Here is a 57,671-nt window from a genome sequence, read left to right on the forward strand (position 1 = left end):
ATTGCTGAGGCTGACACTCTGGAGAAGCTGGAACAGTTGCTTCCATGGAATACAGCACTGGAGCCGGTTGTGAAAAAAGTGGCCCAGTTCGATTAAGGGCAAGTGGGTCGATTTAGAGGCGCTTACGGTTATGGAAATCCGTGAAAGCGGCAATTCACTCGACAAACTGAATGAAGATGTTCAGTCAATCGTCAGCGTATTGGGGGTCATTCGCTCCATTGCAGACCAGACCAACCTGTTGGCGCTCAACGCAGCCATTGAGGCTGCTCGTGCCGGTGAAGCAGGTCGCGGCTTTGCCGTGGTAGCGGACGAGGTGCGCGCGCTGGCCAGCCGCACCCAGACCAGTACCGAAGAGATCCAGAGCATGACAGACCGCCTGCTGCAAGGGACAGAAAGCGCGATCAAGTCCATGCGCCAGTCGAGTGACAGCGGCGAACTGACCAGCGAGCATGCAAACAAGGCAGGTACCTCACTTGATGCCATTGCCGGCCTGATCGGCACCATTAATTCGATGAACGCGCAGATTGCCAGTGCCGCAGAGGAACAAACGGCAGTAGCAGAAGAGATTAATCGTAGCGTGCATCAGATCGCGATGGCGGTAGAGAGCGTCGCCGAAGAGACTCGTCAGGGCGCAAATACGGCACGTAGCCTGTCTGACCTGGGTGACCGACTCGGTACTTTGGTGCGTCAGTTCAAGGTCTGAGCGGCGCCCCAGTCGGTGTGCCACTGCCATCCCAGCAGCAGGCACACCGGCGATGGGTACCCACTGTATCAGCACCACTTCAGCGCTAGTGCCAGCCCCCAAAAACAATTCAACATGCCAAAAAACCACGTTTTGAGTGCACTCCACTCCAGTGCAGCTTTTGGTTTATTGGCCTGGCTTCGCAGTGCGCGAGCAAACAGCCTTAATATTAAACTGACCGTGACACCCTCTACAGATTTTTAGTCCCGTCCTTTTCGCTATAAGACAATGCGCGTATAAACCGAAATCAACTCTCACCACGTATCCACAGTCACTGCAATCAGTGGGCATCTGCATGTTAAGAATCGGTATTGGCTCAAAAACCTCAACTGGCGGTGTTGTCGTCGAAGGCAACACAGGACTTCAATTCGATGGCCTGGTCGCCAGCTCCATAGGCCATAAGGCGACCTGCCCCGCTTGCAAAAAAGGTATCGGTGAAATCATACCCGTAGGTCCGCGTAGCGTTATGCTGCCGGCTGGCCTGGCGGCAAGAGCGGGCGACTATATTGCTTGCGGCTGCCCGCCACATTCAAACGTATTGATCGCCGAGGGCACCATCAGCATAGGTAGCCAGGGGTCTGCACAGCAAAACTCTCAAACCGCTTTACGCTCACCCGGCGCTTCCAAAAAATCGGTTACCCGGATTTACTGGAGTCACGGCGATAAGCAGACGCCGCTGCAAAACGCGTCCCGCTTTTATACTGATATGAACCTACATGCCGAGACAGTGGGCTACCAACCAGGCGAAACATTGGAAATAACCCTGGAAGGTGCCAGCTCGCAAAGGCTACAAGGCGTCGTTGATGCCAATGGCAAGGTCTGCATTCAAAACGCCTTGAAATCGCATGGTGTGCACCTACAAGGACGTATTTGAATGACTACTCTCACCGCCTCAGCTGGCGGCGCCAGCACCGAAATACAGATCAACCGTCCTGAATTCGAAGCACTGTGGCGCGCTTACTCCGAAGTAGGCATGAAGGATTATCAGCAAGTTTACGATTTGGTTGGCGGAAACGTAGCCGAGCTAAGACAAGCAAGGCCCGCGGACTACACCAACGCCTGCGCTCTGCGCATGAGTCGCGGCTTTAACTACGGCGGGTACGTCATACCCAAAGGCACCATCATCCAGGGCACCAATATATATCGCGCCAAAGGTGCAGATGGCCTGCCTTATATTCTGCGGGTCAACGATGTAATCAATTTCGTCCGCCATAATTGGGGAGCGCCAGACAAGACCCTTGCTCCATCAGAGCACGATCAACTAAACGGCCTGAAGGGTTTGATTGTCATTGAGGTTCAAGGCTGGAGTGATGCGTCGGGCCATGTCACGCTCTGGGATGGCGTTGCCACCGGCGATGACAGTGATTACCAGAACCCTCAGAGCCATGCCTTCGACAGCCCTGCAGTCTCGCCTAAACACATTCTGTACTGGGAGCTAAAGTAGTGAAAAAGTTAACTATCAGCGGATTTATATTTGTCGCTATGATCGCGACCCAACCCTCAGTTTTTGCAGCCACCATAGAGCAAGCCAGAACGTCTCTTAAAAACTATGGTTTTGTGCACTGTCTGGACGCTGCATACCAGGATAGCAAGCAACTCGATGACGACTTGGCCGCTGCGAGCGGTGCCTATCACTACATGGGCAGGGGGGCGCACTTTATACAGCAAGACGAAGATACCCTGGACGTGACCCACGATCCCTATCAAGCCACTGAGGACTTCATCGTCGAGGCTTACCCAAATACCGATGCCCAGACTCAATCACAAGGACGTAAAAACCCCATGATTGCCTGCCTGACCATCTACAACTCGTCTGAGTACAGCGCCTTTATTCGTGGCCAGGACGGTTACATCAGCAACCCGGAAAAATAGCCTTCGAGCTAGCTGCTCACTTCAGATGCGGTTTTAGAATTTCATATAGCGCTGGGCGGTTGGCCGCGATCTCATCAGCCGTTAAGCCTTCGAGTGAATGCGGATATTTTAGCCAGGCATCTGTGCTGTGCAGGTAAAAATGCGGTTCCCACTCCACCTCGTTGCGGCTAGGCTTGTAATACGGCACCGCCACGCGAATATCATGGGGCGTATTCAGCCGCGCCTTGTTCTTCAGTTCCTGGATGATGGCCTCAACCGATCGACCGGTATCAAACACATCATCAACAATCAGCAGTGAGTCTTGATGGGTCACATGCTTGACCAGATAATTCAGGCCATGCACACGGACTTCACGGCTTTGCTGGTCAATGCCGTGGTACGACGACGTGCGGATAGCAATGTTGTCAGTATGCACTCCGTGGTAGTCGAGGAACTCCTGCACCGCTATGCCCATGGGTACGCCACCGCGCCACACAGCAATAATAAAGGTCGGACGAAAGTCCGAATTCAGGATCTGCGCGCCAAGATGAAAAGCATCTTCGAGCAGACTTTGTGCACTGAGGTATTGTTTATCAGCCATAAGACCGTTAGCGTTTGAGAATTCGCGACATATTCCCACCTGACGGAGCCTTCTGGCAAGCCATGACCCAGCCCAGCGCCACACAAAAACCCACTCGCACTCGCCGTTTCCTCGACGAGAACCAGCTTATTGAAGATGCCTTCCGCCTTGGCGTACAGGTTTTTGAGAGCGGTTTTCGCCCAAACTTCATCGTCGGCTTATGGCGCGGCGGCAGCGCCGTGGGTATTTACGTACAGGAATGCCTGCAGACGCTGGGTGTAAAAACCGATCACATCGCACTGCGCACCTCGTACCGAGGCATGGAGCACTACGACACCATGATCGCCTCGCCCCAGTCAGAGATTCGCGTGCACGGCACCCACTACCTGCTCGACAACATCAACCAGGATGATCGCCTGCTGATTGTCGATGACGCCTTTGGTACCGGTCACAGCATGGCCGCAGTGCTGGAAAAACTCAGCGGCCAGTTGAAGCGCAACATGCCCAAAGATACGCGTATTGCCACCCTCTATCAGCGGCTGGGCGCAGGCCAGACCGCAGTCAAGCCCGACTTTTGCCTGCATACCACCGAAGACTGGCTCGTATTCCCCTATGAGATGAACGGCCTTACCCGTGCAGACATTGATGAACACAAACCCTATCTGAGCCCTATTCTGGATTCAGTCAAGTAACCCGGTAGGCGCGCGACCTGAACGGCCGCGCGTTGACCTGCTCTACGAGGGCGCTAGCTAACCCGTCACTGTTACCACCGCGCAACTGGTTGCTTATTTCCCTAAAGGCATGGCTTTGTTCATTTCAGCCGGTATCTGTGCGGCCGTAACGGGAGCGAAAAACGCTCCAGATGTTGCAGTAAAATGACGTTTTATCTACTTACACCAGCACTTGCCGCGTATTGGCGATGTAATGATGCACTTGGCGCTCTACTTTTTGATCAATCATGGTTTCGGGCCGACGATCATTGGGGCAAGGCATACGCGGCGTGGTACCAAACAGCCGGCAGATCAGGGGCCGCTCTGCGTAAACTTCGCAACCGTGCGGCCCTAGATGTACGCAGTTAAGTTCATTCAGCGCGGCGTCATGCTCGGCGTCGGACTTCACCGGCAGGCGCGACATTTCTTCAGAAGAAGTCGTTACCGGACCGCAGCAGTCATGGCAACCTGGCACGCACTCGAAGGTCGGAATCTGCTCGCGCAGTCGCGCAATAATCTCGCCGTTAGACTTCATATTCACCGCACCTTCAGCTCATTCCAACTCGGAGTCTATTTGCTTGTCCTGGGGACGCAGTTGATATTGAACGCCTAGCAAGAAGTTGCGCAAAATCTGGTCTTTGCATTCGCGGTAATTCTTATTACCTGGCTTACGAAAGAAAGCACTCAACTCATGACTGCTCAGACGAAACTCAACTAATTGAAAAATATCAAGAATATCCTCAGCCTTTAAATTAAGCGCAATGCGCAGCTTTTGGAACACCATATTATTATTCAAACGATCTTCCGGCACTGGCTGCGCGCCTTCACGCTTGCCGCGCTTGAAGTTGATAAACCCATTAAGAAAAACAGCCAACTCTTTGTCGCTCAACTTAACGAACGCTGTGTCTTCTTCTTTTTTCAGCCAGTGAGTAACTTGCTCTTGGGAAACCTCAACATCCGCCAAAGAGAAAATATCTGCCATGGCGGCGTCTTTGATGTCGAAGGTGTAACGGATACGGCGCAAAATATCATTATTGGTCAAAATACGATCCCTAGTCTTAGGTAAGCTCAGCATGTTCTCTGCTATCGCAGACAGGATCAAAATAGCCTTTACAACCGGATACCAGAAGTAACGCTCATTATCGACTCAAGCCTGAGAACCCAGCGATGCCACTTGGGCAAGCAACAGCTGCTCAGTAAACATAAAAAAACGACGCCTGCTTGTAGTGTGGCGTCGGATTATCCCCTCTTGCGAGGAGCTAGATGCTGATGCGGATGACATTACACCACTAACCTTGCACCTCAAGCCAGCGCCAAGTCCGGCTGAGCCCCGGCACGCGCCGGCGCCTTGAGCGGTAAACTCAGGTGAGACTCAAGCTCGCTTAGCCCCCGATCATGCTCAACAGCGTCGAACTTGCGCGCGAAAATCGGTACGAATATTTTCCTTATCCGCGGGCGCTTCAACCATTAAAAGTACGCCTGTAAACCGCGCGCTCTCGACCCGACTCAAAAACCCGGCTAGTCTTGATTCGCTGCCCTGAACACAAACCAATAAAAAATAATAATATGACGATGTATCAATTGCTTAAGCTTGGTCCTCAGTTTCCAGCGATAGCCATCTTGTTTTTCATACTGGGCTACCCGACTTCCGTCAGCGCCGAGGAACCCTTACCGCTGCTCAACGCCGCTTACCTTACCTTCCCGCCGATGGCCTACACCGATGAACAGGGCAACGCCCGAGGCAGCATCATTGAACTGACCAACGAGCTGGCAGCGGATAGTGGCTATCGAATCCACTGGATCAATTATCCGATCAATCGAATCTACCGCAGCCTGAGTAACGGTAATATTGACCTCTGGCCCGGTTCGCAGCACGTGCCAGCACTAGCCGATTTCACCCTGGAATCCAAGCCACTGGATTACAACGTGAAGTTGTGCGCTTTTTCGTTCTCAGGCAGTACACCGCTCACCAGCACTGAAGACTTGATAGATAAACAGCTGGTGCTAATCCGTGGCTACACATATCGCGGCCAACTAAAAGCCGTCTTCGATCGAGCAGCCCACCAACCGATTGTAGCGCCGGACCATACGGCCGCCATGCAATTGCTGGCGACCGGCCGTGCTGAGTACCTGATCAGCTACGGCCATCCAATGCAGGAAAGTCTGGCAAACTACCCATTGCAACAAACCCATTGCGATAAGCTCGGCGAATGGCCGCTAGTATTTGTCGTATCACGGCGCAACCCTGACGCTCAGCAGATTGCCGACAACCTGGATGCCGCCTATCAGCGCTATGTCGCTAGCCAGCAACAAGACAGTCAGCCCGAGCACTGACCTATTTCACAGCGCTGATCACCCCGTTGTCGGCAGCGCCCATACTTCGATGTTATTGCTGCGCTCTACCCTGTAGCTACTGACCGCAGGGATCGCAGCGGCCAGCCCCAGTTGCTGCAATTGCGCCATGACTACCTGCGCATGCGCTGACGGGAGCGTTGCCAGTAGATCTGCCGCGCGCTGCAGCACAAATAGCAGATAAGGCTCGACGCCGACTTCGACGGGGGCACCCTGATATTCAGTTTCAACCAGTCCGACCTGCCGCACCTGTGGCTTGTCGGTAACCGGCTCACCCTGCGCTGGCTGCCGGCGCGCTACCCAGGCATCAAGAAAGGCGAGCTTATCCGTCAACTCGGGGAATATATCTGCCGCGATATGCCGCAATACAGGCTCCAGCGTTGGCGGTATCTCGTCATGCGGCCAGAATTCAGCCAGGCAGTCGGGATAATCGACTAAATCCAGTCCAGGTGCCGTCATGCGCTCTACCCAGCGGTACACTCTTGGCGCACGTTTCTTCATGATGCCAGCAGGCACCGGATCACGCCCCAAATGCGCAAACATCGGGCCGATCAGGCCGTAATCGGCAATGGAAGGACGACCACCCAATAGATAAGGCAACTCGGCAAAATGCGCGTCGAGTAAATCCAGCAGCGTCTCAAAGGACTGCTCGATCAAGGCAACGCTGTCAGGATTGACGCCCAGACGCGGCAGATAGGAGTTCATTCGCCCCATGATTTTCTCTGCCATGACGGCGCCTGAACTACTTGCAAAGGCATGGCGCAGAAAGGCTTCCTGCTGCTCGCGGTAGGACCAGCGATAGTGCATCGCCTGCTTGAGCATCGCCTGACCACCGTAATACTCAATGATCACCGCCAGACTATGCTGCAACGGTGTACTCGGGTATGCCGGATAAGGGACGCCCTGCCCCTCAAAAAAGTCGATGATATCGATGGTGTCCTGAATCACGCGGCCGTCTGGCGTTTCCAGCACCGGTATGATGCCCCGACCGATCTGCGGCAGAATGCGGGTGGCAAAGTCCGGGTGCGACGGCGACACTTCAACATAGTCAATGCCCTGATTACGCAGATAACAGCGCGCCTTGCCGGTATACAGTGAATGCGGCGAGCCATAAAGCGTATAGGGAGTGTGTTCGTTAGGCATGTAGTGTCCGTTGTTATTTGAGCGAGCAGACTAGAAAACGATCCTGGAAAACTATCGGGGTTGCACGGCAACTACAACCCCTCAAGTATGAAACCGCTTCAGGTCTGACACTCAAGCAACGGGCAGCTAGCCTTCCAGCCTGACTTGACGCAGACATGTTGCCGTCAGCACTGCGGCACTGGCCATGATGACCGCGCCGATCAGCGAATTAACATGCAGAGCCGAGGCAAAGCCGTCCTGCACTACGATCAACAGCGCTTGCGCGGTGTCGGGTGGTAGCTGCTTGATCACCGCAAGCGCGCCGCCCAGGGTATCGCTGGCAATCTCTACCTGTTCAGGCGTCAGACCGTCAGGCAGCCGCGCCGCCATGTACTGCTGATAGATGACCGCGCCGACGCTACCAATAACCGCGATACCCAACGCCATGCCCAGTTCGGCAGCGGTCTCTGAGGTTGCAGCCGCCGCGCCCGCTTTGGCCGGCGGTACCGAGCTCACCACAAGATCGGTACCCATAATCATCACCGGCATGATACCCACACCAAGCAGCATGGTACCCAGCGCCATCAACGCGACGCCGTCGCGACCCTGCACCAGCAGCAAGACACAAAATCCAATAACCGATACGCACAAACCAAGACTCGTGAACACAGAGGGCTTTAGCTTGCGTGACAAGCTGGGCACCACCAGTGAAGCAGCCGTTTGCAAAATAGCCGCGGGCAACATGACCAGCCCGGCTTCCAGTGCGCTCAAGCCAGCAACCCCTTGCAGGTATTGGAAAATCATCAACCAGGCGCCGGAAAGCGCAAAAATAGCCATCAGCATGGCAAAAATAGACACCGTAAAGGCGCGCCGACTAAAGAGCGTCAAATCCAGCATGGGATCGGGCAATCGGCGTTGACGACGGGTAAACACAGTACCCACCACTAGACCTAGTACTACGGCGAGCAATGCCCCCAGATTGAGCCCATCGCGAGCAGTATCCTTAAGCCCATAAATCACCAACAGCAGCGCCACAATGCATAGCAGCGCGCTGACCACATCCAACCGCCCTGCGTTCTCGTCCCGGCACTCGGGCAATAAAAACGGCCCCACCAACAGCAGCAATGCCATCACCGGCACGCCAAGCAAAAACACCGAGCCCCACCAGAAAAACTCAAGCATCACGCCGCCCACCAGTGGGCCTATGGCACTCCCAACAATAAACCCTGTCATCCACACCGTAATAGCCAGCGTGCGCTCGCGCTCGACATGAAACATGTTGCGAATCAAGGACAGGGTAGACGGCATCAAGGTCGCGCCTGCGATGCCCAACAAAGCACGGGTGATAATCAAGGAAGTAGCAGAACTTGCGAACGCAGCCGCCACCGATGCCACGCCGAATGCCAGCGCGCCGGCTAGCAGCAAGCGCCGACGGCCGATGCGATCGCCCAGCGTGCCCATGGTGATCAAAAAGCCGGCAACCATGAAGCCGTATATATCCAGAATCCACAGTAACTCTGAGCTACTTGGTTGCAGGTCGGCACTCAGCCGAGGCGCCGCCAGATGCAACACCGTCATGTCCAACGCCAGTAGCAGCGTTGGTAGCACCAGCACAGCCAAACCCAGCCACTCACGGCGACTGGCGGGGTGCTCGGCATGCGAATCAATTTGCTGTGCGGTGGTCATGTAAAAAGCATCCTGTGGCGAGGGCTTCTTATACCGCCAGCACCCATCACCAGCAAGGTACAGTTGCCAACTTGCTTTACAGAACAGATTGGCGGTATCTGATGTCATTATGGGCGCCTTCTCTGGCGCTGCCTGATGACCCCCGCGCGCCAAACAGGTATCATGTCCGGCTTTATTCCGTCTATCCAACAGAAGCCGAGAACCCATGTCCAGCAACGCCCCATCTCGCCAGATCCTCGTTACCAGCGCCCTGCCCTATGCCAACGGTTCGATCCATCTGGGGCACATGCTTGAGTACATTCAGACTGACATCTGGGTTCGCTTCCAGAAACTGCGCGGTAATCAGGCAGTTTACGTCTGCGCCGATGATGCCCATGGCTCCGCCATCATGTTGCGCGCCGAGAAGGAAGGGATTACCTCTGAGCAGTTGATCGACAACGTCAAGGCCGAGCACACCGCTGACTTTGCCGACTTTTTGGTCAACTTCGACAATTATCACTCGACTCATTCGCAGGAGAACAAATACTTCTCCGAGCTGATCTATGGCCGCTTGAAAGACGCAGGCCACATCAGCACGCGTTCAGTGACGCAGTATTTCGATCCAGAGAAAAAGATGTTTCTGGCCGATCGCTTCATCAAGGGCACCTGCCCCAAGTGCAGCGCAGAAGACCAGTACGGCGACAACTGCGAGAAATGCGGTGCCACGTACGAGCCGACCGAGCTGAAAGACCCGCGCTCTGCTATCTCGGGCGCCACGCCAGTATTGAAGGATTCCAAGCACTTCTTCTTCCGTCTGCAAGACTTCAGCGACATGCTCAAGCAGTGGACGCGCAGCGGCACGCTGCAGGAAGCAGTTGCCAACAAGATCGCCGAGTGGCTCGACAGCGGCCTGCACGAGTGGGATATCAGCCGTGATGCGCCCTACTTCGGCTTCGAGATCCCTGACGAGCCCGGCAAGTATTTTTACGTCTGGCTGGACGCGCCCATTGGCTACATGGCCAGCTTCAAGAACCTGTGCGAGCGTCGCCCTGAACTGAGTTTTGATGCTTTCTGGAATGCCGATTCCAGCGCCGAGCTGTATCACTTTATCGGCAAGGACATCGTTAACTTCCACACCCTGTTCTGGCCGGCCATGCTGGAAGGTGCAGGTTTCCGCAAGCCTACGGCAGTCAACGTACACGGCTACCTGACGGTGAACGGGCAGAAGATGTCCAAGTCGCGCGGCACCTTTATCAAGGCCCGTACTTATCTGGATCATCTGTCCCCGGAATACCTGCGTTACTACTACGCGGCCAAGCTGGGCCGTGGCGTAGAAGACCTTGACCTGAATCTCGACGACTTTATTCAGAAGGTCAACTCCGACCTGGTCGGCAAGGTGGTAAACATCGCCAGTCGTTGCGCGGGCTTTATTCAAAAGGGCAATGCTGGCGTGATGGTCGATGCCAACCCAGCCCCTGAACTGACTGCGGCTTTTACCGCTGGCGCACCGCTGATTGCCGACGCCTACGAGAAGCGCGATTTCTCCCGCGCCATGCGCGAAATCATGGGCCTGGCTGACAAGGCCAATGCCTGGATTGCAGACAAGGCGCCCTGGTCGCTGAACAAGCAGGAAGGCAAACAAGACGAAGTACAGGCCATCTGCTCGCTCGGCGTGAACCTGTTCCGCCAATTGATCATCTTCCTCAAGCCGGTACTACCGCATCTGGCTGACGACGCTGAGGCCTTCCTGAATGTCGCACCGCTGCGCTGGGACGATCACCAGAATCTGCTGGCCGATCATCAGCTGAACGCCTTCAAGCCGCTGATGGCACGCATTGAACCGGCTAAAATTGAAGCCATGATCGATGCCTCCAAGGAAGACCTCGCCGCGGCCGAAGCCACGGCTGCGCCTGCGGGCAACGGCGAGCTGACGAAAGAGCCGCTGGAAGCCGAGATCAAGTTTGATGCCTTCGCCGCCGTTGACCTGCGCGTAGCCCTGATCGAGAAGGCCGAGTTCGTTGAGGGTGCCGATAAGCTGCTGCGCCTGTCGCTGGATATCGGCGACGCCAAGCGCAACGTGTTCTCGGGCATCAAGAGCGCCTATCCTGACCCGAGCAAACTGGAAGGCCGCCATACCCTGTACGTTGCCAACCTGGCGCCGCGCAAGATGAAGTTTGGCGTATCGGAAGGCATGGTGCTGGCAGCGGGCCCCGGTGGCGAAGATATCTTCCTGCTGAGCCCCGATGAAGGCGCCAAGCCAGGGCAGCGCGTCAAGTAATTCAATAGTGCGATAAGCATAAACAGAGGCGGTCTGCAGACCGCCCGGATTAGCCGGAATCAGGCGCAGCTGCCATTAGAGCGGCTCGCCGAGCATTCCAAACATGGGGTTGGGGAACATGGCTGAATTTGCCCTCATTCTGGTCAGTACCATTCTGGTCAACAACTTTGTGCTGGTGCAGTTTCTCGGCCTTTGTCCGTTTATGGGCGTCTCCGGCAAGCTGGAAACCGCCATTGGTATGTCGGCGGCGACCACCTTCGTGCTCACGCTGGCCTCCATCCTCAGCTACCTGACGTTTCAGTACATTCTGGTCCCGCTGGACCTGGAATTTCTGCGCACCATTTCCTTCATTCTGGTGATCGCGGTGGTGGTGCAGTTCACCGAGATGGTGGTGCACAAGACCAGCCCCCTGCTGTACCGCGTCCTGGGTATCTTTCTGCCGCTGATCACCACCAACTGCGCGGTACTGGGCGTCGCTCTGCTGAACACTAACCGCGCCGAACAGACCTTTATGAAATCGGCGACTTACGGTCTGGGCGCGGCAATTGGCTTCTCAATGATCCTGATTCTGTTTGCCGGCCTGCGTGAGCGCATCGCCATTGCCGACGTGCCCACGCCCTTTCGCGGCGCCGCCATCGGCATGATCACAGCAGGCCTGATGTCCCTTGCCTTTATGGGCTTCACCGGCTTGATAAGGTTGTAAGCATGTCGATGATTCTCACTGCTGTCTTGGTACTGCTGGGCCTGGCGCTGATATTCGGCGCCATCCTGGGTTACGCCGCCATTCGCTTCAAGGTCGAGGGCGATCCCATCGTTGACCAGATCAACGAACTGCTGCCACAAACCCAGTGCGGCCAATGCGGCCATCCGGGTTGCAAGCCTTACGCCGAAGGCATTGCCAACGGCGAGCCAATCAACAAGTGCCCGCCCGGCGGCGAATCGACCATTCAGGCGCTGGCTGATCTGCTCGACGTCGAGGTATTGCCGCTGGATGCCGAGCACGGCGAAGAAAAGCCCAAGATGGTTGCCTACATCCGTGAAGCCGAATGCATTGGCTGCACCAAATGCATTCAGGCCTGCCCGGTCGATGCGATTCTCGGCGCGGCCAAGCAAATGCATACGGTGATCACCGATGAATGCACTGGTTGCGACCTCTGCGTTGAGCCCTGTCCGGTTGACTGTATCGACATGCTGCCGTTGCCGACTACACCACAAAACTGGAAGTGGGACTTCCCACTGCCCGGCCCCGCCGTTATTGCCACCGACGCCCAGCGAGGGGCCGCCTGATGACCGCTGCCAGCCCCATCCGTATCTGGGATATTCCCGGCGGTATTCACCCGGAAGAGAACAAGCACCAGTCGACCGCGCACGGTATCGAATCGGTGCCGCTACCCAGCCAGTTGATCCTGCCGCTGCAACAGCATCTGGGTGCTCGCGCCGAACCGACGGTCGAAATCGGCGAGCGGGTACTCAAGGGCCAACTGATTGCCGAGGCCAGCGGGATGATCAGTTGCCCGCTGCATGCGCCCACCTCCGGCACAGTGACCGCGATTGGGCCCGCGCCCTACCCGCACGCCTCAGGCCTTGAGGAATGGGCTATTACTCTTGACGTGGATGGCCAGGATCAGTGGTGTGAACTCAGCCCAATGAGTGATTACCAGAGCCTGGAGCCCGCGACCCTGCTGGAAGTTATCCGTCAGGCAGGCATCAGCGGCCTGGGCGGTGCGGGCTTCCCGACCTCGGTCAAACTCAAGGCGCGCCCCGAGCAGAAAATTCATACGCTGATCGTTAATGGCACCGAGTGTGAGCCTTACATCACGGCCGACGACAGTGCCATGCGTTACCACGCCGAGCAGATCGTTGCGGGTATCGAGATACTTCAGCATATTCTGCACCCAGAGCAGGTGTTGATCGGCATTGAGGACAACAAGCCAGAGGCCATCGCAGCGATGCGCAAGGCCGTTGGCACGCGCGACAGCATGCAGGTCGTGGTCTTCCCGACCAAATACCCCTCTGGCGGTGAGAAGCAACTGATCCAGATACTGACAGGTAAAGAGGTGCCCAGTGGCGGCCTGCCCGCCGACATCGGCATGGTCTGCCAAAACATAGGCACCCTGCTGGCGATCCACGATGCCGTATTGCTGGGCCAGCCGCTGATCAAGCGCATTACCACCCTGACCGGCGACGCACTCAGTCACCCCACCAACGTGGAAGCCTTGATTGGTACGCGCATCAGCCACCTGCTTGAATTTGCCGGGTTGCAGCCTGAGCGCCTGTATCGGCTAGTGATGGGCGGCCCCATGATGGGCTTCACCCTGCAAAGCATGGCTGCGCCCATCATTAAAACCAGCAACTGCCTGCTGGCTGGCACCCAGGAGGAATTACCTCCGCCGCCACCGGCTCAGCCATGCATTCGCTGCGGCTTATGCGCCGAGGCATGCCCAGCAGAGCTACTGCCGCAGCAGCTGCACTTTTTTGCATTGGGCAAAGAGTACGATCAGCTCAAGCGGCAGAATTTGTTTGACTGCATTGAGTGCGGCGCTTGCTCTTACGTTTGCCCCAGCAGTATCCCGCTGGTGCAGTACTACCGCGCAGCCAAGTCTGATATCCGTGCGCTGGATCTGCAGCAGCACAAATCTGATCACTCCAAGCAACGCTTTGAGCACCGCCAGGAACGCCTGCAGCGTGAAGCCGAACAAAAAGAACGTGACCGTCAGGCTCGCGCCGAAAAAGCAGCACGATTGAAAGCCGCCAAGGAAGCCGAGGCGGCCAAGCCTAGCGCAACGGAAAATGATAGCTCGGTAGAACCCGATGTCGCCCGCCTGCAAGCGCAAAAACCCAGCGGCCTGAGTCCAGAACAGAAGCAAGCCAAGATTGCCGCCGCCACCGCACAGATGGCGCTGAAGAAAGCGCAAAAACAACTGGCAGCCAACCCGGACAACACCGACTTGCAAGCGCAAATCCCGACTCTGGAACAAGCCGCGCGCGATGCTCAGACAGCGTTCGACCAAGTACAGGGCGACCTTGCCACCCAGCCTGCGGCTGAGCCCGCTGCCGGAGGCGATGATGCCAAGAAGCTTAAAATCGAGGCTGCAATGCTGCGCGCCAACCTGAAGAAGGCCGAGCGCGCAGCCGGTGATTCCCCGAGCGCAGAGCAGCAAGCAGAAATCGACAAATTGCGCTCAGAAGCCGAAGCAGCTTATGCCCGCGTGCCTGCCGCCGCGACCTCGAAAAAGCCCATCGACGAGAATCTGAAAAAAGCCAAGCTGGATCTGGCCATGGCGCGCGCAGCGGTGAAGAAGACCGAGCGAGAAATCGATAGCTCCCCTGATGACGAGGATCTGAAAGCGCAGCTTGCAGCTCAACAGCAGGTTTTCAACGCCGCTGAAAAAGCGCTGCATGAGGCCGAAAGCAACAGCCCGATTCCGCCCCCCGAGCGCAACAAGGTCGACAAGAAGCCGGTGGACGAAACCCTGCGCGAGCTGAAAACCAACCTGGCCACCACTAAAGCTGATTTCAAGCGGGCCGAGCGAGAGCTGCAGGCCGCTATAGATGCCGAAACCGACACCGCCCCGGCACAGGACCAGCTCACGGCTACCCGCGCCAAACTCGACGCGGCAGCCAAAGCCTTCGCCGAATATATGGCTAGCAAGGAGACCAACTGATGGCGCTGGTTCGTATGACATCGCCGCACGCCAAGGGCAACAACCACACCCAGACCATTATGCTCTGGGTATTGGCGGCAACCCTGCCCGGCGTGCTGGCCATGACCTGGTTTTTCGGTTTTGGCACCCTGATCAATATCTGCTTTGCCAGCCTGGTTGCGCTTGCGGTGGAAAGCCTGATCCTGTGGGTTCGTAAACGCCCAATCAGTTTCTATCTGCGCGACGGCAGCGCGCTGGTGACTGCCTGGCTGCTGGCCCTTGCGCTGCCGTCCTATGCGCCCTGGTGGTTGACCCTGGTTGCCACCGCCTTTGCCATTATCTTCGGCAAGCAATTGTACGGCGGCCTTGGTCAGAACCCGTTCAATCCGGCCATGCTGGGTTACGCAGTGGTACTGGTATCTTTTCCGGTAGAAATGACCAGTTGGCCCGCCTGGCGCGGCATTGAAGCGGTACTGCCCAATGTCCAGGCCACCCTGGGCTTGTTTGATGGGCTGGCGCGTATCTTCTTGCCCGCGACCCAGGCCATCGACGGCTGGACCCTCGCCACGCCTCTGGATGTGGTTAAAACCAATGCCAGCCTGACCATGGCGGAGTTGCAAGCGAGCAAGCCGGTATTCGGTAGCTTGGCCGGACATGGCTGGGAATGGGTCAGCCTGGCTTATCTGGCTGGCGGCATTGCCCTGCTCTACAAGCGAATTTATACCTGGCATGCGCCGGTCGGCATGTTGGGTGCGCTGGCCATCATGAGTCTGCTGTTCTGGAATGGCAGCGGTTCAGACTCCAATGGCTCACCGCTGTTTCATTTGCTCAGCGGGGCCAGCATGCTTGGCGCCTTCTTTGTCGTCACTGACCCGGTCTCCGGCGCCACCAGTAAACAGGGCCGCCTGATCTTCGGTGCTGGCGTGGGGATTCTGGTGTATTGCATTCGCGCCTGGGGTGGCTACCCCGACGCAGTCGCCTTCGCGGTGCTACTGATGAACCTGGCTGCGCCGACCATTGACTACTACAGCACCCCCCGCACCTATGGTCATCGCAAGGCCAAGCGCGGCATGGGCAAAACGGACTGAGCATGGATAATCCAACCACTACCCGCAGCTCGGTATTGCGCAACAGCATCATTCTCGGACTGTTCGCTATGGCAACCGTCGGTATGATCGCAATTACCCAACAGGGCACCGCCGAACGCATCAGCGAAGCCCAACGCCGGGTGCAGCTGAGCGCCCTGAACGAGATTCTTCCGCACGAGCAGCACGATAACGATCTGCTCGCCGACAGCTTCAGCGTTGATGATTATCCCCATCTGCGCCTTGGCGCTGCCCATGACGCCTATCGCGCCAAACGAGACGGCAAGGTCGTCGCGGTGATACTGCCGGTCGTCGCGCCCGAGGGTTACAGTGGCCGTATTGATCTGTTGGTCGGTATCTATGCTGACGGCTCCGTGGCTGGCGTGCGCGCCGTCAATCACCGTGAGACGCCCGGACTGGGCGACAAGATCGAGATTGGCAAAAGTCAGTGGGTACTGGAGTTCAAGGGTAAAAGCTTGAGCATGCCGGTACCCGAGAACTGGGCGGTGAAAAAAGACGGCGGTAAGTTCGACCAGTTTACCGGCGCGACTATTACCCCGCGGGCCGTGGTCAAGGCGGTTTACCAAAGCCTGGAATACTTTGCAGAACACCGGCGCAGCCTGCTGCAACTGCCCGCTGAGGAGCCCGACAATGGCAACTAAAACGCTCTCCGAGATAACCGCTGATGGCCTATGGCATAACAATCCGGGCCTGGTACAACTGCTCGGGCTATGCCCGCTGCTGGGCGTCAGTAGTTCAGTGGTCAACGCGCTGGGGCTAGGGCTGGCGACCATGCTGGTACTAACCGGCTCCAACCTGGCGGTGTCGCTGATCCGCAGCGCCGTAACCGATGCCGTGCGCCTGCCTGCCTTTGTGATGATTATCGCCGCGCTGACTACCTGTATTGAGCTCTTGATGCAGGCATTCACCTACGAGCTGTATCAGATACTCGGCATCTTTATTCCGCTGATCGTCACTAACTGCGTGATCCTGGGCCGCGCCGATGCCTTTGCGTCAAAAAATCCCATTCTGCCGTCGCTGGTCGACGGTTTCATGATGAGCCTGGGCTTTGCATTGGTATTGGTCGTATTGGGTGGTCTGCGCGAGCTGGTAGGCCATGGCACCCTGTTCGCGGGCATGGATCTGCTGCTGGGGCCAATAGCGGCAAACTGGAAACTGGTTATCTTCGCGAATTACACCGATGTGCTTTTTGTTATTTTGCCGCCCGGCGCCTTTCTGTTCATGGGTCTGTTGATCGCGCTGAAGAATGTGATCGACGCCAAGGTCAAGGCGCGTGCGGAAGCGCGCATTAGCAAACCAGCCGCTGGCAGCAAGCGCGTGCGGGTTACCGGCACCATCAGCTAAGGCGGCAAGCAGGCTATGAACAAGGAAAAACGCTTTGAGATCTTCCGCCGCCTGCGTGAAGACAACCCGCACCCGACGACCGAGCTTAACTTCAGCTCGCCGTTCGAACTGCTGGTCGCCGTCACCCTCTCGGCGCAGGCAACCGATGTCGGCGTCAACAAGGCCACCGCCAAGCTCTTTCCGGTCGCCAATACGCCAGAGGCGATCTACGCGCTGGGGGTTGACGGCCTATCCGAGTACATCAAGACGATTGGCCTGTTCAACAGCAAGGCACGCAACGTAATCGCCGCCTGCAAAATGCTGATTGAGCTGCACCACAGTGAAGTTCCCGACGACCGGGAGGCGCTGGAGGCGCTACCTGGCGTGGGACGCAAAACAGCCAATGTAGTCCTCAATACCGCCTTTGGTCACCCTGCTATGGCAGTGGATACGCATATTTTTCGCGTCAGCAATCGCACCGGTATTGCGCCGGGGAAAAACGTGCTCGAAGTGGAAAAAAAGCTGATGCGCCATGTGCCCAGGGAGTTCCTGGTAGACGCTCATCACTGGTTGATTCTGCACGGCAGATACGTCTGCAAAGCACGCACGCCGCAGTGCGGTAGCTGCCGCATCGAAGACCTGTGCGACTACAAAGAGAAGACCTCGGACTGAAGGTTTGAGGTCTTTTTGCTTTTTTAATAAAAAAAAACTATTTCCGCAAAACCCCTACTCCGTTTATAAGGTGCGCAAATGGCATCTTCATTGTGGAGTTGAGTCATGGCTAAAGCGAAAACCGATATCGAACTGGACGATGATGACTTCATCGAAGAGGACGACACCCCAGATACCGACAGCGCGCCCAATTCCAAGGCGAGCCTTACCAAACGTCGCTTGATCGACAATTACCTCGAGGAACGCCGCCTGCAGCGTGAGCTGACCGAATTCGACTTTGACTAACGCGATAGCACTGCCCTGACCGCTATAATAGTGGCTGGCCGGTCAGGGCAGTGCCGAGCGTTTATCCCTCGTCGTGCAAAAACCGGTCAAGACGCTGCTTGAGCATAGCGTTTTCAGCTCTTAGTTCATTCAACTCATCAAGCATCTCCAGCACCAACGGCATATCGGACCACTCGACCGCCAGTTGATGATGCAAGCGATCAGCCTTGCTAACCAGGCTCATGGCAATATGGCTAAAACGCCACTCCTCCCGCCGGACGCCCGCTTCAGGCCGGAGCACGCCCTGCTCAACCAGATCGACTATCTGCGCTTCACTAATGCTCACGCACTGGCAAAGCTCGTCAAAACTTACGTATACGCTGCTCATGATTCTTTGCTCCAGTCGGCCCTGGGGTCGAATGCCGCTTGCTCTGCCAGCTCGGTCCAGAGCTGCTGCATACGCTCATTGTGCTGCTGCGGCATGACCACCTTGAGCACGGCAAAAAGATCACCACTGCCCTGTTTTCCAGTCAGACCCTTACCCTTGATTCGCAACCGCTGCCCGCTCTGGCTGTTTGGCTTGATCGTCAGCTGAATTTTACCGCTCAGGGTAGGTACCGTTACCTTGGCGCCCAGCGCCGCTTCCCAAGGGGCCAAGGGTACCGTCAGAATCAGGTTACGCCCTTCCACATCAAACATAGGATGCGGGACCAATCGAATATGCAGATAAAGATCACCTGCCGGCGCCTGGCCCATGCCGGGTGATCCCTGGCCCTTGAGTCGAATCCGCTCGCCATCCGCAACGCCGGCGGGAATCTTGACCTTCAGCGATTTCTGTAACACCTGCGGCTGACCGCGTTCATCAACGTACTGCAGGTTGAAACTGACCGGCTTGCTGATCTCGGCCAGCGTTTCTTCTAGAAACACCGGCAGTTCGATCTCAACATCCTGGCCCTTGCGGGCAAAGGGATCCGCCGCGCCTCGGCCAAAACCACCTCCACCTGCTCCGCCGAACATGGAGCTGAAAAAGTCGGCAAAATCAGCGTCCGACTGGCCGCCACCGCCATAACCGGCATCAGCGTTACCTTGATAACGCTGGCGCTGCTCTCGAGCCTGGCAGAGGTCATCGTATTCCGCACGCTTATTGGCGTCGTGCAGTACTTCATAGGCCTCAGCAACTTCCTTGAACTTTTCTTCCGCCTCAGGATGCTTACTGACATCCGGATGATACTGCCTGGCCAACTTACGGTAGGCCGTCTTGATCGCCTTGTCGTCGGCCTGACGATCCACACCGAGTACGCTGTAATAATCCTTGAAATCCATATGCAGTCCTGTCTTTTGCTGGCGTCACTGACAAATCAGACGACCGCGACACCCAGGGTGCCGAACTACCAGCATAGCGGAATTGGGCAGCAACCAAGTCACTGATCGCGTGATACCCATTGCTGATAGAAACGGCAACGGCGCGCAGGAACAAGGCAATTGAGCTTGCCTATCAAGGCTATGGGATTTTCGCGCTTGCGTCATCCATTCGAAACGCTAATATATGCAATTACGAATCATTACTATTTAGTTGTTTATCTGAGGTGTCCCATGTTGAAAACCATGACCTTTGCCTGCATGCACTTCTCCATCGCCTTTGGCGTGGTGTACTTGATGACGGGTAGCGTATTGCTGGGTGGCGCTGTCGCATTGGTAGAGCCAGCGGTGAATACCGTTGCGTTCTACTTTCACGAGAAGATATGGAAGCGCCATGAGCGTCGCAAACAAACAGCGTTGCAGCCGCTCTCGCCGATTCTTCAGGCCTGAGAGAGTGTTCAGTAAAAGCCTCGAGAACAGGCGCTGATAGCGTATTTTCGTCCGTAGTCAAAAATCTTGCAGCCCGCAAAAATGGAACTTTAACCCCCTTTTGGGGGTATATTGCAGCGACTCCTCAGGAAAAGTAGACGATCGCCATTATGCCCCGAAAGACGATACGAATTTGCACCGGATTGCTTTTTGCCATCGCCTTCACGGCTCAGGCTGAACAATTTGACTACCCTGAAACCAACCCTTTTATGGCTACGGTTGCCGGCACTCCGAATGAACTTAAAGTACCTGTTCCTGATGAGGTCGACGTTCAGCAGGGGGATCTTGCCGTTCGTGTGTTACCGGACAGAAAACTGCCGCCCGCGCTGTCCAATTACCGCGATCTGCATTTCCGTGTCGCCTGGCATGATGAGCCCGCACCGCTTATCTTTCTGATTGCTGGCACCGGCTCTGGCTACGACAGCTCGCGTATGGACTATCTCAAGCGACTATTCTGGCAAGCTGGCATGCACGTTATTGTCTTGTCTTCGCCGACCAATCATGACTTTATCGCAGCAGCGTCCAATAGCGGCATGCCGGGGATGGGCGCTGAGGACGCGCGTGACCTGCATACTGCCATGAGTATGGCCTTGGATAAGGCGCAAGATGAAAAGGGCTTCGAAGTCACCGAGTATCGCTTGGCCGGCTTCAGCTTGGGCGCGTTGAATGCCGCCTTCGTTGCCGAGCTTGATACCCATTTGGGGCAGTTCAACTTCAGCAAGGTGCTGCTGCTCAATCCACCGGTCGATCTTTACGCCTCGGTAGGCCGGCTCGACGATTTGTCCTACACCCGTATCCCCGGCGTAAGCGACAACGACAGCTTCTACGAGCATATTTTCCAAAAGCTCTCACGCCACTTTGCGCAGCGCGGCAACAGCGATATTCAAGCCAACCTGTTCTATGAAATACAGAACTCACCCGAGGCGCTGTCAGATCCAGAGCTCGCCATGCTGGTTGGCGCCGTGTTTCGCTTCTCAGCAGCGGATCTGAGCTTTATGAGCGATCTGATCAATCACGGCGGACGCTACGTACCAGCCGATAAGGAATTGAAGGTCAGCACCTCACTGACGCCTTACCTGCGCCGCGCGTTGTTTTGTGATTTCTCCTGCTACATCAATACCCAGCTGTGGCCAGCGTGGGAGGCACTGAATGCCGGGCGCACCATCGACGAGATGGCCTACGAAACCAGTTTGCGCAGCTTGCAGGCTTTCCTGCACGACAGTCCCAACATCGCCGCAGTCAGCAACGCTGATGACCTTATATTGACCCAAAACGACTACAGATTTTTGGCCGACACCTTCGGTGAGCGTGCCTACCTTTATCCGCACGGAGGACATGGCGGTAATCTCGACTATCCGCAGGTTGCCGAACGTTATATGGACTTTCTGCAGGGAGACGCACAATGAACCCGGTCTATTGGATAAGCGGCCTGTTCGGCTGTATTTTTTTCACCGGCACCGTCCTGGCCGACGCGCCAAACGAGTACGTCAATTACAGTGACAGCGGGCATGAGCTCGACTTCCCTGCTTACCATGATCCGCTTGATGAACTGGATATTGATAAGAGTGAAACGCGCTACCAATTCGAGCGCTCGAGTCTTCGCGCACTGAATGTGCAAGACCCGCTGGAAGGTATGAACCGTCGTATTTATCGCTTTAACGCACAATTCGACCAGCATGTTTATCTGCCGGTTGTACGCACCTATGTGTGGGCTACACCCAAGGTCGCGCGAAAAGGCGTTTCCAATTTTTTCAATAACTTGAAAGACATTCCTCACCTTGGAAATAGCCTGCTGCAGGGTAAGTTCCAGCGCAGTGCAGAGACCACAGCAAGGCTGTTGTTCAACAGTATTCTGGGGATTGGCGGGATTTTTGATGTGGCCAACAGTATGGGCCTACCGCAGCAACCAGAGGACTTTGGACAAACACTCGGCGTTTACGGCGTGCCGCCTGGCCCCTATCTGGTGATCCCGTTTCTCGGCCCTTCATCGCTGCGCGACGGCACGGGTAAAGTCGTGGACTGGGCGATTGAAGACAATGTTAACTACATGAACAACCGTGATTTCATGAACGACTATCAGGCAACCTGGGGTATATGGGCTATTGATCTGCGCTATCAGACACCCTTCCGCTATGGTGCACTCGACAGCCCATTCGAGTATGACCAGGTGCGCTACCTGTACACCAAGTTACGTGAGTTTCAGGTCGACAACTAAACAGATGGCGGGCGGCTCACTCTGGGTCGCCCGACACCCTCAGCCCACGCGAAAAATGATGTGATCTTCCCAATCATCATCATCTACACTGCCCTCTTTGAGCATTTGGCCAGATAACGAAATACCCGCCTTGTGTACGGCGTTACGGTCACCGCAAATCAAATGGTGCCATGGCGGCAAGTCCGTTCCTTCAGACACCAGACGATAGCCGCACGTTGGCGGCAGCCAGGCAAAATCGCTGGCAGCCCCCGGCGTTAGCTGGATACAGTCTGGAACTTTCAATTGGCGATTAGGGTAGTCGCTGCACTGGCAACTTTGGTGATCTAGCAGTTTGCAGGCAATGCGGGTGTAATAAAATGTCTGCGGCTCGTCTTCATCTTCCAACTTCTGCAAACAACACAAGCCGCAGCCGTCACACAGCGACTCCCATTCCTGCTGATCCATTTCAGTCAGCTTTTTACGTTGCCAGAACGGCAGTACGCGCATCGCCATAGCTCAACCCTCCTCGGCCAACACATCCTGCAACCAGTCAAGCAAACGGTTCAGGTCAAATGGGAAGTCCAGCTCCGCGCCGGTATCCTCACGACGCAGTACCGGAATGCGCAACTGATACCGCGTCATCAGCTCCTCGGCGTCCACAATATCCACCTCGCGCACCTGAAGGCCATTGGCTTTCAGGGGGGCAAGCTCAGCCATCGCGGCATCGCACAGATGGCAGGCGCTGGTGCCATAAAGAGTAAGACGGATCATGCCGGGGGGCCGCTCGCAGTTAATCACAAAGGGTCGCTATTCTACCCGGTTGACGCGCGCCTGCCGACCTCTAACGAGGGTGCCGCGAGATCAATTGCAACCTTGGCAGTCGAGTGCGCATCCCACATACTCGGCACACTACAACGGAGATCATTATGGATTGGGAAACACTGCTGTGCCGGGAACGTTTGGGTAAGCCTCTAGCCAGCGCCGACGAGTTAGGCCGCACACCGTTCCACAAGGACCATGATCGCGTTATCTTCTCTGGCGCTTTCCGCCGGCTAGGCAAGAAAACCCAGGTGCACCCGGTTTCCAGTAACGACCACATTCACACTCGTCTTACCCATAGCCTTGAAGTTGGCTGCGTAGGTCGCTCTTTGGGCATGCGCGTCGGTGAAATGCTGCGCAGCGAGCTACCAGACTGGTGCGAGCCCGCCGATCTGGGTGCGATAGTCCAGGCGGCCTGCCTGGCGCATGATATTGGTAACCCGCCCTACGGCCACTCCGGCGAGGATGCCATCCGCCACTGGTTCCACCAGGCAGCCCAAGGCGGTCTGCTTGATCAGTTGAGTGAGGCAGAGCGTCAGGATTTTCTGCACTTTGAGGGTAACGCCCAGGGCTTCCGCGTTTTAACCCAGATTGAGTACCACCAGGCTGATGGCGGCATGCGCCTGACTTACGCAACGCTAGGCGCTTATCTGAAATATCCCTGGACAGCGCAGCATGCCGATAGCCAGGGCTACAAAAAACACAAGTTTGGCTGCTACCAGGCCGAGTATCCGCTGCTGCAGCAAATCGCCGACAAGCTCGGCCTGCCCTCCCAGGGCGAGCAGAGCTGGAGCCGCCACCCGCTGGTCTATCTGGTCGAGGCGGCTGACGACATTTGCTATGGCTTGATTGACCTGGAAGACGGCCTGGAAATGGATCTGCTCGCCTATTCAGAGGTCGAAAAGGTTCTGCTCGATCTCGTGGGCGATGATGTGCCCGAGACCTACCGCCAACTTGGCCCCGAAGATTCCCAGCGCCGTCGCTTGGCAATACTGCGTGGCAAGGCGATTGAGCATCTGGTAAACGCTGCCGCCGAGGCGTTCATCGAGCAGCAACCAGCGTTACTGGCTGGCGACCTGAAAGGTGATCTGGTTGAGCATATGCACGGAGCAGCAAGACGCTGCGTGTTGGACGCCAAGCAGATGGCGCGCAAACGCATCTTTCAGGACAAGCGCAAAACGGTGGTCGAGATCGGCGCCTACAGCACACTGGAAACCTTGCTGAACGCGTTTTGCGGCGCAGTCAGCGAGCTGCATGCCGGCCAGAACCTGAGCTTCAAGCACCAGCGCATACTGGACCTGCTGGGACATACCATTCCACAAGCGGATTGGGATCCCTACCGCAGTTACCTGAGAGTGGTCGATTTTATCGCTGGCATGACCGATCTTTACGCCGCCGACCTGGCAACCCGTATTCGCGGTATCAATCAGCCCTGACAAAGCAGTTGTGCAAGCTCCGCCGCGCTAGCGCGCCAGTAACGCGGCAATCACCATAACCAGCATAAAACACAGGCTTTTCCAGAATAGCAGCGGGTTACGTTCCATCAGCGGTGGTCGCGTTCTATTGAAATAGGCCTGGCTGGGCTGACGCAGATCAAACACAAACTCCGAGAGCGCTTCGTAGCGTTTGTTGGGGTTGGGCTGCAGGGCACGTTTGAGCACCTCGTCTATCCAAGCCGGAATCTCTCGCTCATCGTGCAGGACCGTCTGATACATCAGTTTGTTCTGCGCTGCACGCGTGCGTGCTTTGGCCACTTGGGCGCCGTAAGGTAATTTCCCGGTGAGCATCTGGTAGGTGATAACCGCCAATGAAAACAGGTCAGAGCGTGGCGTGCCGCTGTCACCGATAAAGTACTCGGGCGCGGAGTACTGAACGGTGCCCAGCATCTGTTCGGGCAGTATCTGGGAGCTCATTTCCATCAGTCCGGCCACGCGGGTAGCGCCAAAATCGATGATTTTCACGGTGCCCGTATTATCTATCATGATGTTGTCGGGGCGCAGATCCTGGTGCAACATTTCCATCCGGTGAAAGGCCTGCAGTCCTCTGGCGATCTGCTCGACGATCCCGCGCACCTGCTCCAGGCTCGGCGCAGGATTATCGACCATCCACTGGCGCAGCGTCTGTCCCTCGATATATTCGGTAGCCACATAGAGAAAATTCCGCTGCCTCTCGATACGGCAAGGCTTGAGCACATGCGGACTGTTTAACCGGCGGGCAATCCACTCCTCTAGCATGAAGCGCTCCCGATACGCCGCATCAGCGCCCAGATCAATAGAGGGGGTCTTCAAAATCACCTGCTCGCCGCTCTCCTGATCCACTGCGAGATACACATGACTGCGGCTGCTGGCCTGTACTTCGCGCATGATGCGATAGCCGTCAAACAGTTCGCGCGCTTCAAGCAAAGGAGGTAGCGGCAGGTTGCCAAGCAGCTGATCAGTCAACCAGTCAGCAGCGGTGTCGCGTGTTGGCAGACCGTCTACACGCACCACTTGAACAGTGAGGTTATCGTCGCTACCGCGCGCCAAAGCTTCTGCCACAATCAATTTGGTCGCGAGCTCCAGGTCTGCATGCTGCTCGGCAATGGTCTGAGCAATAAAGGCTACACTGACAAATTCGTAGACACCGTCGGTTGCCAATACAAAGGTATCGCCCTGCGTCACCGGCAGGGCCTGGTAGTCAAGTTCCAGCTGCTGCCTGGCACCCAGCGCACGTGCCAGCTGGCTTTGCTGCTGCGACACCCATAAGCGATGATCCTGCGTGAGCTGCTCCAGCCCGCCGCCTGCCATGCGATAGATGCGCGCATCGCCAACGTGAAACAGGTAGGCTGTGGCCGCTTTTAAAATAAGCGCGCTAAAAGTACAAACGTAACCGCGATCAGCGTCATAGCGATACTGGCTTTGTCGCGTCTGGGCATACAGCCAGGAATTGGTGGCCATCAGCACGCGCTGCGCTGACTGCTTTACGCTCCAGGCCTCGGAGGTGCAGTAGTAGTCTGCCAGAAACCCCGTTACCGCGGCTTCACTGGCGACCTGGCTCAGACTGCTGCTGCTGATACCATCAGCCAGAGCAATGGCAATACCCTTGGTACTTAGCTGGGGCTCGGCCGGAACCCACGCGCCGTGAAAGTCCTGATTCAGGTCTTTCACGCCCTTGTCCGAATGCTGCCCCACACTCACTGAGAGCTGTTTATACATGCGTTATACACTCAAAAACCCCGACGCCGCCGGGGTAGTCACAGAGTAGCGAGCGCGTTAGAGCACGCGCTTGGGAGCGGTGCGCACGTGGGTGGTATAGAGCGTAAGACCGGTAAAGGCCAGACCGCCGACCAGGTTACCTAGCGCGGTGGGGATCTCGTTCCAGATCATGTAATCCATGACCGAGAAATCTCCGCCCATGATCATCGCTGAGGGAAACAGAAACATGTTGACCACCGAGTGCTCAAAGCCCATGTAAAAGAACAACATGATCGGCATCCACATGGCAATCACCTTGCCACTGACCGAGGTAGAAATCATAGCCCCTACCACGCCCATGGATACCATCCAGTTGCAAAGCATCCCGCGCAGAAAAATGGTCAGCCAGCCAGCGATACCATACTCAGCGTACCCCAGAGTCCGAGCTTCACCGATGTGCGAAATTTTTTCGCCAATCGCGCCCGGATCGGTGGAGAAACCGTAGGTATAAACAAAGGCCATCATCAAAGCCACGGTGAGCGCGCCAGCAAAGTTGCCGACAAACACCAATCCCCAATTGCGCAGCAGGCCGCCCATGGTCACACCAGGGCGCTTATCGAGCAGCGCGAGGGGCACCAACATGAAGACCCCAGTCAGCAGGTCAAAGCCCATCAGGTAGAGCATCACAAAACCCACCGGGAACAAAATGGCACCGATCAGCGGGTTCCCCGTCTGTACCGTAATGGCAATCGCAAATACCGCCGCCAGTGCCAGAATGGCACCGGCCATGAATGAGCGGATCAAGGTATCGCGTGTGGACATGAAAACCTTGGACTCACCCGCATCCACCATCTTGGTGACAAACTCGGCAGGAACTAAATAAGACATGACGTGACTCTCTCTGTACTCAATCGTTTAAGGTGGCTGACGTGCGTATCAGGCAGCAGCGCGCCAGTACTGCTGGTTCGGCCAGCCGAAACCGGCCTGGCCAAGCGGATTATTCAGTCGCTATTGCCACTTCCACCCGGTCGTCGCTCAGCCGAACTGGCCATACGCGCAAGCGCTGCTCTGGATACTCGACGCAGCTGCCGTCGACCAACCTAAAGTGCTGTTTGTACAAAGGCGATGCAATTACCAGATCCCCCTTGATATACCCGACGATGCCACGACCTATCACGTTTGCGCCTGACTTGGGGTCGCGATTCTCAACCGCAAAAAGCTGCTCACCTTCGCTGTACTGGGGTAAATGAAACAGGGCAACCTGGGTATTATCCAGCAGCGCGACCACGCCCGAGTTGGCCACCAGATCCTGACGCGTGCAGAGCACACGCCAGGCAACGGATTGTTGCTCCGCACTTTGGCTGTGTTCGATCATCAGAGTGCCTCCTCGGCCAGCGGTATGAGGTTTAGCTCATGAGCCTGAAGCGGCCGACGCTGCTCACGTTCCTTGACGAACTTGATATCCGGATCACCGCGCTCGTCATTAACAAAGGTGCGAAAACGCTTGAGCTTTTCCGGGTCCTTCAGGGCATTGGCCCATTCACATTCATAGCGATCAATGACCAACTGCATCTGGGATTCCAGCTCAGCGCCCAGCGCCAGGCTGTCATTGATGATGACGTCTTTCAGGTAATCCAGACCGCCCTCAAGACCTTCACGCCAGACCGAGGTGCGCTGCAACCGGTCAGCCGTGCGCACGTAAAACATCAGGAAGCGATCGATATAGCGGATCAGCGTTTGATCATCGAGATCGGTGGCGAACAGTTCTGCGTGACGCGGCCGCATGCCGCCGTTACCAGCGACGTAAAGGTTCCAGCCGTTCTCGGTGGCGATGACGCCCACGTCCTTGCTTTGCGCCTCAGCGCATTCGCGCGTGCAGCCCGAGACCCCAAACTTGATTTTATGGGGTGAGCGCAGGCCTTTGTATCGATTTTCCAGTACCAGCGCCATGCCCACACTGTCCTGCACACCGTAGCGACACCAGGTACTGCCAACGCAGGATTTGACCGTGCGCAGCGACTTACCATAGGCATGACCTGTCTCGAAACCTGCGTCAATCAGCTCGCCCCAGATGTCCGGTAACTGATGCAACTCGGCGCCGAACAGATCAATTCGCTGGCCGCCGGTAATTTTGGTATAGAGGTCGTATTTCTTGGCAACCGCGCCGAGAGCAATGAGTTTGTCGGGGGTGATCTCACCGCCAGCAATACGCGGCACAACCGAATAGGTACCGTTGTTCTGCATATTGGCCATGAAAGTATCGTTGGTGTCCTGCAGCGGCACCAACGAAGGGGCGGTGATCGGCTGATTCCAGCAGGAAGCCAGAATCGAACCCACAGCCGGCTTGCAGATATCGCAGCCTATTTGGCCGTAGCCATGCTTGGTCAACAGCTCGTCAAAGCTGATTATGCCCTCAACCCGGACAATGCCATAAAGCTCCTGCCGGGTATGGGCAAAGTGCTCACACAGGCTTTTATCGACCTCAACGCCGCGCGCACTGAGTTCATGCTCAAACACCTGCTTGAGCAGCGCACTGCAACCTCCGCATCCTGTACCCGCCTTGGTCGCCGCTTTGAGATCGCCGAGGTCAACACAGCCGGCATCTACCTGACAGCAAACAGCGCCCTTGCTGACGTTATGACAAGAGCAGATTGTGGCAGTATCCGGCAGCGCGTCAGCACCGAGTGCCGGAGCGCCCTCACCGGCGGGCAAGATCAAACTGGCCGGATCAGCCGGCAGTTTGATGCCGTTTTGCGCGTACTGCAGCAGCGTGTCGTAGAAGCTGTTGTCACCCACCAAGACCGCGCCAATCACCTGGCTGCCATCCGGCGATACCACAAGGCGCCGGTAGCTGGAGTTGACCTCATCATTAAAGCGGTAGCTTTTGGCACCCGGTGTAGCGGCGTGCGCATCGCCAATGGAGCCTACATCCACACCCAACAGCTTCAATTTGGTGGACATATCCGCGCCAATAAAGCTCTCGTGTGGTTCACCCATTAGCAGCGATGCCAGATTACGTGCCATGGTGTAACCCGGTGCAACCAGACCAAAAACGTTTCCTTTCCAGGACGCGCACTCGCCGATGGCAAAAATATCAGGATCGCTGGTTTGGTAATCGCTGTCGATTACCACGCCGCCGCGCTCCGCGACGTTGAGCCCGGCGTTGTGGCCCAGAGCATCCTGCGGGCGGATGCCAGCGGAAAATACGATTAGATCGGTTTCCAGCGACTCGCCATCACTGAAGTTCATGCGGTAGGCATACTCTTCGCCAGCTACAATTTCACTGGTTGCGCGGTTTAGGTGTACACGCACGCCCAGTTCTTCGATTCGGGCCTTCAATGCAGCGCCACCATCGGGATCAAGCTGCACAGGCATTAACCGCGGGGCAAATTCAACAACATGGGCTTCCAGGCCCAGTGACTTGAGTGCATTGGCCGCTTCCAGCCCGAGCAGTCCGCCGCCGACGATGACACCGCGACGCGCGCCCTTGGCCGCCGCGCGGATGGCGTCGAGGTCGTCCAGCGTGCGGTAAACCAGTCGTGAGTTACCGTCAGCACCGGCAATCGGCGGCACGAAAGGATAGGAACCTGTTGCTAGCACCAAACGGTCATAGGCTTGCCGCCCTTCGCTGGTCACGACCTCTTTGCGCTCGCGGTCGATCTCCAACACCGCCACACCCAGGTGCATATGCACCCCATGCTGTTCATAAAAACCAGCTTCGCACATGGCTAATGACTCGGCATCGCGTCCGCCGAAATACTCCGACAGGTGCACACGATCATAAGCCCGCTGACGCTCCTCACCGAACACGTGAACTTGATAATGGGCAAGCGCTCCTCGCTCAGTCAGTTGTTCGACGCAATGATGGCCGACCATACCGTTACCGATGATGACTAGTGTCTGATTATTGATCGGTGTCATATTCGAGTTCATCGCCTTTCCTCAGTCGAAGCCGCAGCCGGCAACAGCCGGCAAAAAAACAAAAAAAAACGCCTGGAGCCCTATTGGGACTCCAGGCGCCGTTGCCTGGTACTGATCAAATTGTGTTGGGCGCTAGCCGGAGCTTCGTTGCTCGGATCACCCGCTTCCTAGCCTTGAGGCAGGTGATCTACGATGACCACCGGAAGCATGGCTGTATAGAAATAGCCGTTGCTCTAACAAAGCAACAGGCATGCCAAGATAGAGAAAAAAACCTTCGGGTAAGCGGGAGGGAACCGATATAAGATTAAAAACCATTAAATACAATAATTTAAAATAAAACAGCAGGCCAAAAGCACTAGAATAACTCTCTGATTAAAGAGCTGTTGAGTGATTCCAAGGTGAGCCAGAAGGGGGCAATTTCAACAGAGAACACTATTTTGGTGCGACTACTTAGACTTGATCGGCATTCAGAAAATTGGTGTCAAGCAATCCTGAACCTAGCGCTAGCCGACCTAACAACAGGTCTACCAGTTGCAGTTGAGCGCTGATCGCCCGGGTAGCGACCTGAAAGAATTCGACCGAGTGCACCTTAGGTCCCTTCTGGCTTTCAAGTATCGAGCGAATACGGTCAAGCAATATATCCAGCGCATCCTCCGCCTCGCGTACAGACGAGCTGACCAGATCCCGCAGCTCAGGATCTGAAATCAGCCTGGCCAAGGCGGCATAAGCTTGCTCCTGGATTTGCGCACTCAGAATCTGCAAGCGGTCCCGCCAGATGGGCAGGTTTTGCCGATTAGCCGCAATACCTGTCCCCAAAGCGCGACTTTGCCCAACCAGCTCAATATTGTGCAGCAATTCCAGCCATATACCTTCAGCTTGGGGAGCCAAACGTCCCAGGCACACCAAGTCAAAGCGCGACGCGAGCGCTTCAATTGTCTGCAGCAGGGACGCCGTCATCTGATTGTGCAGTAACAGCAAATGCGCTGCGGTGTGGTGATCGAAGCCAGCTTCTATCTTTTGCCATAGATCACGTGTCTGGTGCCAACTGTCGTACCAGTAGAGCGACGCTTCGTAGTGGCCGATATTTCTAAGCAGACGCAGCAGTTGTTGATGCACCGACCAGCGTCGTGCCTCCAATGCGTGCTCTCCCGACATGACACCAAAGGAGAGTCCGCGGTGGCGCTGCAGCTGCTCCAGCAATTGCCGCAGCAGAAAAATGTGCGCAATCGCCTGACGCCGCTGCTCTGTCTCTTCCCGCTTACGTACGTGGCGCAGCCGGCATACCGCAAGCGTTGAAAGCAACACAATGGCGATGAGCAACATCCATATCATGCCAATACTTCCCTGAAGGCCTCTGGGGCGGTTTCACATCACTTTTTACCGAGCAACTCAATACGGTAACCGTCTGGATCTTCGACAAACGCCAATACGCTTTGTCCATGCTTCATCGGACCCGGTTCTCGCACTACATTGCCACCGGCAGCCTTGATTTGTTCGCAAGCCTTGTAAACGTCCAGCACTTCAATAGCGATGTGCCCATAACCGGACCCCAGGTCATACTCATTGGTGTCCCAATTGTGGGTCAGCTCCAGCGCGGTATGTTCTGCTTCATTACCGTAGCCGACAAAGGCCAGGGTAAAACGTCCTTCCGGGTAGTCCCTGCGGCGCAACAGCGTCATACCCAAAACCTCGGTATAAAAGGCGATGGATTTTTCCAGATTACCCACACGCAACATCGTGTGCAGAATACGCATAGTTAAAGCCCTGATTGGATATACAAAGTTAAAGCTACAAGCCTGCGCCCAGTCTAGCCAGACTGACAGCAAAACGCCCGGATAAACCGGGCGTTTTCATTACTGTCTTATTGCTCAGAGCAACTTGCGGCCCTTGTTGGCAGCGATCCGCATACGCAGCGCATTCAACTTGATGAAACCAGCGGCATCTGCCTGATCGTAGGCACCCGCATCATCCTCAAAGGTCGCGATGTTGGCATCAAACAGCGAATCATCTGATTTGCGGCCAACAACCATGACGTTGCCCTTGTAAAGCTTGAGACGGACAACACCATTAACCTGCGCCTGCGAGGCATCAATCATCTGCTGCAGCATGACGCGCTCAGGGCTCCACCAGAAACCGTTATAGATCAGCTCGGCATACTTGGGCATCAAGCTATCTTTCAGGTGAGCAACTTCACGATCCAGCGTGATCGACTCAATCGCACGATGCCCCTTGAGCATGATGGTACCACCGGGCGTTTCATAGCAACCGCGTGATTTCATACCGACAAAGCGGTTTTCAACGATATCCAAACGGCCGATACCGTTATCGCCGCCTACTTTGTTCAGGTAAGCCAGCACGGTAGCCGGGCTCATATCCTTGCCATCGATAGATACGATGTCACCATTCTGGTAACCGAGTTCGATGTAGGTCGCTTGGTTAGGTGCGTTTTCTGGTGAAACGGACCAACGCCACATATCTTCTTCATGTTCTGCCCAGGTATCTTCCAGCACACCACCTTCATAGGAGATGTGCAGCAAGTTGGCATCCATGGAGTAAGGCGACTTCTTCTTACCGTGGCGCTCGATCGGAATATCGTGCTTGGCAGCGTAATCCATCAGCTTTTCACGGGACAACAGGTCCCATTCACGCCAGGGTGCGATTACCTTCACGCCCGGCTTGAGCGCATAGGCACCCAATTCAAAGCGAACCTGATCGTTACCCTTGCCGGTAGCACCATGGGAAATGGCGTCAGCGCCGGTCTCGTTGGCAATTTCAATCAAACGCTTGGCAATCAGCGGACGGGCAATAGAGGTACCCAGCAAATACTCGCCTTCATACACTGTATTGGCGCGGAACATAGGGAATACGAAGTCACGAACGAACTCTTCGCGCAGATCATCAATGTAGATTTCCTTCACACCCATGGCTTGCGCCTTGGCACGCGCGGGCTCTACCTCTTCGCCCTGCCCCAGGTCGGCGGTGAAGGTGACCACTTCGCAGCCGTAGGTATCTTCCAACCATTTAAGGATTACCGACGTATCCAGACCGCCGGAATAGGCCAGGACGACTTTATTGACTTCTGCCATTGATGAGCTCCCTTAACAAGACTGTAACGCCACTCGCACAGGAGCGGACGAAAGGCCGCTATTCTAGCGTTAAGGCACGAGGAATCACAGGGCAGCTATGGAGAGATTGTGCATGCAGGCACGCAAAAACGCCGATAATGCGCACAGAGCACGCAAGGAAAGGTGAGATCAGTTCTTTTCCAGCCGCAACATTACCCGGCGGTTGGCCTTGCGCCCCTGATCGGTTCTGTTACTTGCAACGGGATAGCGATCACCATGAAAGCGCATGACGAACAATTCATCGTCGATGCCCTGCTCTACCAGATAATCTTTCACGGCCAGCACTCGCTGACGTGAAAGCTCGCGATTATCCAGTCGGTTGCCCTGGTTATCAGAGTGGCCATCGAGAAGAATATCCTTAAGGTCGTCTTCCTCAGCCTTGATGTAAATGACTGCCGTGTCGAGCATCGCCTTTGCCTGCGCACTCAGTCCGGAGCCGCCAGAACCAAAGCTGATCAAGCTCTCGGCAATCTGCGCGTAGCTCAGAGGTAACAATCCGCTGACGCATTTCTGAAAATCCAGCCAGGCATCCTGATAGCCGACACTTGAGACCACCACACGCACCGGGTCACTGCCGGCAAACCCCGTGCGCATAATGGTCGGCTGCAGCCCGGAGGCAAGACCAGCGAGCATGCGGCCAGCCTGCTGTTGCGGCACCAACATGGTGCCCTCCCCCTGCTTCACAGCAATGCGACCGACAGGGACAACGGCGGTGCCGGGCCGCCAGGCTGGAGGCTCGTTATATAGTTGCGCCGCACCAGAGCTCATGTGATTGTCCCACGCCTTAAGCTCGAAGGCAGCAGGCTCGCCAGCATTGCGCACGAAGGTCGCCTCACCGTAACCGGCAACCGACTGACTCAGGCGACAGGCAAACTGATCACCCGTGACCTGCCACTGCACATCTTCCATGCGCGTCTGAAAAGTCAGAGCCTGGGCAGGCAAGGCCAGTGCAAGCAGAATTGCCGGGTATGTTCGCGTAAGCACGCTTCTCACCTCTTCAACCGTCGACCTGATGCCGACGCAATGAATCTCTCTTGCCTGTCTCATCGGCGGCACGAGACAAATCTTTACCCAAAGCGGCAGTTAAATCAGATCAATTGGGCCAAGCAGCACCCAGACACAGCCGAGCGGCACGGTTGGGCTGTGTGAAAAAGCCAAGGATTGCGGTAGCATTACGGCATTATCTTGCTCTGGACCCACCCGCATGACTGACCGCCTCACGCTGACCCGCCCGGACGATTGGCACATCCATCTTCGCGATGGAAAGATGCTTGACTACACTGTTGCAGACGCTGCCCGCACCTTTGGCCGCGCGATAATCATGCCCAATCTGGTGCCGCCGGTGCGTGATGCGCAGGAAGCAGCGGACTACAAAGCGCGGATTCTCGCCGCTCGCCCTGTCGGTTCGCACTTTGAACCACTGATGGTTCTGTATCTGACTGATCAAACCAGCCCCGAGATCGTGCGTGCAGCCATGCAAAGCGGACAAGCCATTGCCGCCAAGCTTTACCCGGCAGGTGCAACGACCAACTCGCAGTCCGGCGTAACCAATCTGGAGAATATCTACCCCGCGCTGGAAGCGATGGCTGATATTGGTATGCCGTTGCTGGTGCATGGTGAGGTAACCCATAGCAGCGTTGATATTTTTGATCGGGAAAAAGCCTTCATTGATCAACAACTGGTGCAGTTGGTAGAGCGCTTTCCGACGCTCAAGGTGGTGTTTGAACACATTACAACGGCCGATGCGGTGGAGTTCGTCAAACAAGCGCCAGCCAACGTGGGCGCGACCATTACTGCGCACCACCTGTTGTTCAACCGCAACCACATGTTGGTCGGTGGTATTCGCCCGCACCTTTTTTGCCTGCCGATCCTGAAGCGAGAGACTCATCAACAGGCCCTCTGTGATGCGGTCGCATCAGGTTCCAGCAAGTTCTTTCTGGGCACTGACTCAGCGCCCCACGCACAACATGCGAAGGAAGCCGCTTGTGGCTGCGCTGGCTGCTACAGCGCCTACGCCGCCATAGAGCTCTACGCGGAAGCCTTCGACAGTCTTGGCGCGCTGGATAAGCTGGAAGCCTTTGCCAGCTTCCACGGCCCCGACTTCTACGGTTTGCCGCGCAACACGGACCAGATCACTCTGATTCGTGATAGCTGGCAGGCGCCAGAACAGCTACCCTTTGGCGATCAGCTTGTGATTCCACTACGTGCCGGTGAAAACCTGCACTGGCGTCTAGCCTGACCACCCCTCTTTGCGATGCTAAGGATTACGCGTGAGTGAGTTCGACTTTGATAGTGAAAACGATGGTCTGGACGCACCAACCTCCAGCAAACCAAAATCGCCAATGGCCTACCGATTCCGGGGGTTCCTGCCGGTCGTGATCGACGTCGAAACCGGCGGATTCAACGCCGCTACTGACGCCCTGCTGGAAATTGCTGCTACTACTATCAGTATGGACGATGAGGGTATGGTTTACCCTGACCAGACCCACTTCTTCCGCGTCGAACCCTTCGAAGGCGCCAACATCGAGGCCGCCGCGCTAGAGTTCACCGGCATCAAGCTGGATCATCCGTTGCGTCAGGCGGTGAGCGAAGAACACGCCATCACAGAAATCTTCAAGCACGTGCGCAAGGCGGTCAAATCCGCTGGTTGCAAACGTGCGGTGCTGGTTGGCCACAACGCATTCTTTGATCTCGGGTTCGTCAACGCGGCAGTCGAGCGTATTCAGATCAAGCGCAATCCATTCCACCCTTTCTCCTGTTTCGATACCGCAACGCTGGGCGGGCTGGCTTATGGACAGACTGTACTGGCCAAGGCGTGCAATGCAGCCGGTATGGATTTTGATGGTCGTGAAGCCCACTCAGCGCGCTACGACACCGAGAAAACGGCTGAGCTGTTCTGCACCATTGTGAATCGCTGGCGCGAGATGGGCGGCTGGCCACCGGTAGATTGAGTTGCGTGTCTCCTCACACTACCCGCTCACTCATCAGCACCAGAAGTAACTGATGAGTGAGCACTACCACACAATGGTGATACACCGCTGCGCGGGCGCTTGCTCCTACCCTGAACCGCAGGTATGTTTTAATAGAAGTGAAATCATCCACTACACTATTGATTCAAGACCGGGAATTTAATTGCTTTCAGTGCTGTACAACGGCATTGAGTCAACCACTTGGCTCGCGGTCTACCCACTGCAGTCATGAATAATCAGAAAAACAGGAGTTATCTCACATGAAGCGCAAATCCCTTGCCCTGCTGTTCTCGGCCACTATCGGATACGCCACCCTCGCGGCAACCCCTGCTGTTGCGGAAGAATTTGTCACTATAGGTACCGGCGGCCAAACCGGCGTCTACTATGTGGTCGGACAGTCAGTCTGCCGCCTGATCAACCGCAATAGCGAAGAGCACGGCATTCGCTGCAACGCTCCCTCCAGCGGCGGCTCAGTTGCCAACGTCAACTCCATTCGCGGTGGCGAGATGGATATGGGCGTGGTCCAGTCTGACGTTCAGTACAAGGCCTACGAAGGCGTACAGAACTTTGAAGCAGACGGCGCATTCACCGGTATGCGTGCGCTTTTTGCTCTGCACGGCGAGCCGCTGACCATCGTTGCCCGTCGCGATGCCGACATTACCGGCGTAAAAGACCTGAAAGGCAAGCGTGTCAACATTGGTAACCCTGGCTCAGGTCAGCGCGACACCATGGACGTGGTCATGGAATCGCTGGGCTGGACCGTTGAGGACTTCTCCCTTGCATCCGAACTGGGCGCAGCTGAGCAGGCCGCAGCTCTGGGCGACAACAACGTTGATGCCATGGTTTATGTAGCAGGCCACCCGAATGGTTCCATTCAGGAAGCAACCACCACAGTAGACTCGGTCCTGGTCTCGGTAGATGGGCCAGAAATCGATAAACTGGTCGCAGATCGCTCGTACTACGCCAAGGCCGTTATTCCCGGTGGCCTTTATCGCGGTAACGACGCAGACGTAAATACCTTTGGTGTGCGCGCTACGCTGGTTGCGTCTGATCAGGTCAGCGATGAAGTGGTCTATCAAACCGTAAAAGCGGTATTTGAAAACTTTGACCGCTTCAAGCGCCTGCATCCTGCCTTCGCCACCTTGAAAGAAGAGCAGATGATTTCCGAAGGTCTATCCGCGCCATTGCACGACGGCGCAGTGCGTTACTACAAGGAACGTGGCTGGTTGTAAGCCACACTGCGAGCCGCCCAACCGGGCGGCTCGCTTGTTTCAGCACTACGCATATCGTTTCACGTGTTTCTTTCCGCCCTTCTCTTTTACCGGCGGATAATTGCAGTAACCGGCGCTCCACAAGAGCATGCCGGTGTGCTGGCAAGCCTTCACCACGGTCTTGCCTCGTTAGCCTAAAGCGACATCATAAGATCAAATAACGGGAGTAGCTCGCAGCCATGAGCCAAACAAGCGACGCGACAAGCACCAATAGCAATGATCTGGAAGACCTTGTTGCAACCAGCGATACCGGCGCCCGAAAACCAACGGGCATGGCAAGAAAGCTACTACTGTCTATCGCTGCATTATGGTCAGTATTCCAGCTGTGGATCGCCTCACCGCTGCCGTTCATGATCGGCATGGGCGTGTTCAACAGCACAGAGTCACGCTCGATACACCTGTCTTTTGCCGTATTCTTGGGCTTTATGGCCTACCCGGCATTCAAGCGCTCACCCAGGGATCACATTCCAATCATCGATTGGATTCTTGCCTTGGTCGCCGCCTTTTGCGCCTCTTATCTGTTTTTCTTCTATGCCGACCTGGCGGACAGACCTGGCAAGCCCATTACCCAGGATGTAGTGATCGCGATTATCGGCATCGTCACGCTGCTCGAGGCGACCCGCCGGGCGCTCGGTCCGCCACTGATGATTGTGGCATTGATCTTCATCGTTTATTCGGTAGCTGGGCCGCATATGCCAGGCATTCTGGCTCACCGCGGCGTCAGTCTTGAATCACTCGCCAATCACCAATGGCTTACTACCCAAGGTGTATTCGGTATTGCTCTGGGTGTATCTACCAGCTTTGTTTTCCTGTTTGTTTTGTTTGGCTCGCTGCTCGACAAGGCCGGCGCGGGCAACTACTTCATCAAAGTGGCGTTCTCCCTGCTCGGCCACTATCGCGGTGGCCCGGCCAAGGCGGCCGTCGTCGCGTCCGGTATGACCGGGCTGATCTCCGGCTCATCGATTGCCAACACCGTCACCACGGGTACCTTCACCATTCCGATGATGAAGCGCGTAGGCTTTTCTTCGGAAAAAGCCGGCGCCGTCGAAGTCGCTTCCTCGGTCAACGGCCAAATCATGCCGCCGGTCATGGGTGCCGCGGCCTTCTTGATGGTCGAGTACGTGGGCATTTCCTACGTCGAGGTAATCAAGCACGCTTTCCTGCCTGCGCTGATCTCCTACATCGCCCTGATTTACATCGTGCATCTGGAGGCGGTCAAGGCTGGCATGGAGGGCCTGCAGAGCAGTAACCCACCCAAACCACTAGTGCGCAAGATCATCGGCTTCCTGACGGGTCTCATACTACTGATGGCACTGTCTTTTGCCGTCTACTACGGTCTAGGCTGGCTGAAACCCGCGCTCGGTGATGCCGCCAGCTGGGTCATCGCTGCCGGGCTGGCTGCAGTCTATGTAGGCCTGCTCAAGATAGGTTCGCAGTATCCCGAGCTGGAGCTGGATGATGCCGACTCACCGGTAGTAACACTGCCGCAAACCAAGCCTACGGTCATGTCTGGTCTGCATTACATACTGCCGGTCATCGTGCTGATCTGGTGCCTGATGGTAGAGCGCCTGTCGCCGGGCCTATCGGCGTTCTGGGCAACCGTGTTCATGATTGTCATTATCCTGACCCAGCGCCCGCTGATGGCCATCTTCCGTAAACAGTCCAGCCTCAGCGCAGACCTGATGCAAGGCGCTGATGACCTCTGGCAAGGCCTGGTCGCCGGTGCTCGCAACATGATCGGTATCGGCATCGCAACCGCTACCGCCGGCATCATCGTTGGCGCCGTATCACAAACCGGGGTGGGCTTGGTGCTGGCTGATCTGGTCGAGATACTCTCGATGGGCAACCTGCTACTGATGCTTGCGCTGACTGCCGTACTTAGCCTTATTCTCGGCATGGGCCTGCCCACCACCGCCAACTACATCGTGGTATCGGCGCTTTTGGCTCCGGTCATTGTGACCCTGGGACAGGAAAGCGGCCTGATTGTACCGCTGATCGCCGTTCACCTTTTTGTCTTCTACTTCGGCATCATGGCAGACGTGACTCCGCCCGTAGGTCTAGCCTCTTTTGCCGCTGCCGCCGTATCGGGCGGCGATCCCATCCGTACTGGCTTTCAGGCCTTTTACTACAGCCTGCGCACCGCGGCGCTGCCCTTCCTGTTCATCTTCAATACCGACCTACTCTTGATCGATGTGAGCTGGGCACAAGGCATTTTGATTTTCTTCGTGGCGACCATCGCCATGCTGATTTTTGCCGCCGGTACGCAAGGCTGGATGATTGTCAAAAGCCGCTGGTATGAAAGTCTGTTACTCCTGCTGGTTGCTTTCACCTTGTTCCGCCCCGGCTTCTGGATGGACATGCTGCACGATCCCTATCGCAGCATCCCGCCTGCCCAGCTGGAGCAAACACTGGGCAGCGTAGATAAGGGCAGCAATCTGCGCGTTCAGATCAATGGCGAAGACGATATCGGCCAGCCACGCAACTTCTTTGTGCTGGTCCCGGTTCCTGAGGGCGACACCGCGCAAGAGCGCATGGACAACCTCGGATTGATGCTGATGGAAGACGGCGACCGCACCATCGTCGACATGGTCACCTACGGTAGCGTCGCGGCCGATCTGGGTTTCCAGTTCGACCAGGAAATTGTCGAAATACTCGCACCGGTAGACCGCTGGGCCAAGGAGTGGATGTGGCTGCCTGGGCTCGCGGTATTCCTGCTGGTTATCGGCTTGCAGTGGCGCCGGCGCCCCGCCAACACCTCCAAAGCCACTGCAACTACTGCGTAAGGTAACGGCCATGTACAACAAGATTCTGCTACCGATCGACTTGAACCATAAACAGTCCTGGAGTAAAGCGCTGCCCACCGCGCTGAACTTCTGTCAGACCTACAATGCCTCTTTGCACGTCATCATGGTGCTGCCCAACTTTGGCATGCCCATGGTTGGCGGCTTTTTCCCAAAAGAGTTTGCCGAGAAAGCCAAGAAAACACTAACCGACAATCTGCGCGAGTTCGTGAAAGAAAACGTCCCAAAGGAAATCAAGGTCCAGCGTATCGTCGCGGACGGGAAACCCTATGAAGCCATCCTTAAAATGGCCAAGAAGATTGATGTGGATCTAATTATCATGGCCTCGCACAAGCGCAAGCGCTTGGAAGACTATCTCTTGGGCACCAACGCCCTGCGGGTGGTACAACAATCCAAGCGCTCAGTCATGATAGTGCGCTGAAGAGAACGAAAATAGTGCAAGAAATAGCGCCCTGGCTCGGCCTTGTAGCAGGCAAAGGTTAAACAGAAAACATGCCTGTTAACGATGCGGTCCACGGCGCTTTTTACTGCAGGCTCAGGACGAAAAAATGAAGCAGAACGACAGTCCACGCGGAGACACGCTCGCCTGGATCAATGGCAGCGACGCTCCGGAAAAGCACATCTTGAACCTCGGGTTTATGCCACTGACTGACTCGGCCTCACTCATTGTGGCCGCAACGCAGGGATTTTCCCAGCCATACGGACTGACACTAAACCTGCGCCGCCAGCAATCTTGGTCTGCCCTGCGAGACGGTTTGCTGAACGGCGAACTGGACGCCGCCCAAGGCCTCTACGGTCTGGCCTACAGCATACAATTAGGCTTGGGCAGTGCACCAACGCCTATGGCGGTGTTGATGGGCCTGAATCAGAACGGCCAAAGCATCAATCTATCACAGGCGATGCTGGAAAGCGGCGTCAACAGCAGCCAAGCGCTCATCGCACAAGCCAAGCACAAAAGTCGCAAGCTCTGCCTGGCGCACACCTTTCCCACGGGTACCCATGCGATGTGGCTTTACTACTGGCTTGCTGCCCATGGTATTCACCCACTGAAGGATGTAGACACCCGCGTAGTGCCGCCCTCACTGATGGTTGAGCACTTGCGCGCAGGCCGTATTGACGGTTTTTGTGCAGGCGAACCCTGGGGTGCTCACGCGATTCAAAGCGGCATGGGATTTACTTTGGCTACCAGCCAGTCGGTTTGGCCTGATCATCCAGAAAAAGTACTTTGTGCCACTCAACGCTTTGTTGAGCAGTATCCCAATACCGCCCGGGCACTAATCATGTCCATTCTGGATGCGAGCCGTTTTATCGAAGAGAGCGAAGACAACCGTTGCAGTACCGCACAGCTCATCAGCGGCGCTGACTATGTCAACGCACCTCTGACATCACTGCAGCCGCGCATGTTAGGCAACTACGTTGATGGCTGTGACCATGACTGGCACGACGCTCACCCTCTGCGTTTTCACGGTAATGGTGAGGTAAACATGCCTTATCTTTCTGATGGGCTCTGGTTCATGACTCAGTTCCGACGCTGGGGACTACTGCGGGAAGACCCGGACTATTTTGCCGTCGCCAAGCAGGTCCAGCAGGTGGACTTGTATAAACAGGCGGCTAACGCTCTGGGTATCAGTCTGCCCACCAGCATGTTGCGCAGTAGCACCCTGATGGACGGGAAGATATGGGACGGCACAAACCCGACAGCTTATGCCCATAGTTTTGATCTGCACGCCATCGCCGATCCGCGTGCAACGCGACAAGCCAACTGAACTTATCATCCAGGATTGATTGATAAACCATGCTCCGCATTTTGCTGATAAACGATACCGTTAAAAAAGTCGGCAAGCTCAAGCAAGCGCTGCTGGAGGCAGGCTTTGAGGTGATCGACGAATCAGGTTTGACCATCGATCTTCCGGCACGGGTACAGAGCGCCAAACCCGATGTTATTCTGATAGACAGTGACTCTCCGGGTCGGGACGTGATGGAGCAGGTCTGCCTGTTCAGCCGGGACCTGCCTCACCCCATTGCGTTGTTCACCGACGAACAAGATCCCGGCATCATGCGCCAGGCAATTCAATCGGGGGTCAGCGCCTACATAGTTGAAGGTGTTGAGAGTTCTCGACTGAAAGCAATACTGGATGTCGCCATGGTGCGGTTCGAGAGCGATCAGAAGCTCCGTGCCGAACTGCATGCCAGAGAACAACAGCTGAGTGAACGCAAGCGGGTCGAAAAAGCCAAAGGCTTGTTGATGAAGATGAAAAGCTGCGATGAGTCAGAAGCCCATACTCTAATGAGACGGCAGGCCATGAGCCGTCAACAAAAACTAGTTCAAGTCGCGGAACAAATCATTGCCATGCATGAGATGCTTGGCGAATAAGACTCACACTGGCACATATCCTGCTAAACGTTTAGGAGGTAGCCAATGGCGGTTACCTACACAGACAACGACGTCATCCTCAACCTGGAGTAATTCCGGGCGTGGGGATGGCGTTTTTTTTTGCCCTGACGTCGTAGCTAGTACAGGCTACAAAGCGCGCCACACGGCGCAAAGAGGAGTGCCAGATGAACAATAGCTTTTGGAAAGCCGGCCACACCCCAACGTTATTTTCAGCGTTTCTCTACTTCGACCTGAGCTTTATGGTCTGGTATTTACTGGGCCCCTTGGCGGTGCAAATCGCCACCGATCTTGATCTCAGCGCACAGCAACGAGGCATAATGGTTGCCACGCCCATTCTGGCGGGCGCATTGCTACGATTGCTAATGGGTTTTTTAGCGGACCGTTTGTCGCCTAAAACCGCCGGAATCATCGGCCAGATAGTGGTCATCTGCACCTTGCTTTTGGCATGGCAGGTGGGCGTTAACAGTTACCAGCATACGCTCATGCTGGGCTTAGGATTAGGTTTTGCCGGGGCTTCTTTTGCAGTCGCGCTGCCGCTGGCCTCCCAGTGGTACCCGCCGGAGCATCAGGGAAAAGCGATGGGTATCGCCGGTGCCGGAAATTCCGGGACCGTGTTAGCAGCTATATTTGCGCCGGGCCTGGCCTACCTGTTTGGCTGGCAAAACGTATTCGGCCTTGCACTGATTCCCCTTGGCGTCACGCTGATCCTGTTTATTATGCTGGCCAAGAACTCACCCCAGCGACCAACTCCTAAGTCACTGGGTGATTACGCCAAGGCACTGCAAGACGTAGATAGCTGGTGGTTTATGTTCTTCTACAGCGTAACCTTTGGCGGCTTTATCGGGCTGGCAAGCGCCCTGCCCGGTTACTTTAGCGACCAGTATGCTCTGAACCCGGTAACGGCGGGTTACTACACTGCAGCCTGCGTCATGGCCGGCAGTTTAATGCGGCCGCTGGGCGGCGCGTTAGCTGACCGTATCGGTGGCATCCGATCACTACTGTTCATGTATGGCATTGCAGCCATTTGTATCGCTGTGGTCGGTTTCAACTTGCCGAACTCTTACGCCGCTCTTGCCTTCTTCGTTACCGCGATGCTTGGCCTTGGTGCCGGCAACGGCGCGGTCTTCCAACTGGTCCCCCAACGTTTCTTCCGTGAAATTGGCGTCATGACCGGACTGATCGGCATGGCCGGTGGTGTGGGCGGCTTTATCCTCGCGGCCGGTCTGGGGGCTATCAAGCAGCACACCGGCGATTACCAGCTCGGCCTGTGGTTGTTTGCCAGCCTAGGCATTCTGGCCTTGCTTGGTTTATATAATGTCAAACGTCGCTGGCGCACCACTTGGGGCGCTTCAGGCGCAACCGCGGCGCGGATCTGACATGACACTCAAGTTGAGTATCTGCGAAGCCACTGACAAGGGTCCGCGCGCGCAGAATCAAGATGCCGTGCGCGTGGTTACCCCTGCCCCGCTATTAGCCGCGAGCAAAGGGCACTTGCTCGCGGTGGCAGATGGAGTGAGCCATTGCCAAGATGGAGGGTTGGCAGCAAATGCCACCTTGCAGGCGCTCGCATTGGATTACTACTCCACACCAGAAACCTGGACCATCCCCCATGCCTTGGACAAGTTGCTCACAGCCCATAACCGTTGGTTGCGCGTCAATGGCGGTGGCCAACCGCTACTCACCACTCTCACGGCACTGGTGCTGCGCGGCGAACGCTATACGCTGGCCCATATTGGCGATTGCCGCGCGTACCTGCTGCGCGACGGCAAGCTGCGCAACCTGACAAGTGAGCACGTGTGGGAACAACCCGGCATGGAGCACGTACTCAAGCGCGCATTGGGGCTGGATGAGCACCTATTGATGGATTACATCGAGGGCGAACTGCGCGCACACGATCAGCTACTGATCGTCAGCGATGGGGTTTGGGCTTCACTCAAAGACAGCGAGATTCACGGCATTCTGCACGAACAACCTTTCGAGCAGGCGTGCCCGGTCCTGCTTGAACGAACATACCGCGCCGGCAGTCAGGACAACGCCAGCGCACTGCTGGTGCGTGTAGACGCGTTACCGGAGTCATCTCTCAGCGATGCATTAGCCCCATTGGATGAACGTGCACTGCCGCCTCAACTCAAGACTGGCCAGCCGTTTGAGGGGTGGGAAGTCGTCAATGTGCGTGCCGAATCCCGACAATCGCTACTCTACCGGGTACGCGATCCGTTGCAACAAACCTGGCTGCTGAAAACCCTACCCGCGAGCCTACAGGATGATCAGCAGGCGCGTCAGGCGCTAGTATTAGAAGAATGGTTCATGCGCCGAGTAGCCGGTGCCTTCACGCCCGAACTACATCCCCTGCCGCAACGCCGGCACTTGTATTACGTCATGCGTGAATATGCCGGCGTCACCCTGGAAGAGCAGCGGCGTCAGTTGGGTCTCCTCAGCATTCCGGCCTGGCGTGCATTGGCCGCACAAATGGTCAAGGCTGTCGGCAAACTGCACCAACGCAATCTCATCCATCGAGATATCAAGCCGGAGAACCTGCATCAGGGAGAGGACGGACAGCTACGCGTGCTCGACTTTGGCCTAACCTTCTGTCCCGGCCTAACCCAGCAAGAAACCGGCAGGGCACCGGGTACGCCAAGTTACCGCGCCCCCGAAGCATTGAGGGGCGCAGAACCCCACCCACAGCAGGACATCTACAGTACCGGTGTGACCCTGTACTTTTTGCTCACTGGGCATTATCCCTACGGCGAGGTGGAAGCCTTTCAACGGCCTCGTTTCGGCAAGCCCATTCCAGCCAGCCGCTACCGTCCGGATGTGCCGCCGTGGATCGACACAATGTTGTTACGTGCGGTCGCAGCAGAGCCCAAGGAGCGCTTTGAAACGGCAGAAGAATGGCTGCTGGAATTAGCAAAAGGCGAAAATCAGCCGCTGCACAGCTGTCATGAACCGCTATTGAAACGTGATCCCTTACGATTCTGGCGATATGTTGCCCTCACCTCCCTGGCCCTCAACCTGCTGCTGGTCGTTCAGCTGCTGACTCACTAGCGGCCCCCAGGCCATTGGGTCGCATGGCGCTCCAACACAGTGCGACATGCCACACCGCAGTGCAGCATGACAGCCAAACCATATACTGGACGGTGCCTCAAACCACTGAATTTGCTGGACTCAAGTGCATGGCACGGAACCTGCTTTGCACTTTGCATCGTTAATCAACGAACACAATGTGGGACCGTCAACGGCGACGACCCTGCTTTCCTGATCGAACAGGACTCGGACAAAGGCGTCCCTACTGCGTTAGCAGGGGGACGCCTTTTTTTGTTTTAGCTTCAGGCGGAGCAGCGAAATGCACAAGCTCAAACTGGTATTGATTGGTAATGGCATGGCAGGCGTACGTGCGCTCGAAGAGCTGCTAAAGCTCAATGCAGACCTTTATGAGATCACCGTGTTCGGTGCCGAACCCCACCCCAATTACAACCGCATAATGCTGTCGCCAGTACTTGCCGGTGAACAGGAGTTCAGCGACATAGTGCTGAATGATCTTGACTGGTATCGCGACCATGGCATCAGTCTACACACCGGCAAACGCATCGTTGCCATTGATCGTCGTAATCGCAAAGTGGTCGCTGACGACAATACTGAGGCGAGCTATGACCGTCTCCTGCTCGCTACTGGCTCTACCCCCTTCATACCGCCATTGCCCGGTAACGACTTGCAGTGCGTGATCGGCTATCGCGATATTGGCGACACGCAGCTAATGCTGGATACCGCCCTTACTCATCAGCACGCGGTAGTGGTGGGAGGCGGCCTGCTGGGTCTAGAAGCCGCCAACGGACTGACGTTACGCGGCATGCAGGTCACCGTGATCCACAAGGGCCAATGGTTACTCGACCGTCAACTGGATGAGCGCGCTGGCAAGCAGCTGCAGACCGCACTGGAGCGACGTGGCATACGCTTTCGCTTGGGCACTCCACCTAAGCAACTGCGCGGCAACAAAGGTGGCCGCGTATGTGCCGTTGACTTTAATGATGGTACCAGCGTAGCGGCCGACCTCGTCGTTATGGCCGCGGGTATCCGCCCCAATATCCAACTCGCCGAACGTGCTGGACTAGCCTGCAATGGCGGTATTCTTGTCAACGATACGCTGCAAACCTTCGACCCTCGCATCTACGCCATCGGCGAATGTGTTAGTCACCGCGGCATTGCCTACGGACTGGTCGCGCCGCTGTTCGAGCAAGCGAAAGTCTGTGCTAATCATCTGGCCAGGCTCGGCTACCAGCGCTATCTCGGGTCGGTAACCCCCACCAAGCTCAAGGTCACCGGCATCGACCTGTTCTCGGTGGGCGACTTCATGGGCGCCGAAGGCACCGAGAGCATCACTCTCAATGACCCAAGCTCCGGTGTATACAAGAAGCTGGTGCTTAAAGCTGATCGACTGGTGGGGGTATGCCTGTATGGCGATACCGCTGACAATAACTGGTATTTGCAGCTAATAAGTGAGGCACGCAGCATAGGACACCTGCGTCAGCACCTGATGTTTGGAAGGCCGGATCCGGATGACGTTATGCAGCAAACCAAGGCTGTCGCATGAAGCCGACGCAAACAACCGCTTCAATCTGCTGCTACTGCGGCGTCGGCTGTGGGGTACTCATTGAGCATGACGGCGAGCAGCTACTGGACGTCAGCGGTGACCCGAAACACCCTGCCAATCTGGGCAGACTCTGCAGCAAAGGCGCTACCCTGCATAAAACCGGTGATCTCGCCGCCCGTGCGCTCGACCCGGAGCTGCGCTTGGGCAAGGGGCTGGCACGCAGCCGAACCGATTGGGATACCGCCCTCGGCCACGCAGCTGACATATTCGGCCGTACGATCGCCGAGCACGGCCCTGACAGCGTCGCTTTCTACATCTCCGGCCAATTGCTGACCGAGGATTACTACAGCTTTAACAAACTGGCCCGCGCCCTGATTAGTACCAATAACATCGATAGCAACTCGCGCCTGTGCATGTCCAGCGCGGTCGTCGGCTATAAGCGCAGCCTGGGTGCCGACTCACCACCCTGCTCCTATGAAGACATCGAGCAGAGTGACTGCCTGCTGATTGCCGGCAGCAACATGGCCTACGCCCATCCTGTGCTATTTCGCCGCCTGGAAGCCGCCAAGGCAGCCAACCCCGCCAAGCGCATCATTGTGATTGACCCGCGGCGTACCGATACCTGTGACATTGCCGATCTACACCTGGCCATAGAACCTGGGACCGACGTCGCTTTATTCCACGGCATCCTGCACATCTTGCTGCAACAGAACTGGGTCGATCACGCTTTTATCCAGGCCCATACCGATGGCTTTGCGGACCTGGCACAGTTGGTTCAGGATTACGCCCCGGCACACACTGCAAAGCTATGCGGCATAAGCGAAGCTGATCTTAACCTCGCTGCCAGCCTGATAGGCACAGCGCCCAGTTTTTTATCAATGTGGTGCATGGGGCTGAACCAGTCCACGTCCGGTAGCGCCAAGAACAGTGCCTTGATCAATCTGCACCTGGCTACCGGGCAAATCGGCAAGGTAGGTAGCGGACCTTTCTCCCTCACCGGCCAACCCAATGCGATGGGCGGCCGCGAGACCGGCAGCCTGTCCAATCTGCTACCCGGTCACCGTGACGCAGACAACGCCGGTCACCGAGCCGAGGTAGCTGACTACTGGGGCGTGGATTCACTGCCCGCCAATGCTGGGCTATCGGCCGTTGAGCTTTTCGAGGCCGTGCGCACTGGCGGTATCAAGGCGATCTGGATCGCCTGTACCAACCCCGCGCAGTCCATGCCCAATCAGACGCTGATCCATGAAGCGCTGGTCGCGTGCCCATTCGTGGTCGTGCAGGAAGCCTTCTTCACCACCGAAACATGCCGCTACGCTGACCTACTATTACCCGCCGCCAGTTGGGGGGAAAAAGAAGGCACCGTCACCAATTCGGAGCGACGTATCAGTCACGTGCGTTCAGCCGTGCCGGCGCCAGGCCAGGCGCGAGCCGACTGGGCCATCGTCTGCGATTTTGCCCGGCGGCTTGAAAGGCAGTTGCGCCCTGGCCTTCCAAGCCTCTTCGGGTTCAGCAGCCCAGCAGAGATCTTCGACGAATACAAACAGCTGACGACCGGCCGCGATCTGGATTACAGCGGCCTCAGCCACCAGTTGATCGATGAGCTGGGGCCGCAACAATGGCCGTTCAACGTCAAAACGCAACAAGGGACGCAGCACCTGTATACCGATGGCAAATTTGCTACCGACAATGGCAATGCGCTCTTTGTCAGTGAGCCGTACCAGCCGGCCCGAGAAAGACGCGATGTGCGCTACCCACTTATACTCAATACAGGCCGCCTGCGTGATCAGTGGCACGGGATGAGTCGCACCGGCACCGCCGCCCAGTTGTTCGGGCATGTCGAGCAGGCGCTCCTTAGCTTGCACCCCGATGACCTCGACAAACACGACCTGCACGACGGCGACCTGGTTCGCGTAAGCAGCCGTCGTGGCGAATTGGTACTGCCGGTACAAGCGGATGAGCAGGTGCGCCCTGGCCAAGCCTTTTTACCGATGCACTGGGGTGATCGTTTTCTGAAAGGGCTGGGGTGTAACGTGCTAACTCAGCCAGCCTTCGACCCATTATCCAAACAGCCCGAACTCAAACAGAGCTGCATCAATATCCGGCCCGCCGAGTTGCAGTGGGAGCTGTTTTTACTGGTGGAAGGAAAGGTCCAGGAGCGCTTCGAGGCAATACGACCATTGTGTGAAGGCTTCGACTATCTGGGCATGGGATTGATCGGACGTGACCGGCCGGCGCTATTGCTGCGCGCTGCTTCGATTCAGGCGCCAGACGCCGAGCTACTAGCTCAGATTGATGCGTTGGCAGGCCTGGATAGCGGACCGGTACTCAGTTATGAGGATCCGGCCATGGCCGTCAGCAAGCGAGTCAGGCTTGACCAACAGCGCATTACCGCCGTGCGCTTGAGTGGTGAAACGGCGGCACGAAACTGGCTACGCAGCTTGTGGCTGAGCGGTGAGCCCGCTTCTGAGCTAAGCCGCTGGCTACTTGCCCCCATCAGTACGCCACCAGGCGCCGCCAGCGCCTGCGCAGACAAGACTTTGTGCAACTGCATAGACGTCAGCCAGAGCCGGATTTGTGCTGGTATTGAGCGCGGGCTGAATCTGGACGACCTAAAACAAGAGTTAGGTTGCGGAACGCAGTGCGGCTCCTGCGTTCCGGAAATAAAACGATTGATCGCCAGCCTGGCGGTACCGGCATGAAGAACACTGAATCCAAGGAGTATGCATCCATGAACCCGACAGTATGGCTGGTAGGTGCAGGCCCCGGCGACCCTGAGCTGCTGACGCTGAAAGCAGCGCGAATACTCAGCCAGGCAGAGATTGTGATGGTCGATGACCTGGTCAATCCGGAAATCCTTGAGCACTGCCCGCAAGCGTGCATTATCCGCGTGGGCAAGCGCGGCGGTTGCCGCTCCACACCGCAAGCCTTCATCAACCGCCTGATGCTGCGCTATGGCCGCCAAGGCAAGCGGCTGGTGCGCCTCAAGGGCGGAGATCCGTGCATCTTTGGCCGCGCTGGCGAAGAAGCCCTGTGGCTGCGCGAGCGCGGCGTGGAATCAGAGATTGTCAACGGCATTACCGCCGGACTCGCCGGCGCCACCCAATGCGGGATTCCGCTGACATTACGTGGCGTTAGCCGTGGCGTGACCCTCGTCACCGCGCACACCCAGGACGACAGCGAGCTGAACTGGCGAGGCTTGGCACAAGGCGGCACCACGCTGGTGGTCTACATGGGCGTAGCGCGTTTGCAACAGATTCAGGAGGGACTACTCAGCGGCGACATGCCGTCAGATACGCCAATAGCCATGATCGAACAAGCCAGCACACCGCAGCAACGTCAGCACGCTTGCAGGCTGGACGACCTTTGCGAACAGGCCGCGGCCTTCAAGCTGCAAAGCCCGGCGGTGCTGGTGATTGGCGAGGTGGTGTCCGCGGCGCTCGCAAGTGGCCAACTGAACCAAATGCTGAGCGCCGATCCAGAGCCAACAAACCTGCTGAACCCGGCCACCTAGGCCAACGCAGAGGTCAAGCCTTAGCCTTCATCGCCTCCAGCATCCGCCCCATGGCAGCGTGAATGGCGTTAACCGCTTTCAGCGGACGTACCATCACCTTGAAATCGACGATTTGACCCGCCTCATTCCACTGGATCATATCGACGCCGTTGATGGTAATACCGTCGATTTCAGTCTGAAACTCCAGCACCGCGTTATTGCCATCAATGACTTCGCGCAAATACTTGAAGTGACCAGGCGCATTCAGGGTCTGCATGGCAGCGGCCAGATACAGACGCGTGATGTGTTTACCAACTTGCGGTGTGTGCACCACCGGTGAGTGAAAAACCACATCGTCAGCCAATAAGTCATCCAAGCCCTTGGCGTCTAGATTTTCAACGATGTGATGCCACTTCTCAATTACGCTGCTCATGATTGCTCCTGGTTGTCCTTGTTGTTGTCTGCCCGCTATTTTTAAAGCGATTCATGCAAGGTGCAAGGGAGATTCAGCCGCTGAATCAGGTATCACTGGCTTCAGTCTGTTCGCGCTGTTGGTCTGCCCACAAACGCGAATAGGCGCCGCCTAGAGCCAGCAGCTCATGATGGCTACCCTGCTCGACTACTTGACCTTGATCCAGCACCAAAATGCGCTCAGCGTGAACAATGGTCGACAGCCGATGAGCAATTGCCAGGGTCGTGCGCTTGCGTGCAACTAGATTCAATGCATCCAGAATACGCCGCTCGGCGTGCGTATCCAGCGATGAGGTTGCCTCATCAAGAATCAGAATCGGCGGATCCTTGAGCAAGACGCGGGCAATGGCAATGCGCTGCTTCTCGCCGCCGGACAGCTTCAGGCCGCGCTCGCCGACTGGCGTCTCCAGTTGTTGTGGCAGGCTGCGCACAAAGTCTTCCAACTGAGCCAGGCGCAGCACCCGCCAAACATCGTCTTCGCTGGCGCCGGGCGCCCCATAAGCTACGTTGTAGCCGATAGTGGCGTTGAACAGCACCGTATCCTGCGGCACCACACCTATGGCCTGGCGCAGGCTGTGTTGCGTCACCTGGGTAATATCCTGCCCATCGATTTTAATGCTACCTGCACCAACGTCATAAAAGCGGAACAGGAGTCTTGCCAAGGTCGATTTGCCCGCCCCGCTCGGCCCAACCACTGCCAGGGTATGGCCTGCCGGGATGCGCAAACTGACATTCTTGAGTATTTGCCTGCCCGGCTCATAGGCGTGTGCTACCCCACTGAAAACGACTTCACCGGCGCTCAAGTTCAGCTGCGGCGCATCCGGCGCGTCGACAACCTTGGCTGGCGCTTCCAGCAAGCCGAACAAGCGCTCGATATTAGTCAGCGCCTCGCGGATTTCGCGGTAAATAAAGCCCAGAAAGTTCAGCGGCACAAACAGCTGAATCATGTACGCGTTGATCATCACCAGCTCACCGACGGTCATGCTGCCACCACTGACCTCTCGGGCGGCCATCACCATCATCAGGGTGACCGCACCAGCAATAATCAAGGCCTGACCAGAATTCAACGCGACCAGCGATAACCGGTTTTTCATGCGCGCCGCTTCCCAGGCTTGCAGATTCTGGTCGTACTGCTGTGCCTCAAAAGCCTCGTTACCGAAGTACTTCACCGTCTCGAAATTCAGCAGACTATCGATGGCCCGAGTGTTGGAGCGGTTATCCAGCTGATTACTTTCCCGCACAAAGCGATTACGCCATTCGGTGCACCAGATCGAAAAGCCGCTATACAGGACGACCGCACCCAGCACTGCCAGCGCATACCAGGCACTGAAATTGATCAGTAAAATAACCGTAATCAGGCCAATCTCAATCAGTGTTGGCAGAATATTGAACACCATGAAGCGCAGCAAAAAGCTGATCCCCGTGGTACCGCGCTCGATATCCCGTGCCAGACCACCAGTGCGGCGCGACAGGTGAAAGCCCAGATCAAGCCGGTGCAGATGCTCAAACACGCGCAGTGATATGCGCCGCATCGCGCGTTCGGCTACGCGGGCGAATACCGCATCACGCAGTTCGCCGAAAAATACCGAGGAGAACCGAAATATCCCATAGGCGGCCAGCAGCGCTATAGGAACCACGACTAACGCGTCTGTTGCAGAGTCAAAGTGATCAACAATCAGCTTCAACAACCAGGGAACGGCGACGCCCGCCAACTTGGCTACCAGCATGCAGAGCATGGCAGCCAGCACGCGGCCTCGAAACTCCTTCAAATAGGGCAGCAAGCTGAGGATGATCCGCCAATTGGTTGGACCAGCGGCATATTGACTATCAGAACTGGGGCGCACGGCGACTCTCATCAAACGGGGCGACTGGAAAAGCATGTGGGCCTGAACGCCGAAGCATTAGGCCCACAAGTATACCGCGAGGTCGGCGATCAAAGCGCCTCGGGATTAGTCCTCGCTTGGGATCGGATCGCTATTGCGGTCCCAGCCAACCATGACCAGCGTGGCAATCACACCCAGCGCCAAACCGGTCCAGGGATCAAAAAACGCGAGCCCTGCGCCAATCAGCAGCACCGTGCCACGCGAGGTATTGTTACGCGGAATAGACATTGCAACGTAAGCACAGGCAAAGGCCGTGAGCATCAGCGTCAGTGCCAGAGCCACATATAGCAGTGGCTGCAGGCCGGTCAGCAGTGGCTTGAGGAAGAACAACAGCGGAATACCCATCATGTAGTAGGAAATCAAACCACTGTGCAGGCTATCCATCGCCTCTTTACCCTGCGCCCAGCGCTGCACGATGATCACCTGCACGCCGGTCCACATGGCACCCTGAGTCGGGAAAAAGGGAGCAAACAAACCCAGCAGACCATTGCGAATACCGACCGAGAGGTGAGTACGCGTCGGATTGATGTCGATATGCTCATCCTTGCGCTTGGTCATACCGTCACGAATCACTTCATTACCGGTCACGATGTCGCCAAAGAGGATGACATAAGTGATAACCGCCAAGGGAATAGCCTGCACAAACATCTCGATGCTCGGCCAGCCAATAGCAAAGGGGGACATCTTGGCAAAAGCATCTGCGACCGGCGGGAAGAGGATGCCCCACTTAATGTCATAATCAATCTCGCCAACCATAGGGCCGACCAGCGCTGCGATAAAGAAGCCAGGCAACAGCCCTAACGCTGCGATCATGGCAACTGCGCGGTACTTCTCCTTGAGTTTTTGCAGGGGTAAGGAGAACGAGAAGATCAGACATACGCCACAGGCCAGGATGATGCTGACCGGCTGCTGGGAAAGAATCGAAGGGCTGCTTTCATCCCCCACAAACACCCGGTAAACCGCCGCAATAGCCGCGCCCAGAATAATGCCAGCCTTTAGCGTATCGGGTAGCCAGATGACAAACTTTTTTCCTAGCCCGGTTATGCCCAGCAATATCAGTAATACGGCAAAGTTAAGCGACAAGGCTGTCATGGCCTGAAACCGACTCACCGGGTCTTCGTATCCGGTTAGCACAAAGGTCAGCACCAGCGGTAGCGCTGGCGTAATCCAGCCGGGCGCATAGGGTTCGCCGAAGAAGATCAGCGCCGAACCGATCAACAGAGAATGAATCATCGAGACCGCGATGGCCTCTTCAAAACTCAAACCAAAGGCGCCGGTCATGATGGGCACCAACGCCAGACCGGTCGCTGCGGCTACGAAGAAGCCCTGTACGGCCTCCTGCCAATGAAATTTAGTGTGATAAAAAGGCATGCGAAAGGTAAAGGGGCCCCAGCGCCAGCCGGGCTGTTCGGGTCGAGACATTGCGTTCTCCATATCGATCATTATTGTTGTTTTAACGGGCGATCAAGCCGCTCGCTTTTAACGCATTATGCAGAGTCCGCGCTGCCTAAGTCAGGCATTCTGTCGTATATCACGCGGCCCTATGGCATGACGTTGACCGTAGTTATACCGAAGGTTCCAAGCCAACCTATTCAGCCTGCGTATTGCCGCCTTCCTCTGCCGCAAGGCGCTTGGCAGTAGCCTCTGGTGAACCGGTGCTGCGTGCTAGAAAACTGTATAGCACCGGGATCACAAAAAGCGTCAGCAACATTGACATGCTAACCCCGGAAATCACCACAATACCGATCACTGAGCGGGTTTCTGCACCCGCCCCGAAGGCCATCACCAAAGGTACCGCGCCTGCTACGGTGGTAACGCCGGTCATGAGGATGGGCCGTAGACGCAGCACACTCGCCTCCATCACGGCCTGATCGAAATCCATGCCCTGATCACGTAACTGGTTGGCGAACTCGACTATAAGAATGCCATTCTTGGCAGCCAGACCAATCAGCATGACCAAGCCTATCTGGCTGTAAAGATTCAGGCTATTACCGGTCAACCAGAGCCCTAGCAAAGCCCCACCAATGGCCATGGGTACGCCAAGCATAATGATCAACGGATGCACAAAGCTCTCAAATTGCCCCGCCAGCACTAAAAACACCACCAGTAGGCCGAGCACAAAGATAAACACCATGGAGCTACCCGCGTTGCGCAGGTCCAACGAATCGCCTTTGTAATCCAGCACCAGGGTTTCGGGTAGCAGCTCACGCGCCATCTGCTCGACCTTTGCCAGCGCCTCCCCTAACGGCACGCCTTCTGCCAAGGACGCACTAACGGTAATAGCCCGCGACCGGTTGTAGCGGTTAAGCGTGGTAGAGCCGGCCCGGTCCCGTAGCGTTATCAGGTTGGAGAGTGGAATTAATTCGCCGCTGGTATCGGAGCGCACATAGACATTGTTCAAGGCGCTGGGCGTGCGCTGGTCGTTACGTTCACCTTCGAGAATGACGTCATACTCTTCACCGTCATCGATATAGGTGGTCACACGGCGCGAGCCAAACAGGGTCTCCAGCGTACGCCCTACTACGCTGATATTTACCCCCAAATCTGCCGCGCGATCGTAATCGATATCAACCTGCAGCTGCGGCTGGTTTTCCTTGTAATCGGTATCGATATTTTCCAAGCCCGGATTGTCCTGCTGAATGCGCGTCAGCAGCATATCGCGCCACTCAGCCAGCTCCTCATAGCTGCCGGCGCCGCCAATAACCAGCTGAAATGGCTGCAACTGACGTCCACCAAAGCCCTGCCGCATGATCGGAAAGACACGTACACCGGTCAGGTCAGCCATGTCTCGCTGTACGTTCTGCATGATTTCCCAGCCGGAGCGGCGTTGCCCCCAATCATCCAGAACGACAATCACCATGCCGGTATTGAACGTGGTCACACCGCCAAATGAGCGCGGCGCGCGTACCAGCATCCGCGTAACTTCGCCGCTGTCGACATAGCTCGACATACGCGCCTCGATCTCATTCATGTAATCGTTCATGTACTCAAAGGTCGCACCCTCGGGCCCATTTACGATAATAAAAAAGGTACCGCGATCCTCGCCTGGCGTGTACTCACTCGGCAGGGTCTGAAATAACCAACCCGTGCCGCCAGCCAGTACCAGAAATACAGCCAGGGCAACCCAACGTCGCCGCAATACAACCGCGAGCATACGCCGATAGACTGCACGACTTTTCTGTAACACGTGCTCTACGGTGCGGCTCAGGCGCCCTTCATCGTGCGGCTTGAGCACTTTGGCGGCCAGTACCGGCGACAGGGTCAAGGCGACGAAGCTGGAGAAGGCGACCGCTGCCGCCATGGTCAGGGCAAACTCCGAGAATAGGCGCCCTACATCACCCTTAAGAAAGGCAATGGGGACGAAGACTGCAATCAATACCAGGGTGGTAGATACGACGGCAAAAGCGACTTGCCGCGTACCGTAAAAGGCGGCGACCAGGGGTGTTTCATCCAGCTCATCGATGCGCCTACGTACGTTTTCCAGCACGATAATGGCGTCATCCACCACCAAACCGATAGCCAGTACCAATGCCAGTAGGGTCAGCAAGTTGACGGTAAAACCAAAAATCAACAATGCAATAAAGGTTGCCATGATCGAAACCGGCAGGGTTACTGCTGGCACCAGGATCGCGCGCGGACTGCCCAGAAAGACGAAAATAGCGATCACCACCAGCACCAAGGCGATCAAGAGTGTGCTGTACACCTCCTTCACCGCACCTTCAATAAATACGGCGCTGTCGTAACTGGGTAGAATCTCCATCCCCTCTGGCAGAGTCGGATTGAGTTCGGCAACCAGTTGTTTGGAGCTGCGCGATACCTCCAGCGTATTCGCGGTGGACTGCCGCGTCAGGCCAATACCGACCATGGGTACGCCGTTGCCACGAAACAAGTTGCGGCTCTCTTCCGTGCCGCGCTCAACCCTTGCCACCTCACCCAATCGAACCAGGTAGTTATTGTCGCCACGCGATACCACCAGCCGATTGAACTGCTCCGCGTTGTTGAAGGCCCGGGTTACCCGTACCGTGAACTGCCGATTAATCGACTCAACCGAGCCAGCCGGGAGTTCCACGTTCTCACGGCGCAATGCCTGCTCAACATCTTCGACCGTAAGATTGCGCGCCGCCAGTGCCTCGTTATCCAGCCATACACGCATGGCAAAGCGTTGCGAACCTCCCACTCTGACACGCGCCACACCGTTAAGCGTAGAAAAGCGATCAACCAGATAGCGCTCCGCGTAATCCGTCAGCTCCGGCAGGCTCATGCGTTCGCTGGTCAGATTCCACCAGACGATCACATCCTCGTTCGCATCCAGTTTCTGTACTTCCGGCGGTTCGGCTGCATCCGGCAAGTTGCCTGCAGCACTGGACACCCGGTCACGAATATCATTGGCTGCTTCGTTGATATCCTTATC

51 protein-coding genes and 1 pseudogene (1 of these 52 running past the window's edge) are annotated in these 57,671 nt (G+C 56.3%); 31 read left to right on the top strand and 21 right to left on the bottom strand.

Features of this window, described 5'->3' with window-relative positions:
* Positions 1–190 precede the first annotated feature (190 nt).
* The 4 genes and pseudogenes from EF096_RS16585 to EF096_RS16600 all read left to right on the top strand — a co-directional run.
* A pseudogene (locus tag EF096_RS16585) lies at positions 191–703 on the top strand (methyl-accepting chemotaxis protein); the annotation flags it as partial.
* 334 nt (positions 704–1,037) lie between these two features.
* On the top strand, positions 1,038–1,616 hold the full coding sequence (locus EF096_RS16590; RefSeq protein ID WP_123890916.1) for a PAAR domain-containing protein: 579 nt from the start codon (positions 1,038–1,040) through the stop codon (positions 1,614–1,616).
* A complete protein-coding gene (locus EF096_RS16595; RefSeq protein WP_123890917.1) occupies positions 1,617–2,186 on the top strand; it encodes a type VI secretion system amidase effector protein Tae4 in 570 nt (189 codons plus the stop codon). It begins immediately after the preceding gene.
* Positions 2,186–2,614 carry a hypothetical protein gene (locus tag EF096_RS16600; RefSeq protein ID WP_123890918.1) on the top strand — a complete coding sequence of 143 codons (429 nt, stop codon included), beginning with the start codon at positions 2,186–2,188 and terminating at the stop codon, positions 2,612–2,614. Before EF096_RS16595 ends, EF096_RS16600 begins: the two co-directional genes overlap by 1 nt.
* Before the next feature lie 16 nt (positions 2,615–2,630).
* Here the strand turns inward: EF096_RS16600 and EF096_RS16605 are convergent, their stop codons facing one another.
* Positions 2,631–3,194: a phosphoribosyltransferase gene (locus EF096_RS16605; RefSeq protein WP_123890919.1), complete on the bottom strand. Its 564-nt coding sequence runs from the start codon at positions 3,192–3,194 to the stop codon at positions 2,631–2,633.
* Between the two features lie 62 nt (positions 3,195–3,256).
* Here EF096_RS16605 and EF096_RS16610 point away from each other — a divergent pair, with 62 nt between their 5' ends.
* Entirely contained in the window at positions 3,257–3,865 is a 609-nt protein-coding gene (locus tag EF096_RS16610) for a phosphoribosyltransferase (protein WP_123890920.1), read from the top strand.
* Positions 3,866–4,064: 199 nt separating this feature from the next.
* Here the strand turns inward: EF096_RS16610 and EF096_RS16615 are convergent, their stop codons facing one another.
* Both EF096_RS16615 and EF096_RS16620 read right to left on the bottom strand, forming a co-directional pair.
* Entirely contained in the window at positions 4,065–4,418 is a 354-nt protein-coding gene (locus EF096_RS16615) for a YkgJ family cysteine cluster protein (RefSeq protein WP_123890921.1), read from the bottom strand.
* 18 nt (positions 4,419–4,436) lie between these two features.
* A complete protein-coding gene (locus EF096_RS16620; protein ID WP_123890922.1) occupies positions 4,437–4,925 on the bottom strand; it encodes a YehS family protein in 489 nt (162 codons plus the stop codon).
* 524 nt (positions 4,926–5,449) lie between these two features.
* On the opposite strand from EF096_RS16620, the gene EF096_RS16625 reads away from it, so the two are divergent.
* Positions 5,450–6,217, top strand: coding sequence for a substrate-binding periplasmic protein (locus EF096_RS16625; RefSeq protein ID WP_123890923.1), 768 nt, complete (start codon positions 5,450–5,452; stop codon positions 6,215–6,217).
* Between the two features lie 18 nt (positions 6,218–6,235).
* Here EF096_RS16625 and EF096_RS16630 read toward each other — a convergent pair whose 3' ends face one another.
* Together EF096_RS16630 and EF096_RS16635 are read right to left on the bottom strand one after the other, a co-directional pair.
* A complete protein-coding gene (locus EF096_RS16630) occupies positions 6,236–7,378 on the bottom strand; it encodes a glutathione S-transferase family protein (RefSeq protein ID WP_123890924.1) in 1,143 nt (380 codons plus the stop codon).
* A gap of 126 nt (positions 7,379–7,504) precedes the next feature.
* Positions 7,505–9,250, bottom strand: a complete 1,746-nt coding sequence (locus EF096_RS16635) for an MFS transporter (RefSeq protein WP_456239108.1) — start codon at positions 9,248–9,250, stop codon at positions 7,505–7,507.
* On the opposite strand from EF096_RS16635, the gene metG reads away from it, so the two are divergent.
* The 9 genes from metG to EF096_RS16680 all read left to right on the top strand — a co-directional run bounded on the left by metG (position 9,249) and on the right by EF096_RS16680 (position 18,330).
* A complete protein-coding gene (gene metG / locus EF096_RS16640) occupies positions 9,249–11,300 on the top strand; it encodes a methionine--tRNA ligase (RefSeq protein WP_123890926.1) in 2,052 nt (683 codons plus the stop codon). The genes EF096_RS16635 and metG overlap by 2 nt on opposite strands.
* A gap of 118 nt (positions 11,301–11,418) precedes the next feature.
* Positions 11,419–12,003, top strand: a complete 585-nt coding sequence (gene rsxA, locus EF096_RS16645; RefSeq protein WP_083726308.1) for an electron transport complex subunit RsxA — start codon at positions 11,419–11,421, stop codon at positions 12,001–12,003.
* A 2-nt stretch (positions 12,004–12,005) separates the two neighbouring features.
* A complete protein-coding gene (rsxB, locus tag EF096_RS16650) occupies positions 12,006–12,587 on the top strand; it encodes an electron transport complex subunit RsxB (protein ID WP_123890927.1) in 582 nt (193 codons plus the stop codon).
* Positions 12,587–14,965 (top strand): electron transport complex subunit RsxC, encoded by a 2,379-nt coding sequence (gene rsxC / locus EF096_RS16655; protein ID WP_123890928.1) that lies wholly within the window; start codon positions 12,587–12,589, stop codon positions 14,963–14,965. The genes rsxB and rsxC overlap by 1 nt, the downstream gene beginning before the upstream one ends.
* A complete protein-coding gene (rsxD, locus tag EF096_RS16660; protein WP_123890929.1) occupies positions 14,965–16,032 on the top strand; it encodes an electron transport complex subunit RsxD in 1,068 nt (355 codons plus the stop codon). Before rsxC ends, rsxD begins: the two co-directional genes overlap by 1 nt.
* Before the next feature lie 2 nt (positions 16,033–16,034).
* Positions 16,035–16,691, top strand: coding sequence for an electron transport complex subunit RsxG (rsxG, locus tag EF096_RS16665; RefSeq protein ID WP_123890930.1), 657 nt, complete (start codon positions 16,035–16,037; stop codon positions 16,689–16,691).
* Positions 16,681–17,394: an electron transport complex subunit E gene (locus EF096_RS16670; RefSeq protein WP_123890931.1), complete on the top strand. Its 714-nt coding sequence runs from the start codon at positions 16,681–16,683 to the stop codon at positions 17,392–17,394. Before rsxG ends, EF096_RS16670 begins: the two co-directional genes overlap by 11 nt.
* A gap of 15 nt (positions 17,395–17,409) precedes the next feature.
* Positions 17,410–18,045 carry an endonuclease III gene (gene nth / locus EF096_RS16675; RefSeq protein ID WP_123890932.1) on the top strand — a complete coding sequence of 212 codons (636 nt, stop codon included), beginning with the start codon at positions 17,410–17,412 and terminating at the stop codon, positions 18,043–18,045.
* Positions 18,046–18,150: 105 nt separating this feature from the next.
* The gene (locus EF096_RS16680) at positions 18,151–18,330 is read left to right on the top strand and encodes a PA3496 family putative envelope integrity protein (protein WP_123890933.1); all 180 of its coding nucleotides are present in this window, start codon (positions 18,151–18,153) and stop codon (positions 18,328–18,330) included.
* 61 nt (positions 18,331–18,391) lie between these two features.
* Here EF096_RS16680 and EF096_RS16685 read toward each other — a convergent pair whose 3' ends face one another.
* Positions 18,392–18,697, bottom strand: coding sequence for a chaperone modulator CbpM (locus EF096_RS16685; RefSeq protein ID WP_123890934.1), 306 nt, complete (start codon positions 18,695–18,697; stop codon positions 18,392–18,394).
* A complete protein-coding gene (cbpA, locus tag EF096_RS16690; protein WP_123890935.1) occupies positions 18,694–19,632 on the bottom strand; it encodes a curved DNA-binding protein in 939 nt (312 codons plus the stop codon). Before cbpA ends, EF096_RS16685 begins: the two co-directional genes overlap by 4 nt.
* A gap of 270 nt (positions 19,633–19,902) precedes the next feature.
* Here cbpA and EF096_RS16695 point away from each other — a divergent pair, with 270 nt between their 5' ends.
* From EF096_RS16695 to EF096_RS16705, 3 genes are all read left to right on the top strand, one after another.
* Positions 19,903–20,118: a DUF2061 domain-containing protein gene (locus EF096_RS16695; protein ID WP_123890936.1), complete on the top strand. Its 216-nt coding sequence runs from the start codon at positions 19,903–19,905 to the stop codon at positions 20,116–20,118.
* Between the two features lie 149 nt (positions 20,119–20,267).
* A complete protein-coding gene (locus EF096_RS16700; RefSeq protein ID WP_123890937.1) occupies positions 20,268–21,563 on the top strand; it encodes a serine/threonine protein kinase in 1,296 nt (431 codons plus the stop codon).
* Entirely contained in the window at positions 21,560–22,372 is an 813-nt protein-coding gene (locus EF096_RS16705) for an MlaA family lipoprotein (protein WP_123890938.1), read from the top strand. Before EF096_RS16700 ends, EF096_RS16705 begins: the two co-directional genes overlap by 4 nt.
* 39 nt (positions 22,373–22,411) lie before the next feature.
* On the opposite strand, the gene EF096_RS16710 is transcribed toward EF096_RS16705, so the two are convergent.
* Positions 22,412–22,864 carry a YcgN family cysteine cluster protein gene (locus tag EF096_RS16710; RefSeq protein ID WP_123890939.1) on the bottom strand — a complete coding sequence of 151 codons (453 nt, stop codon included), beginning with the start codon at positions 22,862–22,864 and terminating at the stop codon, positions 22,412–22,414.
* A gap of 3 nt (positions 22,865–22,867) precedes the next feature.
* A complete protein-coding gene (locus tag EF096_RS16715; protein WP_123890940.1) occupies positions 22,868–23,122 on the bottom strand; it encodes a glutaredoxin family protein in 255 nt (84 codons plus the stop codon).
* Positions 23,123–23,277: 155 nt separating this feature from the next.
* Between EF096_RS16715 and EF096_RS16720 the strand changes: the two genes are divergently transcribed.
* Positions 23,278–24,606 carry a deoxyguanosinetriphosphate triphosphohydrolase gene (locus EF096_RS16720; RefSeq protein WP_123890941.1) on the top strand — a complete coding sequence of 443 codons (1,329 nt, stop codon included), beginning with the start codon at positions 23,278–23,280 and terminating at the stop codon, positions 24,604–24,606.
* Between the two features lie 27 nt (positions 24,607–24,633).
* On the opposite strand, the gene EF096_RS16725 is transcribed toward EF096_RS16720, so the two are convergent.
* The 8 genes from EF096_RS16725 to EF096_RS16760 form a co-directional block, all read right to left on the bottom strand.
* Positions 24,634–26,364, bottom strand: coding sequence for a bifunctional protein-serine/threonine kinase/phosphatase (locus EF096_RS16725; RefSeq protein WP_123890942.1), 1,731 nt, complete (start codon positions 26,362–26,364; stop codon positions 24,634–24,636).
* A gap of 57 nt (positions 26,365–26,421) precedes the next feature.
* Complete coding sequence (locus tag EF096_RS16730; protein ID WP_123890943.1) at positions 26,422–27,231, bottom strand: formate/nitrite transporter family protein; 810 nt, start codon at positions 27,229–27,231, stop codon at positions 26,422–26,424.
* A 109-nt stretch (positions 27,232–27,340) separates the two neighbouring features.
* Positions 27,341–27,718 (bottom strand): nitrite reductase small subunit NirD, encoded by a 378-nt coding sequence (gene nirD, locus EF096_RS16735; RefSeq protein WP_123890944.1) that lies wholly within the window; start codon positions 27,716–27,718, stop codon positions 27,341–27,343.
* Positions 27,718–30,276, bottom strand: coding sequence for a nitrite reductase large subunit NirB (gene nirB, locus EF096_RS16740; protein WP_123890945.1), 2,559 nt, complete (start codon positions 30,274–30,276; stop codon positions 27,718–27,720). Before nirB ends, nirD begins: the two co-directional genes overlap by 1 nt.
* Before the next feature lie 438 nt (positions 30,277–30,714).
* Complete coding sequence (locus EF096_RS16745) at positions 30,715–31,596, bottom strand: nitrate- and nitrite sensing domain-containing protein (RefSeq protein WP_123890946.1); 882 nt, start codon at positions 31,594–31,596, stop codon at positions 30,715–30,717.
* A 38-nt stretch (positions 31,597–31,634) separates the two neighbouring features.
* Positions 31,635–32,018, bottom strand: a complete 384-nt coding sequence (gene gloA / locus EF096_RS16750; protein WP_123890947.1) for a lactoylglutathione lyase — start codon at positions 32,016–32,018, stop codon at positions 31,635–31,637.
* Positions 32,019–32,132: 114 nt separating this feature from the next.
* Complete coding sequence (locus tag EF096_RS16755; RefSeq protein ID WP_123890948.1) at positions 32,133–33,350, bottom strand: argininosuccinate synthase; 1,218 nt, start codon at positions 33,348–33,350, stop codon at positions 32,133–32,135.
* Positions 33,351–33,518: 168 nt separating this feature from the next.
* Positions 33,519–34,373: a flagellar protein MotY gene (locus tag EF096_RS16760; protein WP_158611306.1), complete on the bottom strand. Its 855-nt coding sequence runs from the start codon at positions 34,371–34,373 to the stop codon at positions 33,519–33,521.
* Positions 34,374–34,593: 220 nt separating this feature from the next.
* On the opposite strand from EF096_RS16760, the gene pyrC reads away from it, so the two are divergent.
* The 12 genes from pyrC to cobA all read left to right on the top strand — a co-directional run bounded on the left by pyrC (position 34,594) and on the right by cobA (position 50,927).
* On the top strand, positions 34,594–35,628 hold the full coding sequence (gene pyrC / locus EF096_RS16765) for a dihydroorotase (protein ID WP_123890950.1): 1,035 nt from the start codon (positions 34,594–34,596) through the stop codon (positions 35,626–35,628).
* A gap of 31 nt (positions 35,629–35,659) precedes the next feature.
* Positions 35,660–36,340 (top strand): ribonuclease T, encoded by a 681-nt coding sequence (rnt, locus tag EF096_RS16770; protein WP_177412363.1) that lies wholly within the window; start codon positions 35,660–35,662, stop codon positions 36,338–36,340.
* Between the two features lie 278 nt (positions 36,341–36,618).
* Positions 36,619–37,590: a TAXI family TRAP transporter solute-binding subunit gene (locus EF096_RS16775; RefSeq protein ID WP_123890951.1), complete on the top strand. Its 972-nt coding sequence runs from the start codon at positions 36,619–36,621 to the stop codon at positions 37,588–37,590.
* 218 nt (positions 37,591–37,808) lie between these two features.
* A complete protein-coding gene (locus EF096_RS16780) occupies positions 37,809–40,412 on the top strand; it encodes a TRAP transporter permease (protein ID WP_123890952.1) in 2,604 nt (867 codons plus the stop codon).
* A gap of 10 nt (positions 40,413–40,422) precedes the next feature.
* Complete coding sequence (locus tag EF096_RS16785) at positions 40,423–40,851, top strand: universal stress protein (protein WP_123890953.1); 429 nt, start codon at positions 40,423–40,425, stop codon at positions 40,849–40,851.
* 127 nt (positions 40,852–40,978) lie between these two features.
* Positions 40,979–42,196 (top strand): CmpA/NrtA family ABC transporter substrate-binding protein, encoded by a 1,218-nt coding sequence (locus EF096_RS16790; RefSeq protein WP_123890954.1) that lies wholly within the window; start codon positions 40,979–40,981, stop codon positions 42,194–42,196.
* Positions 42,197–42,225: 29 nt separating this feature from the next.
* Complete coding sequence (locus EF096_RS16795; RefSeq protein WP_123890955.1) at positions 42,226–42,804, top strand: ANTAR domain-containing response regulator; 579 nt, start codon at positions 42,226–42,228, stop codon at positions 42,802–42,804.
* Between the two features lie 185 nt (positions 42,805–42,989).
* Positions 42,990–44,201 carry a nitrate/nitrite transporter gene (locus tag EF096_RS16800; protein ID WP_123890956.1) on the top strand — a complete coding sequence of 404 codons (1,212 nt, stop codon included), beginning with the start codon at positions 42,990–42,992 and terminating at the stop codon, positions 44,199–44,201.
* Between the two features lies 1 nt (position 44,202).
* Positions 44,203–45,870 carry a bifunctional protein-serine/threonine kinase/phosphatase gene (locus EF096_RS16805; protein ID WP_123890957.1) on the top strand — a complete coding sequence of 556 codons (1,668 nt, stop codon included), beginning with the start codon at positions 44,203–44,205 and terminating at the stop codon, positions 45,868–45,870.
* Between the two features lie 298 nt (positions 45,871–46,168).
* Positions 46,169–47,413 (top strand): NAD(P)/FAD-dependent oxidoreductase, encoded by a 1,245-nt coding sequence (locus EF096_RS16810; RefSeq protein WP_123890958.1) that lies wholly within the window; start codon positions 46,169–46,171, stop codon positions 47,411–47,413.
* Positions 47,410–50,115 (top strand): nitrate reductase, encoded by a 2,706-nt coding sequence (locus EF096_RS16815; protein ID WP_123890959.1) that lies wholly within the window; start codon positions 47,410–47,412, stop codon positions 50,113–50,115. Before EF096_RS16810 ends, EF096_RS16815 begins: the two co-directional genes overlap by 4 nt.
* Before the next feature lie 29 nt (positions 50,116–50,144).
* Complete coding sequence (cobA, locus tag EF096_RS16820; protein WP_123890960.1) at positions 50,145–50,927, top strand: uroporphyrinogen-III C-methyltransferase; 783 nt, start codon at positions 50,145–50,147, stop codon at positions 50,925–50,927.
* Positions 50,928–50,940: 13 nt separating this feature from the next.
* Here the strand turns inward: cobA and EF096_RS16825 are convergent, their stop codons facing one another.
* The 4 genes from EF096_RS16825 to EF096_RS16840 all read right to left on the bottom strand — a co-directional run.
* Positions 50,941–51,339 (bottom strand): nuclear transport factor 2 family protein, encoded by a 399-nt coding sequence (locus EF096_RS16825; RefSeq protein ID WP_123890961.1) that lies wholly within the window; start codon positions 51,337–51,339, stop codon positions 50,941–50,943.
* Positions 51,340–51,424: 85 nt separating this feature from the next.
* Positions 51,425–53,221 carry an ABCB family ABC transporter ATP-binding protein/permease gene (locus EF096_RS16830; protein WP_218565783.1) on the bottom strand — a complete coding sequence of 599 codons (1,797 nt, stop codon included), beginning with the start codon at positions 53,219–53,221 and terminating at the stop codon, positions 51,425–51,427.
* A 105-nt stretch (positions 53,222–53,326) separates the two neighbouring features.
* The gene (locus EF096_RS16835; protein WP_218565782.1) at positions 53,327–54,682 is read right to left on the bottom strand and encodes a hypothetical protein; all 1,356 of its coding nucleotides are present in this window, start codon (positions 54,680–54,682) and stop codon (positions 53,327–53,329) included.
* 166 nt (positions 54,683–54,848) lie between these two features.
* On the bottom strand, positions 54,849–57,671 hold the 3' portion of the coding sequence (locus EF096_RS16840) for an efflux RND transporter permease subunit (protein WP_123890963.1). 291 nt of this gene lie beyond the right edge of the window; 2,823 of the gene's 3,114 nt are visible here — the last part of the coding sequence; its start codon lies beyond the right edge, outside the window — the gene reads right to left on this strand; the stop codon is at positions 54,849–54,851.

The organism is Pseudomonas neustonica (assembly GCF_003797945.1).
GTDB classification, from domain to species: domain Bacteria; phylum Pseudomonadota; class Gammaproteobacteria; order Pseudomonadales; family Pseudomonadaceae; genus Halopseudomonas; species Halopseudomonas neustonica.

Coding starts and splice junctions, on each gene's coding strand:
- EF096_RS16625 (WP_123890923.1), top strand. CDS start 5,450: ATGACGATGTATCAATTGCTTAAGCTTGGTCCTCAGTTTCCAGCGATA.
- EF096_RS16715 (WP_123890940.1), bottom strand. CDS start 23,122: ATGATCCGTCTTACTCTTTATGGCACCAGCGCCTGCCATCTGTGCGAT.
- EF096_RS16745 (WP_123890946.1), bottom strand. CDS start 31,596: ATGATATGGATGTTGCTCATCGCCATTGTGTTGCTTTCAACGCTTGCG.
- EF096_RS16730 (WP_123890943.1), bottom strand. CDS start 27,231: ATGTCTTATTTAGTTCCTGCCGAGTTTGTCACCAAGATGGTGGATGCG.
- EF096_RS16755 (WP_123890948.1), bottom strand. CDS start 33,350: ATGGCAGAAGTCAATAAAGTCGTCCTGGCCTATTCCGGCGGTCTGGAT.
- nirB (WP_123890945.1), bottom strand. CDS start 30,276: ATGAACTCGAATATGACACCGATCAATAATCAGACACTAGTCATCATC.
- EF096_RS16670 (WP_123890931.1), top strand. CDS start 16,681: ATGGCAACTAAAACGCTCTCCGAGATAACCGCTGATGGCCTATGGCAT.
- cobA (WP_123890960.1), top strand. CDS start 50,145: ATGAACCCGACAGTATGGCTGGTAGGTGCAGGCCCCGGCGACCCTGAG.
- EF096_RS16595 (WP_123890917.1), top strand. CDS start 1,617: ATGACTACTCTCACCGCCTCAGCTGGCGGCGCCAGCACCGAAATACAG.
- rsxD (WP_123890929.1), top strand. CDS start 14,965: ATGGCGCTGGTTCGTATGACATCGCCGCACGCCAAGGGCAACAACCAC.
- EF096_RS16605 (WP_123890919.1), bottom strand. CDS start 3,194: ATGGCTGATAAACAATACCTCAGTGCACAAAGTCTGCTCGAAGATGCT.
- EF096_RS16705 (WP_123890938.1), top strand. CDS start 21,560: ATGAACCCGGTCTATTGGATAAGCGGCCTGTTCGGCTGTATTTTTTTC.
- EF096_RS16685 (WP_123890934.1), bottom strand. CDS start 18,697: ATGAGCAGCGTATACGTAAGTTTTGACGAGCTTTGCCAGTGCGTGAGC.
- gloA (WP_123890947.1), bottom strand. CDS start 32,018: ATGCGTATTCTGCACACGATGTTGCGTGTGGGTAATCTGGAAAAATCC.
- EF096_RS16680 (WP_123890933.1), top strand. CDS start 18,151: ATGGCTAAAGCGAAAACCGATATCGAACTGGACGATGATGACTTCATC.
- EF096_RS16590 (WP_123890916.1), top strand. CDS start 1,038: ATGTTAAGAATCGGTATTGGCTCAAAAACCTCAACTGGCGGTGTTGTC.
- EF096_RS16815 (WP_123890959.1), top strand. CDS start 47,410: ATGAAGCCGACGCAAACAACCGCTTCAATCTGCTGCTACTGCGGCGTC.
- EF096_RS16695 (WP_123890936.1), top strand. CDS start 19,903: ATGTTGAAAACCATGACCTTTGCCTGCATGCACTTCTCCATCGCCTTT.
- EF096_RS16825 (WP_123890961.1), bottom strand. CDS start 51,339: ATGAGCAGCGTAATTGAGAAGTGGCATCACATCGTTGAAAATCTAGAC.
- EF096_RS16630 (WP_123890924.1), bottom strand. CDS start 7,378: ATGCCTAACGAACACACTCCCTATACGCTTTATGGCTCGCCGCATTCA.
- EF096_RS16610 (WP_123890920.1), top strand. CDS start 3,257: ATGACCCAGCCCAGCGCCACACAAAAACCCACTCGCACTCGCCGTTTC.
- metG (WP_123890926.1), top strand. CDS start 9,249: ATGTCCAGCAACGCCCCATCTCGCCAGATCCTCGTTACCAGCGCCCTG.
- nirD (WP_123890944.1), bottom strand. CDS start 27,718: ATGATCGAACACAGCCAAAGTGCGGAGCAACAATCCGTTGCCTGGCGT.
- EF096_RS16835 (WP_218565782.1), bottom strand. CDS start 54,682: ATGTCTCGACCCGAACAGCCCGGCTGGCGCTGGGGCCCCTTTACCTTT.
- rsxG (WP_123890930.1), top strand. CDS start 16,035: ATGGATAATCCAACCACTACCCGCAGCTCGGTATTGCGCAACAGCATC.
- EF096_RS16805 (WP_123890957.1), top strand. CDS start 44,203: ATGACACTCAAGTTGAGTATCTGCGAAGCCACTGACAAGGGTCCGCGC.
- EF096_RS16810 (WP_123890958.1), top strand. CDS start 46,169: ATGCACAAGCTCAAACTGGTATTGATTGGTAATGGCATGGCAGGCGTA.
- cbpA (WP_123890935.1), bottom strand. CDS start 19,632: ATGGATTTCAAGGATTATTACAGCGTACTCGGTGTGGATCGTCAGGCC.
- EF096_RS16725 (WP_123890942.1), bottom strand. CDS start 26,364: ATGTATAAACAGCTCTCAGTGAGTGTGGGGCAGCATTCGGACAAGGGC.
- EF096_RS16780 (WP_123890952.1), top strand. CDS start 37,809: ATGAGCCAAACAAGCGACGCGACAAGCACCAATAGCAATGATCTGGAA.
- EF096_RS16790 (WP_123890954.1), top strand. CDS start 40,979: ATGAAGCAGAACGACAGTCCACGCGGAGACACGCTCGCCTGGATCAAT.
- EF096_RS16800 (WP_123890956.1), top strand. CDS start 42,990: ATGAACAATAGCTTTTGGAAAGCCGGCCACACCCCAACGTTATTTTCA.
- nth (WP_123890932.1), top strand. CDS start 17,410: ATGAACAAGGAAAAACGCTTTGAGATCTTCCGCCGCCTGCGTGAAGAC.
- pyrC (WP_123890950.1), top strand. CDS start 34,594: ATGACTGACCGCCTCACGCTGACCCGCCCGGACGATTGGCACATCCAT.
- EF096_RS16720 (WP_123890941.1), top strand. CDS start 23,278: ATGGATTGGGAAACACTGCTGTGCCGGGAACGTTTGGGTAAGCCTCTA.
- EF096_RS16795 (WP_123890955.1), top strand. CDS start 42,226: ATGCTCCGCATTTTGCTGATAAACGATACCGTTAAAAAAGTCGGCAAG.
- EF096_RS16635 (WP_456239108.1), bottom strand. CDS start 9,250: ATGGGTTCTCGGCTTCTGTTGGATAGACGGAATAAAGCCGGACATGAT.
- EF096_RS16785 (WP_123890953.1), top strand. CDS start 40,423: ATGTACAACAAGATTCTGCTACCGATCGACTTGAACCATAAACAGTCC.
- EF096_RS16775 (WP_123890951.1), top strand. CDS start 36,619: ATGAAGCGCAAATCCCTTGCCCTGCTGTTCTCGGCCACTATCGGATAC.
- EF096_RS16700 (WP_123890937.1), top strand. CDS start 20,268: ATGCCCCGAAAGACGATACGAATTTGCACCGGATTGCTTTTTGCCATC.
- rsxC (WP_123890928.1), top strand. CDS start 12,587: ATGACCGCTGCCAGCCCCATCCGTATCTGGGATATTCCCGGCGGTATT.
- rsxA (WP_083726308.1), top strand. CDS start 11,419: ATGGCTGAATTTGCCCTCATTCTGGTCAGTACCATTCTGGTCAACAAC.
- EF096_RS16710 (WP_123890939.1), bottom strand. CDS start 22,864: ATGGCGATGCGCGTACTGCCGTTCTGGCAACGTAAAAAGCTGACTGAA.
- EF096_RS16615 (WP_123890921.1), bottom strand. CDS start 4,418: ATGAAGTCTAACGGCGAGATTATTGCGCGACTGCGCGAGCAGATTCCG.
- rsxB (WP_123890927.1), top strand. CDS start 12,006: ATGTCGATGATTCTCACTGCTGTCTTGGTACTGCTGGGCCTGGCGCTG.